The sequence below is a fragment of the Nocardioides pini genome, assembly GCF_026712185.1.
Lineage (GTDB): Bacteria > Actinomycetota > Actinomycetes > Propionibacteriales > Nocardioidaceae > Nocardioides > Nocardioides pini.
Window position 1 is genome coordinate 1 of sequence record NZ_JAPPUX010000003.1, and the last position, 56,648, is coordinate 56,648.

Here is a 56,648-nt window from a genome sequence, read left to right on the forward strand (position 1 = left end):
ACGCTCAACTCCTTGACCATGAACGAGTGTCAAGAAGGAGCCGAAGCCACCGTCAAGCAGCAACCGAAACCCTGTAAAGCAAGAACCCGAGCCACTCCGTCAAGGAGGACCCGGGCTCATACAGGCTGAGGTAGGCCTCCAGGGGCTCGAACCCTGAACCAACGGATTAAAAGTCCGCTGCTCTGCCAATTGAGCTAGAGGCCCGGGACATGGGGACGCCGACCCGACGAAGCCTCCGGGCGACCCACGTTCCTGCTGCGGATCCTCTCAGAGACGAGCGGACGACAGAACACGCTGGGTAGGTGGAACCCCCGGAGACGACGCCCGCGATCCACCGCTGCGGCACTGTGCGGTGCGCGTACGCATCCACTCACCCTCGTCGGAGGAGGACGCCGGGCCCGGGAGGCTTGGACGATGCAGCGGTGAGACCTGTCGACGACCGCGCGGTTCCCGGGTGGCGGGACTGGCCGCGACGACAGTGGCCGGGTCCGTGACGGAGCGCCACGACGTCTACGCGACGCTCGACCTGGCACTGAGGATCGGCGAGGTCCTGTTGTCGTCGGGAGCCGGCGCCGCCGACGTCACCGCCACCATGCTCGCGGTGACCCAGGCCTGCGGAGTGCGCCACGTGTCTGCGGACGTGACGTTCGTCGACCTGACTCTTCGCCACCAGCCGAGCAGCGACGAGCCAGCTGCTCTCCAGGTGCGGAGCGTGACCCGTCGCCCGGTCGACTACGCGGACCTGATCGAGGTCGACCAGACGGTCAGTGACCTGGTGGCCGGTGCCATCACGCGGGACCAGGCACGTGACGAGGTCGCCCGGATCGTGTCCACCGGTCACCAGAGGCACCGCTGGGCAGTGACCCTGGGATGGGGCGTCATGGGCACTGGGATCGCGCTCACCCTGGGCGGCAGCCCGATCGTCTGCCTGCTCGCCTTCGCGGCGGCCTGCGCGATCGACGGGACCCAGCTGCTGTTGCCCCAGCACCGCATCCCAGCCTTCTACCAGCAGGTGGCTGGGGGCTTCGTCGCGACGGCCATCGCCGTCACCGCCTCGGCCACCGAGCTGGAGCTGAACCCCTCCCGCGTCGTCACCGCCGGCATCGTCATGCTGTTGGCGGGGGTCGGCATCATGGGCGCCACCCAGGACGCCCTCACGGGGTTCCCGGTCACGGCCAGCGCCCGGCTGATCGACGCGCTCCTGAACACCGCGGGCATCATCGCCGGCGTCGGCGCCGGACTCACCGTCGGGGACCTGCTCGGCGTGGGTCTGACCAGCTTCAAGCCCGGTGCCGCCGGCCTGGCGGAGGTGGGCGTCACCGTCGTCGGTGCGGCGGTTGCCGCGGCGGCCTTCGCCTTCGCGTCGTACGCACCGCTGCGCGCGATGGTGGCGGTGGCCCTGGTCGGCGCGCTCGGTCAGGGCGTCCTGCTGGCGGTCGACAGCTCGATGGTCGGCCGGACCTGGGGCTCCGCGATGGCGGCGGTCACCATCGGCGCCGTCTGCTACCTCGTTGCCGGGCGCTTCCGGGTTCCACCGCTGGTCGTGGTGGTCCCTGCGATCGTGCCGCTGCTGCCGGGTCTCGACATCTACCGCGGGCTCGCCCTGCTGGCCGAGGGGCAGGACGGCGTGCTCCAGCTGGCGTCCGCGCTGGCCACCGCCCTGGCGCTCGCGGCCGGGGTGATCCTCGGGCAGTACCTCGCGCGCCCGCTCAAGCGCGAGGCGCACCGCCTCGAGACGCGACTCGCGGGACCTCGGATGGTCGGGCCGTCCAGACGCCGCAACGGCACAGGCACGTAGCCCCCGTCGCCGAGCCGGACCGAGTGGCAGGGGCGGGGGCCGCACGATGCAGAACGTCGTACCGGGCCGACCGCGCCCGGTGCCGTCAGGGACGCGAGGTCGCGTAGCGCTGGAGGAAGAGGGCCTCGGTCAGGGCCATCCGCTCGATCTCCCGAGGGTCGACGCTCTCGTTGGGTGCATGGATGAGGGCCTGGGGCTCTTCCACGCCGATGAGGATGATCTCGGCCTCGGGGTACGTCTCCTCGAACACGTTGCACAGCGGTATCGAGCCCCCCTGTCCGAGACGGGTCATCGGACGCCCGTAGGCCTCCTGCATGGCGTCGGCCAACGCCCGGTACGCCGGCCCGTCGGTGTCCGCCTCGAACGGTGACCCCGTCGCTTCGACCTCGACGGTGACGTGCACTCCCCAGGGGGCGGCGCCGCGCAGGTGCTCGACCAGCGCGGGCTGCGCGACTTCGGGGGTGATCCCGGGCGGGATGCGCAGGTTCAGCCGCGCTGCTGCCTTCGGAACGACGGCCGCTGCCGAGCCGACGACGGGCGGGCAGTCGATGCCGAGGATGGTGACGGCCGGTCTGGCCCACAACATGTCGGACACCGAGCCGGACCCCAGCAAGGACACGCCGTCGAGCACCCCGGCGTCCTCGGCGAACTGCTCCGCGGGGTAGGGCGCGCCGTGCCACCGGCCAGTGTTGTCCAGGCCGGTGACGGTGGTGTCGCCGTGGTCGTCACGGAGCGTCGCCAGCATCGCGACGAGCGCCGCCAGTGCGTCCGGGGCGGCACCGCCGAACATCCCCGAGTGGATCTCGGAGGCGTTCGCCTCCACGGTGACGACCACGTTGACCATGCCGCGCAGGCTGACCGTGGCCGCCGGTTCGCCCACGGCGGCGTTCCCCGTGTCGCAGACCAGGATCGCGTCGGCGCGCAGCAGGTCGGGGTTGTCGACCACGAACGACTCGAGGCCGCCGGTGCCCTGCTCCTCCGAGCCCTCGACCACCAGCTTGAGGTTGACCGGCAGGCGGTCGCCGAGGGCGCGCAGCGCCGCGAGGTGCATGACGATGTTGCCCTTGCAGTCGGCGGTTCCCCGGCCGTACCAACGCCCGTCGACCTCGGTCAGCTCGAACGGCGGTGTACGCCAGGCGTCGTCGTCCAGTGGCGGCTGCACGTCGTAGTGGGCGTACAGCAGCACCGTCGGAGCTCCCGCGCGGGAGCACGATCGCGAGCCGACCACCGCAAGGCTGCCGTCTGCCGTCTTCTCGAGACGGGTGTCGGAGAAGCCGACGTCTGCGAACTTCTGCACGACCCACCGCGCGGCTCGCTCGCACTCCTCCGGCGGGTACTGCCGGGGGTCGGCCACGGACGTGATGGCAACGAGGTCAGCCAGCTCGTCCTTGACGACCGGCATCAGGTCCCCGATGCGTCGCCCCAGGTCCTCCGTGCTCACGAGGTCGCCACGTCGTCGGTCTTGAGGTCGCCGACGAACTCCTTGAAGTCCTCCAGCTCCTCCGGGCAGTAGATCTCGATGATGAGCAGCTGGCCCTGCACGACGCGACTGTCCGCGATCACCGGCCTCGTCCCCGGGCCGGTCGCCCCGTTGGTGAGCTGCGACAGCAGGATGGACCGGCTGAGCGCCTCGTTCGGGTTCTCGCAGGTGGCACCGCCGTCGTCGCCCAGCACGCGGGCCACCTGGTCCACGTCGGGGGTGCGGGCTCCGGTGCTGGCAAGCGCGTCGATCAGCTCGTTGGCCTTGTTCTGGGCCTGCGCGTTGTCCACCCCTTCGTTGAAGGCGAGCACGCCGGCCAGGGTGACCACGCCGAGCAGGACCAGTGCCGTGATGAAGATCCAGCTGCGCTCGCTCTTGCTCTGTGTCTCGGCGGGAGTGCTCATGACGCGCTCACCTCCTGCGGCTCGGGCTGCTTCCAGCTGGGCTTGCGCATGCGGTAGAAGAGGAACGGCACCAGCAGCCCGAGGCCGAGCGCGCCGCCGCCGACGATCGCGAAGTACGCCCCGGCGTTGCCGTCCGCGAACTGCGAGGGCGGGATGAAGCCGACCAGGAGGGCGGCCAGCGAGGCGGCGAAGCCGATCCCGCACATCCCGATCAGCAGGGGAGCCCGATAGCCGCGGGGGTGGTCGGGTTGCTTCCGTCGGAGCTGGATCGCAGCGACGAACATCAGCAGGTACATGATCAGGTAGACCTGGGTGGTGATCACCGAGAAGATCCAGTAGGCGCTGGAGACGTCAGGGATCAGCGCGTACGCGAGGCCGATCACCGTGGTGAGCAGGCCCTGGACGACCAGGATGTTCTGCTGGACGCCGTTCTTGTTGAGCTTCTGGAGGAACGGCGGCAGGTAGCCCTCCTGGCGGGAGATCAGCAGCAGTCCCTTCGAGGGGCCGGCGAGCCAGGTCAGCATGCCTCCCAGCGAGGCGGCGACGAGCATGATGCCCACGATGGGGGTCAGCCACTGCCAGCCGAAGTTCGCGAAGACCGCGTCGAAGGCCTGCATCACCCCGGCGGTCAGGGACAGCTCCTCGGCGGGGACGATCCAGCTGATCGCCAGTGCGGGCAGGATGAAGATCAGCAGCACCAGCCCCATGGCCAGGAACATCGACCTCGGGAACTCCTTGCCCGGGTTCCGCAGCGAGCTCACGTGGACCGCGTTCATCTCCATGCCGGAGTAGGACAGGAAGTTGTTCACGATCAGCACGAGGCTGGAGAGGCCCGCCCACACCGGGAAGATGTTGTCGGCGGTCATCGGTGCCGCGGACTCGTTGCCCTGTCCCAGGAAGACGATGCCGAGGAGGACCAGGACGGTCCCGGGGACGAGGGTGCCGATGATCAGGCCGCCGCTGGCCAGTCCGGCCACACCCTTGGTGCCGCGCGAGGAGACCCACACGCCGGACCAGTAGACGACGATGATGACCGCCGCCGTCCACACGCCACTGCTGGCGAGCTCGGGGTTGAAGACGTAGGCGAGCGTGCTGGCGACGAACCCGAGCAGGCTCGGGTAGTAGAAGATCGTCATCGCGAACTGGCACCACACGGCCAGGAACCCCATGGGCTTGGAGATCCCCTCCGACACCCACTTGTAGATCCCGCCCTCCCAGCCAGATGCCAGCTCTGCCGACACCAGCGAGGTGGGCAGCAGGAAGACGATCGCGGGGAGCAGGTAGAGGAACACGCAGGCGAGGCCGTAGACGGCCATGGTCGGCGCCGCGCGCAGGCTGGCGACCGAGCTCGTGGTCATCATCGCCAGCGCCACCCAGGAGATCCACTGGGTGCTGGCCGCGCGAGCGCGGGCGGCGGGGATCGATCCGGTTGCCCCCGTCCCCTCGGCGGGCACCTCGGCGGTACTCATGTCCTTGCTCGGCGTGACTCGTGTGGTTGCATCCGAACCTCCTGGACGTCGGGTCGTCAGTCGAGCCGAGTTGCGTCGACCGTAGGATTCGGCGTCGGGTCTCGGCGTCACCTGCTCCGGGTGACCCTCCTCCTCCTAGTCGACGACGCGGAGCTCGCGGTCGGTGTTGTTCAGCCGCTTCGCGCCCGTCTCGGTGACGGTGACGATGTCCTCGATGCGGACCCCGAACTGCCCGGCGAGGTACACGCCGGGCTCCACGGAGAAGCACATCCCCGGCACGAGCGGTTGCTCCTCGCCCTCGATCATGTAGGGCGGCTCGTGCGTGGTGGTGCCGATGCCGTGCCCGGTGCGGTGGATGAACCTCTCGCCGTACCCGGCGTCCGTGATCACCGTCCGGGCGGCGCGGTCGACCTCCTGGCACGCGACGCCGGGCCGGACCGCGTCGACGCCTGCCTGCTGCGCCAGCCTGACGACGTCGTGCACCTCGCGGACGAGGGCGGAGGGCTCGCCCACGCACACGGTGCGGCTCGTGTCGGAGCCGTAGCCGTACATCAGTCCCCCGAAGTCGAGCACGACGGCGTCGCCGACCTCGATGGTGCGCTCACCTGCTTCGTGGTGGGGGTTGGCGCCGTTGGGACCCGAGCCGACGACCGTGAAGTCGACCTGCTCGTGCCCGTGCTCGCGCAGCAGCCGCGCGAGGTCGGCCGCCACATCCGTCTCCCGCCGGCCGGCGAACCGGACTCCGAGGATCTGTTCGTACGTCGCGTCTGCCGCGGCGCCGGCCGCCGCCAGCCGGGCGAGCTCGCTGGCGTCCTTGACGGCACGCAGCATGGGCAGGCACTGGGTCAACGAGCGATAGGAGGAGCCGGGCACCGCGTCCTGCAGCCCCAGCAGGTGCATCGCCCACGCGGAGTCGGCGATCCCCATGGTCGCGTCGGCACGGATGAGCTCGCTCGCGCGCACGAACGGGTCCTCACCGTCGGCCCAGTCCTCGACGAGGAGGCTCGGCGCGCCCACCGCCCGCTCGACGTCCGGACGCTCCAGGGTCGGCACGAGCAGCGTCGGGTCCCGGTCCTGGGTGAGGACGAGGAGCGTCATCCGCTCGGTGATCGCGGTGGGTTGGTAGCCGGTGAGCCAGACCAGGTCCGGCCCCGGCGTGACGAGGAGACCGTCCAGCCCGGCCTCCGAGGCGTCGGCCGTTGCCCGGCGCATCCGGTCCGCGTAGTCGTGGGCCGCGAAGGGTGCGGGTGCGGGCGGCGGGGTGACGGTCATCGCGTCCTCTCCGGGGTGAGTTCCGTTCAGGGTCGGGTGTCGCGGGATCGTCCCGCCGTCGCGGAGGTCGGCAGCGTGTGGGTGTGTGCTGCCGCCGCTGCGGCGGCGTCCTCGAGCGTGCCCGCCGCGGCGCGGTGCCGGGCGATCACAAGGGCCATCAGGACACCGAGGAAGCTGAAGACCGCCATCGTCCACGAGGCCGCGGCCAAGCCGGCCGCGAGAGCGTCACCCTGCGCCGCCCCGTCCTCGGTCTGGTTGCCGATCACCGTGCCGTAGATGGTCGCGGCCAGCGCGGTGGCCACGGCAGCACCGACGTACCGCGCCATGTTGGAGACGCCCGAGGCCCCGCCGACCTGGTTCTCCGGCACCGACGCCGTCGCCGCGGACGACGCAGGACCGTTGGACATGCCCATGCCGACCGCGATGGCGACCAGCGGCAGCAGGAAGGCGCGATAGGCCCACGCTGCGTCGACGAAACCCACCATGACGAAGCCGACCGTGGTGAGCGCGAACCCGGCGCCGATCGTCTGGCGCCCGCCGAGCTTCGCGGCCAGCCGCGGGACGAGCGGAGCCACCACGACCAGCCCGACCGTCGCGGGCAGCGTCGCCAACCCTGCCTCGAGCGGGCTGAAATCCAAGGAAGCGGGATCCTGGAAGTACAGGCTGAGCAGGTACATCAGCCCGTTGATCGTGCCCGCACCGATGAGGATGGCGATGGTCGAGCCCACCAGGACACGGTTGCGCAGCAGCGCCAGGTCGAGCAATGGTACGGCGACTCGACGCTCGACGGCGATGAACCCGTACCCGGCCGCCACCGAGAGCGCGAAGCACCCGATCGTGGCCGCCGACAGCCATCCCCAGTCGCCGCTCTTGGTCACACCCAGGATGAGGGGAGTGAGCGTCACGGCGATGAGGATCGTGCCGGCGTAGTCGATCGTCCTCGGCCGCTGCTCGTCCCTGGACTCGCTGACCGTCACCATCGTGAGCAGCATGCACAGCACCGCGACGCCGGCGTCGATCCAGAAGAGCCCCTGCCAGCCGGTGAGGTCGACCAGCACGCCGCCGAGCAGCGGACCCGCGGCGGCGCCCACCGCCGCCGCGGCGCCCCACAGGGACACCGCCCGCAGCTGCGCCTGCCCCTCGTTGGCCACCGAGAGCAGGCTCAGGCCGCAGGCCAGGATCGTTGCCCCGGCCGCACCCTGGATGACACGACCGGCGATCACCATCCCGCCGGACCCGGCGAGCGCGATCATCACGCACGACGCCACGAACAGCACCAGACCGAGCTGGAACACCCGCTTGCGCCCGAAGACGTCGCCGAGTGAACCCGAGGTGACGATCACCGCCGCGCCGACCAGTGAGTAACCGGTCACCGCCCACTGCAACGTCTCGACCGACGTGCCGGTGTCCTCCGAGATCGCTGGGAGGAGGATGCTCACCGCTGAGGTGTTCGCATTGACCACGAGCGTCGAGATGCACGTTGCCGCGAGGACTCCGCCCGCCCGAGTGCTCACCTGCGCGACGTCACTCATCCGCCTGGCCTTTCCGCCATGTCCCCTGCTCGGGTGCTGGCGGACAACGTTAGGGCGGCGCTGCCCGGGGTCCTTCACCCTCGACGGGCGAAGCAGGACCGATCGTCTCAGCCCGGCTGGTCGCTCGGTGCCGCCCCGTCGAAGAGCACGACCTCCTCGAGGACACGCAGCGCGTTGACGTACGCGGAGGTCAGCGGGGCGGCCAGCAGCACGGTCGCGACCATCGCCAGGGCGACGGGGAGCCCTTGCGCTCCGAGGGCGACCACGACCGCGAACGCGCCGGCCAGAACGGCACCGAAGACGGGAGGCGTCACCGTCTCCGCCGTCCGAAGAGGCGGCCGAGCCGGTCACTCAACGACCGTGCGGGCTTGATCTCGACCAGGGTGGACTCATCGGGTGGCGGAAGGCTCGCGGCCTGTTCGGCGGAGAGCGTCGTGCGGACACGACTGGTGCGGATCGACTCGACCTGGTCGGCGTCCACGAACCTCGCCCCCGCCTCCGACTGGACCACGATGCCGTCGAACACCGAGACCTTCTCGTCCACCAGCACGCGCTGGACCGTGGCGAACTGAGCACCGTCTCTCGTCTGCACGGGCGTGCCGGGCTGGAGCGCGGTGTACGCGATGGGGTCGTCCGGTGCGTCGGGCACGCTGCCACCATAGGGCGAACCGCGGTGTCCCGCCGTGACGTCCTCGCCCACCTGTGCCGTCGCCGGCGCCGTACGGACCGGTCCCCCGCAGCGGGTGACCCCCGCGGACCACCCGGACTGCCACGATCGCCGAGGTGACCCCGCGCCCCCGGCGCACACCGGTCCACGGCACGGCGATCGCACGGATGCAGTCCGGTCCATGGCGACCACCGGGCTGCCCGCTCGGAACGAACGAAGGAGCAGACATGACGGAGAACCAGGGCCCGGACGCACCCGATGCGGACATCGTCGCCGGCGTCTCGGACGGGGCCTACGCCCTCGTCGTGGCCGACTTCGCCGACACCGAGTCAGCGTGGACTGCCTATGAGGACCTGAAGTCGGTCGAGGACGGTCGCACCGTCGCCATCGAGGGCGTCGTGGTGGTCAAGCGCGGCACGGACGGCCGGCTCGAGGTCCAGAAGGCCACCGACCACAGCACCCGCGCCGGGCTCCGGTGGGGACTGGTCGGCGGCATCGCGCTCGGCATCGTCTTCCCGCCCTCGATCCTGGGCAGCGCTGCCGTCCTGGGCTCGACCGGCGCCGCCGCCGGCAAGATCCGCCAGCTGCACCACCGACACGAGCTCGCCGAGGACCTCGAGGACTCGATCGCACCCGGCCACTCGGGGATCGTGGCCCTCGTCTCCGACCCCAGGGCGGTGAAGATCCGCCAGGCGCTCACCATGGCCGATGCGATCGTGGAGCGGACGATCGACCAGGTGGCGGCCGACGACATCAAGGCTGCCGCCGAGGACGCGGCCGCCGAGGAGAAGGCCGCGAAGGACGCCTCGTCCGAGAGTTAGCCCGTTCCGCGCGGGGGCTCACAGCACCAGCGGACCTCCGCTTCGGATCGACGCCCGCGCTAGGGTGGGAGTGAACTGCCAGCGGCAGGTCCGTGCCTCGGCCCCGAGGCGTGCGGCCTCTGGTGTAGGCAGCGACGTCAGGCGGTAGCGGGATGACCTCGCGACTCAGCACGACTCGATCTCTCGGGCACGCGGACCACGCACGCGGGGCAGGTGCTCGATGATCTCGTTCGTCTGGTCGCCCGGCGAGCCCCTGCCGGCCGGCACGGGCGGGTCGGAGAACTTCACGGTCGGCCACGTGCGTGAGCTCAACCGGCGTGGGATCGAGGCCCGCGTGGTCACCATCGGCCTCGGAACGGCCGACGGCCGCGACGAGTTCGACGACATCCCCTTCCACTCGGTCGCCACGCTCGGCGACGTGGAGCGCCTCGACGACACCCTGGTGTTCGCCAGCGAGGCCCCGCGGACGACCACGGTCCACCCCGCCTACCAGATCCTGCACGTGCCGCCGCCGCTGCGCGACCACGCGCACGCGTCGCTGGTGGCCGGGACGCAGGACCGCACGCTCATCGCGACCAGCCGCTATGCCGCCGCACTGTGGGCGGACTTCCTCGACGTCGACCTCGACACGATCCACGTCGTGTACCCGTTCGCCGAGCCGGAGTTCGCCATCAGGCCGCGGCCCGGGTCGGGAGCGGAGGTGACCAGGGTGCTGTACGCCGGTCGGCTCACGCCGGAGAAGGGCATCTACACGCTGCTGTCGGCGCTGCACACGGACCTCTTCGACTCCGACTGCGTCTCCGTCACGGTGACGTCGGCCGGCTCGGACAAGCCGCAGGGCGCCCTCATCCAGGGCCTGCTGCGCTCGCATCCCGGCATCGCGCTCGTGCCTGCCCGGCGCACGCCGGCCGAGATGGCGTCGCTGCTCGCCGAGCACGACGTGGTCGTGATGCCGTCGAACGCTCAGTACTGGCACGAGACCTTCGGGATCCTGTCGATCGAGGCGCAGCACGCCGGATGTCGCGTGGTCGCCTCACGCGACGGCGGGTTGCCCGAGACCGACTGCGGCGCGCTGGTCCTCGTGGAGCCGGACGACGCCGAGGCGCTGGCCCAGGGCATCCTGACCGCCCGGCGGCTCGGGCCGGTCCCCGAGCACGAACGTGCGGACGCCGGCCGGCGCTTCACGCTCGTCGACTCGGTCACGGGCCTGCTGGACGTCCTCGAGGCCGTGCCCGCGCCGACCCCCTCGCGGGTCATCCACGCCCTCGAGGAGCTGATGTCGCTGCCGTCCGCGACGGAGCCGCACCCGCGTGCCGGCGCCGACGCCTCGGGCACGCGGACCGCCGCCGACCACGCTGCTGCGCCCGTCCGAGTGGTGGGATCGCCATGATCGCCTGGGCCGGCGTGCCCGGACCGACGACGGACGCATTGCCGGAGGGCAATCCCGCCGACCTGCTCTACCTCGAGGAGGCCGTCGCGGCGCTGTCGCAGATCATGGCGGTCTGCGCGGGCGCCGACCGCAGCTCGCGGACGGACGTCAGGGCGCTTGCACGGGCGGCGTTGTCCGTCCAGACCGACCGGTTCACGGCGGTCTCGACCGTGCTGCACGGCTGGGGACGACCCGACGGGTCGGGTCCCGCGAGCACCGGTGTCGACGCCCTCGACGGTCTGGACGGCGAGGCGCTGGACCGGGCGTTCGTCGAGGCGCTGACCGCCTACACCCACGCCTCCACCGTCCGTTCGCGCGCCGAGCTGGTCGCGGGCGCGAGCCGGGCGACCCGCAACCTGGCCGAGCACGCCATCCACGAGGACGACCGCCAGCTCGCAGACCTCCGGGACTTCCTCCGGATCCAGGGTCAGCAGATCGGCGCCCCGGGCGTCCACGACCCGGTGGCACGATGGAACGACGACGGCGGGTCGTGGCCGGGTGCGTCCGCTGCGACCCCCTCCGACCGCACGGGAGCCCGACGATGGCCTACCTGATGCTCTACGGGAACGGCTGGACCCAGCGCTGGCGGATCGCCGCCGAGGACGAGGCAGCAGTCCGGCAGGAGGTCGAGCGCGTCGGGACCGCCACGACCGGCCGGCTGACGGTCGTCGATCCCGGCTCCGACGCCCCGGCCACCCTCGTCGTGGCCTGGTCGGAGGTGGCTGCCGCGGTGGTGCTGGACGGCTCCGCCGACCAGCCGGACGACTCGGCGGGGCGGTATCCCTGACCCGTCCCGGTGGTCCGCCCGGTCCCTGACGGTCGGTGGGTAGGCTGGAGACCAATCACCTGCTGGGAAGGGCTCGTCGAGCCCCCGAGAGCAGGACGGAAGGTCGGCGTCATGACGACGTCTCCTCGCACCTCTCCCACCACGTCAACATCCACGACCGATCGTGTCCCCCTGCGGATCGACCTCGACCCCGGCCCGCCCTCCGGCCCCCTGGACGGGGCCTGGTGGCCGCAGTCGCGTGACCTCCAGGTCGAGGCGGCCGACCTGGTCGACCACTTCCCGGCCGACGCCGGACGGGTGGAGCGGCTCCTGTTCTCCCGTCCCGACTGGGACGCGCCGGGCGACGAGCCCAGCCTGCACCGGATCACGGCCGCCAGGGGCCCGGTCAAGGTGGGTTCGTTCCCCGGCGACGACACGCACGTGATGGTCGTCAAGATGTCGTCGCGGCGGCAGCTGCGCCTCCTGGTCGTCCCCAGCACCTGCGAGCCCGACCGGGCGGCCCGGCTGATGCGCCAGGCCGCCGACCCCACCAACACCTCTGTCGCGGCCATGCTCCTCGGGCCGGACGAGACGGACCGCGCGGCTCCGTCCGACGACTGACCCCCTGCGCGAGCGAGCACGCCCGACACGTCGCCCTACCGTGGGCCCATGGACACCCTGGTCGAGATCTGCCTGGAGGACGTCGGCGGTGCGGCGGCGGCCGCCGCGGCGGGCGCGGACGCCCTGGAGGTGTGCGCCGGGCTGGCCGACGGCGGCACCACCCCGACGCTCGGCTTCGTGCGGCACTGCGCCGCGGCGGGACCCGGGCTCGAGGTCAGGGTGCTCGTGCGCGCCCGTCCCGGTGACTTCGTCCACTCGCCGGCGGAGGTCGACGTCATGGTCGCCGACATCGAGGCGGTGCGCGAGGCGCTCGCCGGGTCGGCCCGGCTCGGGTTCGTCGTCGGGACGCTGACGCCCGACGGGGACGTCGACGCGGCCGTCGTACGACGCCTCGTGGCCGCGAGCGGTGACGCACCGGTCACCTTCCACAAGGCCTTCGACTCCGTGCCGGACAAACCGTCGGCGTTGGCCCAGCTCGCCGACCTCGGGGTCTCCCGCGTGCTGACCTCGGGCGGTCCCGGCCCGGCGCTCGACCACCTCCCCGCGCTCGCCGACCTGGTGCGTCGCGGCGGCGAGGACGTGCGCATCGCGGTCGGGGGCGGCGTACGACCGGCGAACGCGGCCCGCGTCGTCGCCGAGACCGGCGCGCGCGAGGTGCACCTGCGGGCACCGGGCACGGTGGTGCCGGCCGGGTCGTCCGCCGGCTACGACGACGGGCGTCGCAGCGTGACGAGCGCCGAGGTGGTCGCCGAGGTGATGTCAGCCCTCGGCAGGTAGCCCGGTGTCGCCGGGGAACAGCACGGCGTCGGCGAGCGGGTCGACGCCGCCCACGTCGTCGAGCGGGAACATCGGGCGCCGCACCCGCTGGTGCCCGAGGCGCCCGAGGTCCTGGTCGACGCCGCCCGGGGTGAGCGCCAGCATCCAGTCGGCGGCCATGGCGAAGAGCTCGGGCTCGAGGTAGCCGATCTTGACCACCACGATGTCGGCGTTGCGGGGGTCGAGGCCGAGCCGGGTGAAGTCCCGCTCGAGGTGGTAGGGCCGGCGCCGCCGGGTGACGACGACGTCGACCGCCGGGGTGCGGACGACGACCTCGAGGTTGTCCTCCGTCGGCACGACCGCCACCACCGTGCCGGCGACCTCCACCGGCGGGGCCGGGCGGGCATCGACCCGGGCGCCGACCGTGAGGCGTACGTCGGTGCCCACGCCGGCCTCCGCGGCGGCCAGCGCCCCCGCGGCGTCGGGGACGGAGGCGTAGATCGCGCGCCTGCCGCTCGCCGCCAGCTCCTCGCTCGCGAGCAGCTGCGTGAGCGTCCAGGTCACGTCACCGGCGCCGCCCGCGGTCGGGTTGTCGCCCGAGTCGGAGACGAAGTAGGGCGCGACCGGCGAGGCGAGCGCGGCGGCGAGCACCTCGTCGAGCGAGCCGGTCGGGGCGACGAAGCCGAACTCCTCGCGACGCTCCCAGAGCTCGGTGGCCAGCGCCGTCGCCTCCGACACCACCAGGTCGGCGTCGTCGCCGGTCACCATCACGACCGCCCCGTTGCGCGGCTCGTCGGCCCACGGGTAGCCGATCCAGATGCCGGCGTCGAGGACCCCGTCGCGCGCCTCGATCTCGGGGACACGGGCGTACAGGCTCCTCGCCGGCTCCTGGCGCGTGCTGGTCATCTCGCCCGGCAGCAGGATCGGCACCGGCACCCAGGCCTTCGCCGGCCGGCGGCGTCCCGGCGGCAGCGCGAGCCGGTCGACCAGGTTGCGGGCCGCCCGCTCTTTCGTCTCCTGCCAGTCGACGTGCGGGGCCGTGCGGTAGGTCGTCAGCAGGTCGAGCGTCGCGGCGAGCGTGCGCGACACGTTGCCGTGGAGGTCCATCCCGCTGCTGATGAGGCAGTCGGGCCCCACCACGTCGCGCACGGCGACCGCGAGGTCACCCTCCATGTCGTCGAGGCCGACGACGCTCGCGGCCCCGTGGATGTCGAGGACGACGCCGTCGAGGGGCGCCTCGGCGACGGCCGCGACCAGGCCGGCGAGGATCTCCGCCTTCAGCAGGGCGTAGTCGTCGGCGGGGATCGCACCTCCGGCGATGTTGCGCGCCTGCACGATGCCGAGCCACTGCGCGCGATCCGCGAGGGCGCCGCCGGGCCGCCAGAACTCCCAGGCATCGAGCACCTCGCGGCCCCGGCGCGGAGCCAGCATCGCGGCCGTCGTGAGCGCTGGGGAGAAGGTCGACGCCTCCAGGCTGATGCCGCAGACCGCCACGCGCGGCAGGTGCGGAGGGACGACGGCGCTGGTCACTTCCCCGATGGTGTCAGGGACCTCCGCCAGACCGATCGGCAGGCCCGTTGGCCGAGTGTTCACCAGCACGTGGATCTCGACCAGTGACGACGGCAGATTTGTTGGTAGTGTCTGCCCTGCAACAGGTGCAAGTTCCAGCAGGTCGACGCCCGCGGAGTTTGTGATCCAACGGCGTTTGTTCTTCGGGCCCTGCCAGCTCGTGAGTCTCAAGCGGCGTGTCACCGCATCTGGTGCGGGTCGTCGAAGTGGCGACTCACGCCCCTACAGAGGAGTAACGAGCACCATGGCTCAGGGCACCGTTAAGTGGTTCAACGCCGAGAAGGGTTTCGGCTTCATCGCGCAGGAGGACGGCGGCGACGACGTCTTCGTGCACTACTCGGCCATCCAGACCAACGGCTACAAGTCGCTGGACGAGAACCAGAAGGTCGAGTTCGACGTCACCCAGGGCCCCAAGGGCCCGCAGGCGGAGAACGTCCGTCCGCTCTGATCGGCTGACGCTGGACCTGTTCCAGATCTGATCAAGAGTCTGGCTCCTCCCCCTCAGTGGGGTGGGGCCAGACTCGATTTCGGGGCACACTTGACACGTTCGGGTCATGTTGCGGAGCTCGCGAGTCCGTCACACTTGGCGCGAACGCGTAATGTCGAGTGGCCCGACGAGACCACACCCAGACGTGAGGAGGGTGACGAAGTGCACGACCAGTTCGACGTGACCCTCGAGGACGGCGACCTCCTGGGCGAGGTGGAGCTGACGACCACGCTGATCATCGCCGCGAGCGAGTCCGACGACCACCTGTCGCAGGAGGAGATCGACCGCCTCCTCGGCGTCACCCCGCGACGCCCGTCCGAGGACTGAGCGCGACTCAGCAGGTCGCGAACAGCACCGGGCCGCTGGTGAGGTCGGAGAGCACGTAGCTGCCCTCCGCCGGGCGCAGGTCGAGCACGACCTCCCGGCCCTCCGAGCCGGCCCGCTCCACCGAGAACCGGTCGGTGAACTCCCCGCCCTGCCCGGGCGCCGGTCCCGCGGCCAGCCGCGCCCGCGCCTCCGCGTCGCCCTCCGCGTCGCCCGCGTCCTCGACCTGCATCACCGCCCGTACGTCGCCGCCGGGCAGCACGCCCATCGCGAACCCGGTCAGCGGGTGCACCTCGCCCGCCGCCGCGACGAGCTGGTCGGCCTCGGCGCGGGCGTCGTCGTCGGCTCGCGACATCGCCAAGTGCTCGCACGCGTAGGCGCCGTCGTACACCGCCGCGGCCAGCGGCTCGTCGAGCGAACCGGCGAGGTCGACGAGGTCGTCGGGGGCGTCGTCCTCCTCGAGCACCTGCTCGAGGAAGGGACCCTGGTCGGACGTGAGCACGAGGCCCTCGTCGGCGAGCAGCGCGACGTGCTGCAGCTCGGGGGTCAGCCTCGAGCCCACCCCCGCGAGCACGTCGGGCCCACCGAGCCACACGCCGTCCTCCTCGTCGGGCTCGGTCCAGCCCAGCTCGGCCAGCCGCTCGGCCACCGCGTCCAGGTCGACGTCGTCGCCGACCTTGAGCACCTCGACCGCGCCCGCTCCCGACTGGGCGAGGAGCTCCCACGACACCGTGGCGGGGGAGAAACCGAGCTCTTCCTGCATGACGCCCGCGGACGTCCCGAGCGCCGACATCGACGACAGGTCGGCGCCGAAGGCCTCGGCCAGGAAGGCGTCGACGTCCTCGGCCGACGAGCCGGCGTCGACGTCGGCGTCCAGCTCGCGGCGTACGCCGTCCCAGTCCGTCCACGAGAAGCGGGTCGCGTCGGCCGGCACCAGCTCCATCGCCTCCTGGAGCGGGGTCCCGGGCGTGAGCGCGCGCCAGGCCACGAGGCCGGCACCGGCCAGCACGAGCACGACCACGGCGGCCAGCGCGGCGCGGATCCAGCCCCGGCTCCGGCCGCGGGTCCCGGCGCCCGGGACGTCACGATGTGGCACGGGGCTCCTCGCGGGGTCGGGGTGGGTGTGAGACTACTTCCATGGAGCCCCGCGACGTGCGCGCTGCTGGTGCTGTCGTGACCCGCAAGGGCGGCGAGGTGCTCCTCGTGCACCGGCCCAAGTACGACGACTGGTCCTTCCCCAAGGGCAAGCTGGACCGCGGTGAGCACGTGGTCACCGCCGCGGTGCGCGAGGTGGCCGAGGAGACCGGGCTCGACGTGCGCCTCGGGCCGGCGTTGTCGTGCCAGCGCTACCGGATGTCCAACGGCCGCTGGAAGACCGTGGACTACTGGACCGCCCGGGTCGTCGGCAGCGACGAAGTGAGCGGCTACCGCCCCAACGCGGAGATCGACGCGGTCGAGTGGGTGGGCTGGAAGGAAGCCGGGGAGCGGCTGACGTACTCCTACGACCGCGACACCCTGGTCGAGGCGCGGCCGCTGCGGCGGCGTACCCGGGCACTCGTGGTGCTGCGCCACGCCGAGGCCCGCTCGCGCAAGGGGTGGAAGAAGGACGACCGGCGGCGACCGCTCGTCCGGCTCGGGGAGGCCCAGTCCGAGCGCCTCGTGCCGATCCTGGCCGCCTTCGACGTGACGGTGGCCCACACCTCCTCCAGCACCCGCTGCGTGCAGACGGTGATGCCGTACGCCGACGTGACCGGCTGGCCGGTCAAGCTCTACGACGAGCTGAGCGAGGAGGACTCCACCGTCGAGGGCGTGGTCGACCTCGTCGACGACCTCCTCCACGGCGACCTCGACACCGGGGGCGCCGTGCTGTGCAGCCACCGGCCGGTGCTGCCGACCGTGCTCGACGCGCTGGAGGTGCCGGACGTCTTCCTCGAGCCCGGGTCGATGCTCGTGGTGCACCACCGCAAGGGCCGCGTCGTGGCCTCCGAGCTCATCGCCCCCTGAGGCGGGTCGCTTCCTATGGCCCCCGGTGGCCCCTCGTCAAGCCTGCCGGGACGAGTTCATGTGATCGTCGTCCCACGCCCGAGCGGGTGATGCCAACCGGTCCTGCCGAGTTCACCGCGCGTTCACCGACGGCGACGTGGTCGTTCTCCTGACGTGCCTACCTTCCTGATCGTCAGCACTCATCAGACTTCCATCAGGAGCACCCGAAGTGAATCGCACTTCCTTCCGCAAGCTGCTCGCCCCGAGCGTCGCCGTGCTTGCCCTCTCGATCTCCCTCAGCGCGTGCGGTGCCTCCAACGAGGCCGACGCCGCCTCGGGCGACGACACCTCTGAATCCGGTGGCCTGTCTGGCGACCTGAACGGCGCCGGTGCGTCCTCGCAGGAGAAGGCGCAGGCTGCCTGGGCCACCGGCTTCCAGGGCATGAACGACGGCAACGTCACCGTCAACTACGACCCGGTCGGCTCCGGCGACGGACGGACCAACTTCATCGAGGGCGGCGTCAGCTTCGCCGGCTCCGACTCCTACCTCACCGACGACGAGGGCGAGCTCAGCGCCGCCAAGGAGCGCTGCAACGGCGAGGACCCGATCGAGGTCCCGGCCTACGTCTCGCCCATCGCGGTGGCCTTCAACCTCGAGGGGGTCGACTCGCTCAACATGTCCGCCGACACGATCGCGCAGATCTTCGACGGCAAGATCACGAAGTGGGACGACCCGGCCATCGCCGAGGAGAACCCGGACGCCGACCTGCCGGGCACGACCATCACGCCGGTCCACCGCTCCGACGACTCGGGCACCACGAAGAACTTCACCGACTACCTCGGCAAGGCCAGCAGCTCCTGGTCCTACGAGGCCGAGGACGCCTTCCCCGTCAAGGGCGGCGAGGCCGCTGAGGGCACCTCGGGCGTCATCTCCGCTGTCTCGGGTGGCGACGGCACGATCGGCTACGCCGACGAGAGCCAGGTCGGCGACCTGTCCGTCGTCTCGGTCAAGGTCGGCGAGGAGTACGTCGCCCCGTCCGCCGAGGGCGCCGCGCTCGTCGTCGAGTCCTCGCCCGCCGCGGAGGGCCGCGCGGACGTCGACATGGCCGTCGACATCGACCGCACCACCACCGAGTCGGGCGCCTACCCGGTCGTCCTGCTCAGCTACCTCATCGCCTGCCAGACCTACGAGGACCAGGCTGAGGCCGACCTGGTGAAGGGCTACCTGTCCTACATCGTGTCCGACGAGGGCCAGCAGGCCGCCTCCGAGGAGGCCGGCTCCGCGCCGCTCTCCTCGACGGTCGCCGAGAAGGCGCAGAGCATCGTGGACGGCATCTCGGCGGGCTGATCCCACGACCGGGGCCAGCTGCCCCGGCCACCCAGCGCCGCGTGCGGCGGGTCGGAACTCCGACCCGCCGCACGGACGCATGAACCGACTGATTGAGGTAGCACGTGGCAACCATCGCCACCGACCAGAAGACAGGCCCGGCGCGGCTGGGCGACCGGATCTTCTCCGGCACCGCCCTGGCCGCCGGGATCGCCATCCTTCTCGCCCTGGCCGGCGTCTTCATCTTCCTGGCCATCGAGGGCGTCCCGGGTCTGGCCAAGCCGGCCGAGTTCTACGGCGAGGCGAGCAACTTCTGGGGCTACGTCGCCCCGCTGCTGTTCGGCACCGTCCTCGCCGCCGTGATCGCGCTGATCGTGGCTGTCCCGCTCGCCTGGGGCATCGCGCTGGTGGTGAGCCACTACGCGCCGAAGTCGATCGCCACCCCGATCGCCTACGTCATCGACCTGCTCGCCGCCGTGCCGTCGGTGGTCTTCGGCCTCTGGGGCATCAGCGTCCTGGCGCGCCAGCTCCAGCCGGGCTACGTGTGGCTGGACGAGAACATGGGCTGGCTGCCCTTCTTCGCCGGCCCGGCCTCGGGCACCGGCCGCACCATCCTGACCGCCGGGCTGGTGCTGGCGATCATGATCCTCCCGATCATCACCGCGATCTCGCGTGAGGTGTTCTCGCAGACGCCGCGGCTCCACGAGGAGGCCGCCCTCGCCCTGGGCGCCACCCGGTGGGAGATGATCCGGATGGCCGTCTTCCCCTACGCCCGCTCGGGCATGATCTCCGCGGTGATGCTCGGCCTCGGCCGCGCGCTCGGCGAGACGATGGCCGTGGCGATGGTGCTCTCCGCCGGCGGCGGCATCTCCCTCAACCTGATCTCGAGCAGCAACCCGGCCTCGATCGCGTCCAACATCGCCTCCAACTACAAGGAGGGCACCCCGGGCAAGATCCAGGTGCTGATCGCGACCGGTCTGGTGCTCTTCCTCGTGACCTTCCTGGTCAACTTCGCCGCCCGGTGGATCGTCACCCGCAACGAGAGGAAGCTGGCCCGATGAACCACCCCACGAGCTTCTCGTTCTCCCCCGCGTCGCTCCTCCACCCGACAACTTCGAGGGGACCCCGGACATGAGCGTCGCCACGGCCCCCACCCGGCCGACCTCGGAGCCCATCGCCTTCACGCAGGCCAAGCTGCCTCGCTCGGCGCCCGTCCTCGTCGCCGTCGTGGCCGCCGCCGCCGCGGCCCTGCCGGTGCTCCTGCTCGACTGGGGCCTCGTCGTGTGGGCGCTCGTCGCCGGCCTCGTCTACCTCGTCGCGCTGCCCGTCTGGGCGCGGGTCGTGGAGGGGCGTCGGGGAGCGGTGGACCGGATGGTCACCGGGCTCGTGTGGGCCGCGTGCCTCGTCGCCATCGTGCCGCTGGTCTCGTTGCTCTACACCGTCATCGACCGGGGTCTCCCCGCGATCAACTCGACGTTCCTGACCTACTCGATGTACCGGACCGAGCTCGACCAGGAGGTGGGGATCTACCACGCCCTGATCGGCACCCTCCTGATCACGCTCGGCGCCGCCGTCATCTCGGTGCCGATCGGCATCATGGCCGCGATCTACCTCATCGAGTACGGCAAGGGCAGCCGCCTCGCCCGGTGGATCACGTTCCTGGTGGACGTGATGACCGGCATCCCCTCGATCGTGGCCGGCCTCTTCGCGTTCTCGCTGTTCATCCTCGTCTTCGGTCCGTCCACCAGGCTCGGCATCGGTGGTTCGGTGGCGCTCTCGCTGCTCATGATCCCGGTGGTGGTCCGCTCGACCGAGGAGATGCTGCGGCTGGTTCCCGCTGACCTGCGCGAGGCGTCGTACGCCCTGGGCGTGCCGAAGTGGCGCACGATCGTCAAGGTCGTCCTCCCGACGGCCCTCGGCGGCATCGTCACGGGGGTCACGCTGGCCATCGCCCGCGTGGTCGGCGAGACCGCCCCGCTGCTGCTGATCGCCGGGCTGACGACCCGCACGAACTTCAACGTGTTCTCGGAACGGATGACCACCCTGCCGGTGCTGATCTACACCCAGAACGCCAACCCCGGCATCGCCGAGACCCCGGGTGGCACGCCCCCCGGCATCGAGATCGCCTGGGGCGGCGCGCTGGTGCTGATCCTGATCGTCATGATGCTGAACCTCGTGGCGCGCGTCATCGGCGCGATCTTCGCCCCCAAGACCGGCCACTGAGCCCGAACCAGAGACAAGAGAGACCCACCCCCATGGCCAAGAGCATCACCGTCGGCGACCTCGACATCTACTACGGCGACTTCCTCGCCGTCCAAGGCGTCAACATGACCATCAAGGCGCGCTCGGTCACCGCCTTCATCGGTCCGTCCGGCTGCGGCAAGTCCACGTTCCTGCGCTCGCTCAACCGGATGCACGAGGTCATCCCCGGCGCACGCGTCGAGGGCAAGGTGGTGGTCGACGGGCAGTCGCTCTACGACAGCGCCGTCGACCCGGTCGCCGTACGACGTCAGATCGGCATGGTCTTCCAGCGGCCCAACCCGTTCCCGACGATGTCCATCTACGAGAACGTCCTGGCCGGCAACCGGCTCAACTCCAAGAAGATGAAGAAGGCCGAGGCCGACGACATCGTCGAGCGCTCTCTCAAGGGCGCCAACCTCTGGAACGAGGTCAAGGACCGCCTCTCCAAGCCCGGCATGGGCCTGTCCGGCGGCCAGCAGCAGCGCCTCTGCATCGCCCGCGCGATCGCCGTCGAGCCGCAGGTGCTGCTGATGGACGAGCCCTGCTCGGCGCTCGACCCGATCTCGACCTCCGCGATCGAGGACCTCATCCACGAGCTGAAGTCCGACTACACGATCGTCATCGTCACCCACAACATGCAGCAGGCGGCCCGCGTCTCCGACGAGACCGGCTTCTTCAACCTCAAGGCCGCCGGCCAGCCCGGCCACCTCGTCGAGTTCAACGCGACGTCGAAGATGTTCGCCAACCCCGACAACGAGGCCACCGAGGCCTACATCTCCGGCCGCTTCGGCTGAGCCTGGTCGGGTGTCCCGGGTATGCCCGGGGCGGCCCGGGACGTCCTGGGGTCCGGTCGGGGGTTCGGCCCCCAGGGCGTCCCCGGCCGCCCCGGGCGCTTCAGGTGGTCCCGGGGTGCTGCGTCATACGAAGCGGCACCTATGGGTCTCGGTCGGTATGACGTCCGGTCGCCCGGGCGGTGCTGCGTCATACGAACCCGCACCTATGGGTCGCGGTCGGTATGACGTCCGGAGCCCCAGACCGCGAGCCATCATCCGTCCACAGGCCGCCGTCGGGGTAGTCCGTCCACAAGGGCCGTGCGGGCGCGTGGCAGGCGTACGCCGACGGGGCGACCGTGGCGTTGTGAAATCTCTGGAGACCCCTCGTACGGCCTCGCTCCGCGCCGCCAGGCGACAGCGGGTCGAGAGGCTGGCGCGTACGCAATCGGGGGCGCTGTCGCGTCGGCAGCTGTACGCCGCCGGCATCACGCGCGCAGAGGTGCGGGCCAACCTCCGCGCGCGGCGGTGGCAGCGAGTGGGTCGGCACGTCGTGGTGGTGCACACGGGTCCGCTCGCACTGGCGACAACCCTGTGGGCAGCCCAGCTGTCGGGTGGCCCGCGCGCCCGACTGGACGGGGCGTCGTCGTTGATCGCGGCCGGCCTCGACGGGTTCCAGGTCGACCGGCACCGTGTGTCCGTGCCGCGTGGCGCGCGGGTGTTCCGCGACCGGGTCGTCGACGTACGACAGACGCGTCGGTGGCGGACCGATGACATCGCCGCCGGCGGCGGGCCCCCGCGCACCCGCTCCGAGGTCGCTGCCGTGCGCGGAGCGCTCTGGGCGCGGAGCGACCGACAGGCAGCCCTCCTGCTGACCATGGTCGTCCAGCAGGGCGTCGCGCCTGCTGATCGGATCGGGCAGGCACTCCTGCAGGTCAAGCGCGATCCGCGGCTGGCGTTCGTGATCGACGTGGTGACCGACCTGCTCGGCGGCGTGCGCAGCCTCGCCGAGCTCGACTTCGCCCGCGAGTGCCGCAGGCGAGGGCTCCCCGAGCCCACGCGGCAGGTCGTACGCCGGGGCCGGGACGGTCGCTACTACCTCGACGTGGTGTGGGAGGAGTGGGGTCTCGTCGTCGAGGTGGACGGCATCCAACACGCCCTCGCACAGGAAGTGGTGGCCGATGCGCTGCGCCACAACGACGTGACGCTTGCCGAACTCACCGTGCTGCGGCTCCCGGTGCTCGGCCTGCGTGTCGCCGCCGACGAGTTCTTCGACCAGATCGAAAGAGCGCTGGCTGCAGCGGGCTGCCCCGGTCTGGGTCCCGCGGCCTGAGCGGGTCGACGTACGCCTGAGGTCGCCTGGTGGTGGCGTGCCGCGGGTCAGCGTCATGCGAATCGGCACCTATGGGTGCGGCTTCGTATGACGCAGGTGCGGCGCGGACGTCAGCGTCATGCGAACCGACACGTATGGGTGCGCCTTCGTATGACGCAGGCGCGGCGCGGACGTCAGCGTCATCCGAACCGGCACGTATGGGTGCGCCTTCGTATGACGCACGCGGCCGGACGACGCCGGAGGCGGACGGGCGACAGGTCAGGGGAGGAAGAGGTGGGCGACCCAGTAGCAGAGGGCGGCGACGGAGGCAGCGGCCGGGAAGGTCAGCACCCACGCGATCAGGATCGAGCGGGCGACACCCCAGCGGACGGCCGAGAGGCGCTTGGTCGCACCCACGCCCATGACCGCGGAGGTGATGGTGTGGGTGGTCGAGATCGGCGCCTCGAAGACGTACGCGGTGGTGTACAGCACGCCCGAGGCCACGGACTCGGCGGCGAAGCCGCGGGCCGGGTCGAGGTGGATGATGCGGCGTCCGAGGGTGCGCATGATGCGCCACCCTCCGGACCAGGTGCCGAGCGAGATCGCGGCGGCCGAGGTGAAGATGACCCACAGCGGGAGCGGGTCGCTCTCGGCGACGTAGCCGCCCGTGAGCAGCGCCAGGAAGATGACGCCCATCGTCTTCTGGGCGTCCTGGAGGCCGTGGCCCAGCGCCATCGCGGCCGCGGAGACCGTCTGGGCGACCTTGAAGCCACGGTTCGCGCGGCCCGGGTTGGCCCGGCGGAACATCCACATGATCGCGACCATCAGGGCAAAGCCCAGGGTGAAGGCGACCACGGGGGAGATCAGCATCGGCAGGACGACCTTGTCGATCACCACGTTCCAGTTGGCGGTGGTGCCGGCGGCGATCGCCGAGCCGACGAGGCCGCCGATCAGGGCCTGCGACGACGAGGACGGGAGGCCGAGCCACCACGTGATCAGGTTCCACGTGATGGCGCCGAGCAACCCACACATCACGATCACCAGGCCGTGGCTGCCGGGCCCGGGATCGATGGTGTCGGACACCGTGTGCGCGACCTTCTGGCCGAGGAAGGCGCCGACGAAGTTCATGATCGCCGCCATGGCGAGGGCCACGCGCGGCTTGAGGGCGCCCGTCGAGACGGACGTCGCGATCGCGTTGGCGGCGTCGTGGAAGCCGTTGGTGTAGTCGAAGACCAGGGCCACGACGACGACCGCCACGATGATGGCGATCTCCATCAGACCACGCTCCGGGCGCGCGAGGGCAAGGTGATGGCACGCATCAGGGTCAGGACTCCTTGACCGCGATCTGCTCCACGATGTTCGCGACCTTCTCGAACGCGTCGATCGCCCCCTCGAGGGACTCCACGATGTCCTTGAGCTTCATGACCTCGAGGGCCTCGAACTCGCCGCTGAACAGGTTGGCCAGGATGCGGCGGTAGGACTTGTCGCCGGTGTTCTCGAGACGGTTGATCTCGATCCAGTACTCGTCGAGCGAGCCCATCGACTCCAGCGACGGCATCGCGGCCGCAGTCAGCTCGGCGCAGCGCTGCAGCACCTCGACCTGCTGGGTGGTCTCCGGCGGCAGCGACGTGACCTCGTAGAGGAGGACGAGGTCGACGGCCTCGTCCATCATGTCCATGACGTCGTCGAGCGCCGAGGCGAGGGAGTAGATGTCCTCGCGGTCGAACGGGGTGACGAACGTGCTGTTCACCCGTCGGATGATCGAGTGGGTCGTCTCGTCGGCGGCGTGCTCGGCCTCGCGCATGCGCTGGGCGATCTCTGCCTTGGAGTTGCCGACCGAGAGCATCTCGCTCAGGAGCTGCGAGCCGACGACGAGGTGGTTGGCAGCCTCACTGAACAGGTCGTAGAACGAGCTGTCGACAGGGCGGAACTTCAAACGCACGGTGAACTCCGAACGGGGGGCGGATGAACCGTGGTTCATGGTAGGGGGTGATCGGCCTCCGGACGCAAAACCGGGGCGCCGTTCGGGGGCCCGTGTGACGCGGCGCTCAGCGGCGGCGTACGCGCTGGCGGTGGATCAGCTCGTCCTGCAGGTGCCGCTCGCCGCGGTGCAGCCGCCACTCGGCGTCCGGCCCGAGCTCCCACGCCGTCGTACCGGGGTCGAGCGCCAGGTCGAGCAACGCGCCGACCTCCTCGACGACGTCGGGGTCGCCCAGGCGGACGAGCACCTCCACGCGCCGGTCGAGGTTGCGGTGCATCATGTCGGCCGACCCGATCCACGCCGCCGGCTCGCCGCCGTTGTCGAACCAGAAGATCCGGCTGTGCTCGAGGAACCGGCCGAGGATCGAGCGCACGCGCACCGTCTCGGACAGGCCGGGTACGCCGGGTCGCAGCGCGCAGATGCCGCGGATCAGCAGCTCGACGCGTACGCCCTCCTGCGAGGCGAGGTAGAGCGCGTCGATCACCGCCTCGTCCACCACCGAGTTCGCCTTGATCCGGATCCGTGCCGGCCGGCCGGCCTGGTGGTGGGCGATCTCCTGGTGGATCTGGGCGACGAGGCCCTCGCGGACGCTGTGGGGCGCGACGAGGAGGTGGTCGTAGGTGCGGTTGCGGCTGATGCCCGAGAGGTTGTTGAAGAGCAGCGCGACGTCCTCGCCGATCTCGGGGTTGGCCGTCAGGAGACCAAGGTCCTCGTAGAGGCGGGCGGTCTTGGGGTTGTAGTTGCCGGTGCCGAGGTGGACGTAGCGGCGGATGCCCTCGGGCTCGTCGCGCACCACCATCGACAGCTTGCAGTGGGTCTTGAGCCCGACGAGGCCGTAGACGACGTGGCAGCCGGCCTGCTCAAGCTTGCGCGCCCAGCGGATGTTGGCCTGCTCGTCGAAGCGCGCCTTGATCTCGACGATCACCAGCACCTGCTTGCCGGCCTCGGCTGCGTCGATGAGCGCCTCGATGATCGGGCTGTCGCCGGAGGTGCGGTAGAGCGTCTGCTTGATCGCCAGCACGTGCGGGTCGGCGGCGGCCTGCTCGAGGAAGCGCTGCACGGACGTGGCGAAGGAGTCGTAGGGGTGGTGCAGCAGCACGTCGTGGCGCGCCACGGAGTCGAAGACGTCGACCGGTGACGACGACTCGACCTCCGCCAGGTGGGGGTGCGTCGACGGGAGGAAGGCGGCGTACTTGAGGTCGTCGCGCGGCAGGTCGGCGATCGAGTGGAGGCCGGTCAGGTCGAGCGGACCGGGCAGCGAGACGACCTCGTCGCGGCCGACGCCGAGCTCGGAGACGAGCAGGTCGAGCACCTTCGGGTCCATCGACTCCTCGACCTCGAGCCGCACCGGCGGCCCGAAGCGACGCCGCTGGAGCTCCTTCTCGAGCGCCTTGAGGAGGTTCTCCGCGTCGTCCTCCTCCACCTCGAGGTCCTCGTTGCGGGTGACCCGGAAGGTGTGGGAGGCCAGCACGTCCATGCCGGTGAAGAGCTTCTTGAGGTGCTCGCCGATGACGTCCTCGATCGGCACGAAGCGCTGGTTGCCGAGCCCGACGAAGCGGCCGAACGTGGGCGGCACCTTGACGCGTGCGAAGTGCTCGGTGCCGGTCCCGGGATGGCGTACGACGACCGCGAGGTTGAGCGACAGCCCCGAGATGTAGGGGAAGGGGTGGGCCGGGTCGACGGCGAGCGGGGTGAGGACGGGGAAGATCCGGTCCTTGAAGAGCTTCTTGCAGATCTTCTGCTCCTCGCGGTCGAGGTCGGCCCACCGCACGATCTCGATGCCCTGGCTGCCGAGCTCGGGCAGCAGGTCGACGAGCGCCCGCGCGTGCCGTTCCATCAGCTCGCGGCTCGCGGCCCAGAGCATGTCGAGCTGCTCGCGCGGCATCAGCCCGCTCGCCGCCCGCACCGCGACGCCGGCGGCGATGCGGCGCTTGAGGCCGGCGACGCGGACCATGAAGAACTCGTCGAGGTTGCTGGCGAAGATCGCGAGGAACCGCGCCCGCTCGAGGAGCGGCAGGCCGGGGTCCTCCGCGAGCTCGAGGACGCGCTGGTTGAACCGGACCCACGAGATCTCGCGGTCGATGAAGCGGTCCTCGAACTTCTCGACGCCCTCGATGGCCTCCGCGTCGGGCTGGTAGGGCGGCTCGACGTCGAAGGTGTCAGTGGGGTGCCCGAAGGGTTCGGCGACCGGCCCTTCCTCCACCGACGGGGAAACTGCGCTGGTGAGGGTGGCCGGGTCGGACATGCCACTCAGTGTGGCACCGGAAGGTGAACGTGAGATGACCTTCGTCTCAGTAGACCAACGCCTGGACGCCCTCGCCCAGGACCTGCTCGGCGAAGACGGCCGCGCCGGCGATCGTGACGCCCTCGCGGAGGTCGCCGGCGACGATGCCGCGCCGAGCGGCGCACTGCGTGCAGACGGTGATCGTGCCGCTGGTGAGGACCGCCGCCATGAGCTGGTCGAGGGGCGTGGCGAGCTCGAGCTCGAACTCCTCCGCGCGCCCCGGTACGCCGAACCAGGCGGCGTCCCCGGTCAGCCACAGCGAGACCTCGGCGCCGGCCGCCGCCGCGGCCGCGGCGACCGTGAAGCCCTGGTTGAGGCGCTCGGCGTCCTCGGCGCCACAGGTGACCTTGACGACCAGTGACCTCACGCGTCCTCCTCGGGTCGAGTGCGCTCGCGGTCGTGTCCGCCACGGGGCCGCGCACTCGACCTCAACACTAGAGTGGCGCCATGCCCTTCGAGCTGCCGGACAACCTGCATCCCAACTGCGGCCCCGTCGCGTGGCTGCTCGGCACCTGGCGCGGCAACGGTCACGGCACCTACCCGACCATCGAGTCGTTCCAGTTCGGCCAGGAGCTGATCTTCACCCACGACGGCCGCCCGTTCTTCCACTACATGGCGCGCGCCTGGATCGTCGACGAGCAGGGCGAGTTCGTCCGCGACGCGGCGATGGAGACCGGCTTCCTGCGCTGCCCCGAGCCCGGCAAGGTCGAGTTCCTCCTCTCGCACAACATCGGCTTCTCGGAGGTCTGGTACGGCGCGGCCGAGGGCGGCAAGCTCGAGATGCACACCGCCGGCGTCTCCTTCACCGAGACGGCGAAGGAGGTCACCGCCGGCTCCCGGATGTACGGCAACGTCGACGGCGACCTGCTCTACGCCTACGACATGGCGGCCGTCGGCCAGGAGCTCCAGCCCCACACGTGGGCGCGTCTCCAGCGAGCCTGACCCCGTGTCCGACGACCTGGCGGCGCGACTGCGGGAGCAGGGGCTCCGCCTCACCCCGCAGCGTGAGCTGATCCTGCGGGCCGTCGAGGAGCTGCGCCACGCCACCCCCGACGAGGTGCTGGCCCACGTGCGCGGCCAGGTGAGCTCGGTCAACGCCTCCACCGTCTACCGCACGCTCGAGGTGCTCGAAGAGCTCGGGCTGGTGCGCCACACGCACCTGAGCGACCGCGCGCCGACGTACCACTCCACCCGCGAGCACGAGCACGTCCACGTCGTGTGCCGCGGCTGCGGCTCCGTGCGCTCCTACGCCCCCGAGATCGTGGCGGCGCTCGTCGCCGCGCTGGGGGAGGACGGCTTCTCCGTCGACGTCGGGCACCTCGCGATCTTCGGCACCTGCGCCGACTGCTCGGCCGCTGCCGGCGCCTGAGTCGCTGGTCGACCCAACCGTCGTCGACGGGCCCTGGTCGGTGAGTCTCCGAGCGACTCAGGGTTGCTTGGCACCCGAGTTCCCTGCTTATCGGTAGAGATCTGTACCTCTAAGCAGGGCGGTCACCGGATATCCGGTGACCGCAGGCGTGGCGGATCTATTGCAAGAAACCTTTCGAAAGACTACTTTCGAGCCATGCCCAGCCCCCGCCGCCTCCGCGACCCCCGCGCCCTCGCCGCCGTCGCCCATCCCGTGCGGATGGGCATCATCGAGCTGCTGTCAGTCCACGGGCCGATGACGGCCACCGAGCTGGCCGACCGGCTCGACGAGACCCCGGCCAACTGCTCGTGGCACCTGCGCAAGCTCGCCGAGCACGACTTCATCGAGGAGGCCGCCGGCGGCACGGGGCGGCAGCGGCCGTGGCAGATGCGGCACATCGGGATGTCGTGGGCCGAGGACGACGACCTCGGCCGCGACGAGCTGCGGGCCGGGCAGGCGCTGAGCCGGATGCTGCTCGAGCGGTGGGTCGACCGCTTCCTCGGCGCGAGCGAGCGCGAGACCGATCCCGGCTGGCGCGACAGCGCGGGGCTGTCGCAGCACGTCGCGTGGCTCACGCCCGAGGAGCTCGCCGACCTGACGAGCCGCCTGGCGGAGGTCGCCGGGACGTACGACGACCGGCTCGGCTCGGGCGAGCGTCCGGAGGGCGCGCGGCTGTGCGAGATCGTCGCCTGGGGCGCGGCCGTGGAGATCGAGCGATGAGGGCCGCCTTCGCCCAGCCGGGCTTCACGCGGCTCTTCGCCGGCCTGACGACGTCGATGCTCGGCGACTCGATCATGCTGCTGGTCCTGAGCATCTGGGTGAAGACGCTCACCGGCTCGAGCGCGATGGCCGGCTTCACGTTCTTCTTCATGTGCATCCCGGCGATCTTCGCGCCGTTCGTGGGCGTCTGGCTCGACCGGATCAGGCGCAAGCCGATGCTGGTGTGGGGCAACGTCCTGTCCGCCGTCGCCGTCCTGCCGCTGCTGCTGGTCCGCGACGCCGGGGACGTGTGGATCATCTGGACGGTCGCCGGGCTCTACGGCGTCAGCTTCGTCGTCCTCCCGGCCGGGCTCAACGGCCTGCTCAAGGAGCTGATGCCGGAGCGGATGCTCGTCGACGCCAACTCCAGCATCCAGACCGTCAAGGAGTCCTACCGGCTCTTCGGCCCGCTGCTCGGCGCCGCCCTCTTCGCCTGGCTGGGCGGGTGGGCGGTCGCCCTCGTGGACGCGGCGTCGTTCCTCGTCGCCGCAGCCGTGATCTCGACCATCCGCGTCGAGGAGGAGACGCCCGAGCGCGAGCACTCCGCCTACTGGAACCAGCTCACCGACGGCCTGCGCCACCTCGTGCACGACCGGGTGCTGGGCCACCTGCTCATCGGCTTCGGCCTGTCGATGCTCGTCCTCGGCTTCACCGAGTCGGCGATCTTCGCGCTGACCGACCACTTCGACCGCCCCGCCACCTACGTCAGCGTCATCGTCTCGGTGCAGGGCATCGGCGCGGTCGTGGGCGGCCTCGCCTCCGCCCGGTGCGTACGACGCCTCGGTGAGGTCGCGACGAGCGTGCTCGGCCTGGTGCTGCTCGGGGTCAGCGCCCTCGGCATCGCCGCCTCCCCGGTGATGGCGGGCGTGCTGGTGAGCATCGTCGTCTTCGGCGTCTCGCTCCCGCTGCTGATCGTCGCGTACATGACGCTCCTCCAGCGCCGGACGCCGCAGCGGCTGATGGGACGCGTCTCGACGGCCGCCGAGGTCGTGATGACCGTGCCGAGCGCGGTCTCGCTGGCCCTCGGCGCCGCCCTGGTCACGCTCGTGGACTGGCGCTGGATCTTTCTGGTCATCGGCGTCACGACGCTCGCCGGCGCCGGGCACGTCGCCTTCTGGCTCCGCGACCAGCTGCGGCGCGACGCCGAGCCGGCGCCCGTCGAGCACCATGAAGGCAGTTCGGATCTCGTGGGCCCGGGCTGAGCGTGGCTGACGCCATGAGGCAGCCCAACTGCCTGCATGGTGTCGGCGCCTAGACTCGCAGCATGCAGTCCCCGCTCCTCGCCCTGCCCGGAGCCGTCGCGGGCGACGGGATCGACGCCCCGGTCGCGGCCCACTACGGCTCGTTCAACACCGAGCAGCGCAGCCTCGCGCGCGGCGACGGTTTCGTCGACCTCTCGCACCGCGACGTCGTACGCATCTCCGGACCCGAGCGGCTCTCGTGGCTGCACAACCTCACCACCCAGTACTTCGACGGCCTCGCCCCCGGCACCTGGACCCAGGCGCTGGTGCTGAGCCCGCAGGGCCACGTCGAGCACGCCTTCACCGGCGTCGACGACGGCGAGGCGTTCACCGCCCACACCGAGCCCGGCGCGGGCGCGGCGCTGGTGGAGTGGCTCGAGCGGATGAAGTTCATGACGCGCGTCGAGATCTCGCTGCTCGACGACCTCGCCGTGATGTGGCGGCCGGGGGAGGGCATCGGCCGGTACGACCTCGTGCCCCGCGACCGGCTCGAGGCGTACGCCGACGCGGCCGGCCCGGCCTGCGGGCTGTGGGCCTTCGAGGCGCTGCGCATCGGGCGCGGCGAGCCGCGGCTCGGCATCGACACCGACCACCGCACCATCCCCAACGAGGTCGGCTGGATCGGCGCGGCCGTGCACCTCGACAAGGGCTGCTACCGCGGCCAGGAGACCGTCGCGCGCGTGCACACCCTCGGGCGCCCGCCCCGCCGGCTGGTGCTGCTGCACCTCGACGGGTCGGAGAACCGCCTGCCGGCCGCCGGCTCCCCGGTGTCGTACGACGGTCGTGACGTCGGCTTCGTCGGCTCGAGCGCCCGCCACCACGAGCTCGGCCCGATCGCGCTCGCGCTGGTCAAGCGCAACGTGCCCGTCGACGCGACCCTGACGGTCGACGAGATGCCCGCCGCCCAGGAGGTCGTCGTCGACCCCGAGGTCGGCCTGCACGTCCGCCCCCTCCGCTGAGGTCCGCAGCGTCATACGAAACCGCACGTACTGGTTCGCCTTTGTATGACGCAGCAGATCGGCGGCCCCAGCGTCATACGGAACCGCACGTACTGGCTCGCCTTTGTATGACGCAGCAGATCGGCGGCCCCCAGCGTCATACAACTCGGAACTCATGGGTGCGGGTTCGTATGACGCAGCCGCGGTCCAGCGAACGGGCGGCAGCGATCAGGGGCGGCGGTACTGCACGTGCGTGTCGGCGTCCGCGTGCCCGAACCCGAGGCGCGAGTAGACGGCGACGGCGGGGGCGTTGTCGGACTCGACGTAGAGCAGCACCTCGTCCACGCCGAGCCCGGTGAGGTGGTGCAGCCCGGCCAGGGTGAGCACCTTCCCGAGCCCGCGGCCCTGCGCGGCCGGCGCGACCCCGACGACGTACACCTCACCGAGGCGGGCGTCGTGCTGCTTGGTCCAGTGGAAGCCGAGCATCCCGGAGTCGTCCTCGGCGACGAGCAGCCCGGCCGGGTCGAACCACGGCTCCGCCATCCGCCGGGCGAGGTTGTCGAGGTCCATCGCTCCTTGCTCGGGGTGGTGGGCGAACGCGGCCGCGTTGACCGCGACCACGTCGGCGGCGTCGGAGTCGCGGTAGGACCGGATCGTCACGCCGTCGGGCACCACCAGGTCGGCAAGGGGGAGCGCGGTCGACCGGCGCATCACCCACAGGTCGCGCACCCGTTCCCACCCGTGGCTGGCGGCGAGACGCGCGGCGGCCGGGTGGTTGCCGTGCGACCACGCCGTCAGCCCGGTGCCGTACGACGACTCGGCGCGCGTCAGCAGCGCCGACCCGAGGCCGCGGCCGCGGGCCGTCGGGCGGACGACGAGCGAGAGGTCGCCGGCGTGCAGCAGCGCGAAGGCGTCGTCCTCCGCGATGACGGCGGCGTCGCCGTCGGCGAGGGCGATGCGGGTCGCCTCGTCGAGCGGGTCGGCGCCGTCGGCGGCCGCGGCCTCGTCGGCGATCTGCGCGACGGTCTGCGCGGCGGCGTCCATGCGATCGACCCTAGCCGGGCCCGGCCAGCCCACCCTGCGCACGAGGGGGCAGGGCCCAGCGGTCAGGACGAGGTCGAGGAGGGCGCCGACTCGGTGGCCGCCTCGCGGGTGGGCACCACGAAGCGGTAGCCGACGTTGCGGACGGTGCCGATGTGGTGCTCGTGCTCGGTGCCGAGCTTGGCGCGGAGGCGCCGGACGTGGACGTCGACGGTGCGGGTGCCGCCGAAGTAGTCGTAACCCCAGACCTCCTGGAGCAGCTGCTCGCGGCTGAAGACCCGGCCCGGGTGCTGGGCGAGGTACTTGAGGAGCTCGAACTCCTTGTAGGTCAGGTCGAGCGGGCGGCCGCCGATGCGGGCGGTGTAGGTGGCGTCGTCGACGACGACCTCGCCGCGGTGGATGACGTGGGCGGCCGGGTCGTCGGGCGCGGCGGCGCTGGCGCGGCCGATCGCGAGGCGGATGCGGGCGTCGAGCTCGGCGGGGCCGCAGGTGTGGAGCACGACGTCGTCCATGCCCCAGTCGTGGGCGACGACGGCGAGGCCGCCCTCGGTGACGATGAGGAGCACCGGGGCGTCGGTGCCGGTGGTGCGGATCAGCCGGCAGAGGTCGCGGGCCGCGGCGAGGTCCTGCCGCCCGTCGACGAGGACGAGGTCCGACTCCGGCGCGTCGAGCAGCGCGCTGCCCTGGGCCGGGACGATCTTCACCGTGTGCGACAGCAGCGCGAGCCCGGGGAGCACCTCCGCAGAGGGCTGCAGCGCGCTCGTGAGCAGCAGCAGGGCGCTCATCGCGGGGCCTCCTCGTCCGGGGGATCAGCCGGGGGCGTCAGCCGGAGCGTCAGCCGGGGATGAGGAAGGATATCCCGCATGAGCACCTCGACGGACGCGGAGCGGAGTCGTGAGACAGCGATCACCGTGCGCTACTGGGCGGGCGCCCGGGCCGCGGCCGGGACCGCGGAGGACGTCCTCGAGGCGACGGGGGAGCTGACCCTGGCCGACGTCGTCGCGCGCGTGCTGGAGCGTCATCCGGGCGAGCAGATGGCCCGCACGGTCGGCGTCTGCTCGGTGCTCCTGGGCGACCAGCCGGTCCGCACGCAGGACCCGGACGCGGTCGTCGTACGCCCCGGCGACGTGGTCGAGCTGCTGCCCCCATTTGCCGGTGGGTGAGCACAACCACGCGGTTATGCGATAGAACTGCGTCTCGACAGGCCTCCACGGGGGATGGCCTGGGTGCTTGGCACGTCGCGTGCCGGCATGAGTCCAAGGGGGACAAGCATGATCAGCACAAACGGGGGAGCCTTCGCGCGCCTTGTTGCAGGTGGCGCCGCCGCCGCGACGGCGCTCGCCGGCTTCACGATCGGGTTGGCAGCGCCGGCCCACGCCGCGGTCACCATCAGCGGCAGCACGGTGGACACGGCGGGCAACTACGTCGACGGTCGCATCTCCGTCTACAAGTTCTCCGACGAGGACGGCGACGGCACGGTCGAGCCGTTCGAGTACGACTTCCTGCCGTCGGTCCCGACGCAGGGCGGTGCCTTCGACCTCAACCTCGAGGACGGGCTCTACAAGCTGCAGTTCTACCCGGCCTTCGAGAGCTCGGAGCTCCAGTCGGAGTACTACCGCGACAAGGCCGACCTCGCCACCGCCGACTTCATCACGGTCGCGGGCGCCGCGCAGGTCCTCCCGGCGTGGACCATCGACGCGGTGCCGGTCGTCTTCGGCACGGTCACCACCGCCGACGGTCGTCCGGTCGACAACGCCAGCGTGCAGGCGTACGCCGCTGACGACAACTCGCTGCTCGCCACCGACACCACCAACTCCACGGGCACGTTCCGCATCGGGGCGACCGAGGCCGTGAAGCTGCGCTTCTCCGGCTACGACCCGAAGACCCGCAAGTCGCTGGCGACGGAGTACTACTCCGACAAGGCTGACCTCGCGTCCGCCGACGCGGTCGCCCCCGGCAGCAACGTCGGCACCGTCGTCCTGGCCCCCGGCGGCTCCATCTCGGGCCGCGTGACCAGCGACGCCGGTGCGGCCCTGCACCGCGTCGAGGTCTGCTCGGACTTCAACTGCGACTACACCGACGCCAACGGCGTCTACACGATCGAGGGTGCCACCACCGGTGCCCACGAGGTGCTGTTCTCCGACCCGATCGACGAGTACGTCGGCGAGTACTACAACAACGTCGCGCTCGACCAGTACGGCATCCCGGTCTCCGACCCGACCGTCGTCACCGTCGGCCCCGGCCAGGCCGTGACCGGCATCGACGCCGCCCTGGCGCCGAAGTCGAAGCCTGCTCCGACCGGCGTCGACCTCAGCGGCACCGTCCGCGACCAGCTCGGTGGCGTCGGCGTGGGCTACTCCGTCCTCGCCTACAACACGCCGGCCAACCCGGTCGACCGTGAGGTCGTCGCCCGGACGATCTCCAACCGCGCCGGTGGCTACGCCTTCACCACCCTCGACCGCATCGGCGGCGAGACCGAGTTCAAGATCGTGGTCGTCGGCGAGGACGCCCGCGAGGACGGCGACTTCGCCCGTCGCAGCATCTGGACCGGCCAGAAGTACGGCTACGAGACCGCCGCCGCTGTCACCGCGGCCCCGCAGGTCATCGACTTCGTCCAGCCGGTCGCCGGTGGCGTCGCCGGTGCGATCACCAGCGAGGCCGGGGGCGTCCCGGACCTCCCGCAGGTCGCCTTCTACGACGTCGACAAGACCCTCGCGGGCGGCGCCGACGAGTACAACGCCGACGGCACCTACGAGACCCGCAACCTGTGGCCCGGCGACTACACCGCGATGTTCGGTGCCGACCGCCACGTGTCGGAGTGGTGGGACAACGCCGTCGCCGCCGAGGCCAAGACCGTCACGGTCAAGCCCGGCCAGATGGTGACCGGCATCTCCGCCGCCCTCGCCAAGGAGGTCAAGGCCGTCGAGCGCCCGACCATCGAGGGCGACGCCTGGGTCGGCAAGACCCTGCGCCTCGACAAGGGCGTGTGGACCCAGATGGCCGACAACGAGTTCACCTACGAGTGGCTCGTCAAGGGCGTCGTGGTCGCGACCGGCCCGTCGCTCAAGCTCACCAAGAAGAACCTCGGCGACAAGGTCACCGGCCGCGTCACCAACGACCTCGGCTTCACGCAGGGCCAGGCCGTCACGAAGTCGACCTACAAGGTCGGCTACAAGCCGAAGGTGAAGGCCAAGGTCTCCAAGAAGTCGGCCGCCATCACCCTCAAGGTGAAGCCGCTCAAGGCCAAGAAGGTCAAGGCCACGGTCACCGTGTTCGAGATCGTCGGCACCAAGAAGAACGGCGACGACAAGCTCAAGAAGCTCGGCAAGGGCAAGATCAAGAAGGGCACCGGCAAGGTCACCTTCAAGAAGGCGCTCGGCACGGGCAAGCACAAGCTCGTCTTCACCGTGAAGGGCAAGGGCAAGGTCGGCTCGGGCGACATCACCAAGAAGGTCAAGCTCAAGCGCTGACCGCCCCGCTCCACCTGCACCACCACGCGAGGCCCCGGGATCCGTCCCGGGGCCTCGCTCCGTTCCCGGCACCCGACGCCGGGGACGAGCCGGAACAAATGCGCGTCCCGACGTCGTTGCTCCGGTGTGACCACCGGAGCCTGGATCGTCGTCGCCGCTGTCGTGCTGGCGACGGCGTTCGGGCTGTGGCGGCTCGCGACCGACGGCCGCTTCCGCGGCAGCGACGTCGTACGCCCGCCGGCGGCACCCGACGCCGCAATCGAGGAAGCGCACGTCCCTAGCCCCGGTGCCGACCTCGTCGCCGCAGTGGGCCACGAGTTGGGGGAGCGGGCGACGCTGCTGCAGTTCTCGAGCGCGTTCTGCGCCCCCTGCCGCGCGACCCGCCGCGTGCTGGGCGAGGTCACCTCGATCGTCGACGGTGTCGCCCACGTGGAGGTCGACGCCGAGCACCACCTCGAGGCGACGCGGACCCTCGGGATCCTCCGCACGCCCACCACGATCGTGCTCGACGCGACCGGCTCCGAGGTCACCCGTGCGACCGGCGCCCCCACCCGCGACCAGGTCCTGAGCGCGCTGGCGCGCGTCTGATCTCAGGATGTGGATGGATGGGTCACATGGTGAGACGCGAAGGGGTCCGGGGGACGGCAGCGCCTAGGGTCGTCGTCATGTCCTCGACCATGCTCACCAAGCGCCGCGCAGTGGACCACTGCCGCGTGCGCTCGGCGCTGTGTCGAATGTCGTAGAGGTCCCACCGCTCCCCTGAGCCCCCGTCCGGCTGTCGTCTGCCTGGACCCCGCTCGGTCGGTGGGACCCGCACGCCGGCCCTGCCCCGGTGTGCCCGGCCCCGCCCGTGCCGACCGACCTCAGGAGAGACATGACCACCACCGCCACGCCCAGGCCCACACCGGGGTCCGACGCCGCCGCCCCTCCGGCGGGGGCGATCGATCCACGCGGCCCGCAGCTCGCCGCCGCCCTGACCGCCGTCGTCCTGGTCACCGTGCTGCTGCTCCCCACGCCGTACGCCGTCGCGCTGCTCGCCGTGCAGGCGGTGCTGTTCGCCGTCGGTGCGGTGCGCGGGGTGCAGGCGACGCCGCACGCCTGGCTGTTCCGCACGCTGGTCCGCCCGCGCCTGGCCCCGCCGACCGAGTGGGAGGCCCCCGAGCCGCCGCGTTTCGCCCAGGCCGTGGGCCTCGCGTTCGCGCTCGTCGGGCTGCTGGCCTTCGCGGCCGGTGCCACCGTCGTGGCCCAGGTGGCCGTCGGCCTCGCGCTCGTGGCCGCCCTGCTCAACGCCGTCTTCGCCTTCTGCCTGGGATGCGAGGTCTACCTGCTCGTCCGCCGCTTCATCGCCACCGCCTGATCACCACCGCCTGATCACCACCACAAGGAGCACACCAACCATGAGCCGCGAGAACTCGCTCGTCACCGCCCAGTGGGTCGAGGACAACCTCGACACCGACGGCGTCGTCCTCATCGAGGTCGACGAGGACACCACCGCCTACGACAAGGGCCACATCCGGGGAGCGATCAAGCTCGACTGGACCACCGACCTCCAGGACCAGGTCCGCCGCGACTTCGTCAACAAGGAGCAGTTCGAGGCGCTGCTGTCCGAGCGCGGCGTCGCCAACGACGACACCGTGGTGCTCTACGGCGGCAACAACAACTGGTTCGCCGCCTATGCCTACTGGTACTTCAAGCTCTACGGCCACCAGGACGTCAAGCTCCTCGACGGCGGCCGCAAGAAGTGGGAGCTCGACTCCCGCGAGCTGACCGACGAGCTCCCCACCCGCGCGAAGACGTCGTACACCGCGCAGGAGCAGGACTCCTCGATCCGTGCCTTCCGCGACGAGGTCGTCGCCGCGATCGGCACGCAGAACCTCGTCGACGTGCGCAGCCCCGACGAGTACGCCGGCCGGCTGCTCGCCCCGGCCCACCTCCCGCAGGAGCAGGCCCAGCGCGCCGGTCACATCCCGACGTCGGTCAACGTGCCGTGGAGCAAGAACGCCAACGACGACGGCACCTTCAAGTCCGACGAGGAGCTCACCGCGCTCTACGACGAGGTCGGCTTCGACACCGACAAGGACACGATCGCGCTGTGCCGCATCGGCGAGCGCTCCTCGCTGACGTGGTTCGTCCTGACCGAGCTCCTGGGCCGCAAGAACGTGAAGAACTACGACGGCTCCTGGACCGAGTACGGCTCGCTCGTCGGCGTCCCGGTCGCCCTCGGCGACGAGCCCGGGGAGGCCTGACATGTGCGGAGCCAAGGAGGGCGGCCTGTCGCTCGACGGCGTCAACGTCGCCAAGGAAGCCGTGATCCAGGGGCAGGTGCTGCGCAGCGGTGACGAGCCGGTCGCCAACGCGTACGTCCGGCTGCTCGACCGCAGCGGCGAGTTCACCGCCGAGGTGCCGACGTCCGCGACGGGGCACTTCCGCTTCTTCGCCGGCGACGGCGAGTGGACGCTGCGCACCCTCGCGCCGAAGGCCCAGCCGGTCGACACCCGCGTCGTCGCCGCGACGGGCTCGGTGGCCGAGGTGCAGGTGCTCGTCAGCGCCTGACCCGCGACTGGTCCAGACCAGGGAGGGACGCCCCGCGCACCCAGCGCGGGGCGTTCCTCTCATTTTCGCCACCATTCCCCCACACCCCCGTTGCCGCCGTCGCGTGCGCCCTACCGTGGCGGTTCGGGCTGTGCGCCGGATTCGGGCTGTGTCGTGGAGAGTGGGTGGTGATGGTCGCCGAGATCGCGCCTGCCGTCACGCCCGGAGCCGACGAGCTCTGGCGACTGACCATGGAGCACTCGCCGGTCGGGATGGCGATCGTGTCCCCGACGGGCGGCTTCGTGACGGCCAACCTCGCGCTCTGCGAGATGCTCGGCCACGACGCCGACGTGCTGGTCACGAAGTCCTTCCAGGACATCACCCACCCCGATGACCTCGACGCCGACCTGCGCCTGTTCGAGCAGGCCCTTGCCGGAGAGATCAGCTCCTACCGGATCACCAAGCGCTACCTGCGCGCCGACGGCAGCGTCCTCGTGGGGGACCTGTCGGTGGCGCTGCTGCGCGACTCCCTGGGCGCCCCGATCCACTTCATCTCCCAGATCGTCGACCTGAGCGAGCGCCAGGCCTTCGTCGACCGGCTCGACGCCGCGGAGGCCGCGGCGGAGGCGGATCGTCGTACGGCCCAGGCGATCTTCGAGGGCGTCGCGGTCGGGCTGCTCCGGATCGACGGCGCGGGCCGCTACGTCGCGATGAACGGCCGGCACCGGGAGTTCCTCGCCCTCGCCTTCCCCGGTGGCCACCACGGCCAGGCCGGCCAGACCGGCTTCGCCTTCGGCGCCGACCAGCGCCCGCTCGAGCGCGACGACATGCCGTCGGTGCGCGCCTCACGCGGCGAGGAGTTCGACGACGTACGGCTGTGGGTGGGGGAGCACCCCCACGCGCGACGCGCGCTGTCGGTCTCCGCGCGGCGCGTGCTCGACCGCTCGGGCGAGCTCGCGGGTGCCGTCCTCGCCTACCACGACGTCACCGACCTGGTCCGAGCCATGGGTGTGAAGGACGAGTTCGTCTCGACGATCTCGCACGAGCTGCGCACGCCGCTCACGGCGGCGCTGGCCTACCTCGAGCTGCTCGGCGAGTCGGGCGACGTCACGCCCGAGGTCCACCAGCAGGTGAGCGCTGCGAGGCGCAACATGCTCCGGCTCTCGCACCTGGTCGCCGACCTCCTCTTCACCACCCGCGTCTCGTCCGGCTCGCCGCTCGTCGACCCCTACCGGGCAGACCTGGCCCTGCTGCTGTGCGAGGCGGTCGACTCGGCGTCGCTCGCGGCCGACAGCCGGGGCGTGCGCATCGCGAGCCGGGTGCCTGAGGAGCTGTCGGCCGTCGTGGACGGGATGCGGCTGCGCCAGGTCTTCGACAACCTGCTCGACAACGCGGTCGACTACAGCACGTCCGGCGGCGTCGTCACGGTCGACCTGAGCCTGCGCGAGGAACGCATCGTGCTGACGGTGACCGACGAGGGCACCGGCATCGACCCGAGCGAGGTGGATCAGGTGTTCGACCGGTTCTACCGAGGTGACAACGCCCGCCGGCTGCAGGTGCCCGGCACCGGCCTGGGCCTCACGATCGTGCGCAGCATCGTCGAGGCCCACGGGGGCGTCGTGTCGCTCGAGAGCACCCTCGGCGAGGGCACCAGCGTCTGCGTCATGCTGCCCCGCTGAGAGCCCTCGGCGGGACTTGTCAGACGCCGACCTGGTCGTAGGCCCCATAGCCGTAATGGCCGTAGTTGCCGGCGCCGACGGTCCGCTTCGAGACCCGGTTGAGGATGATGCCGAGCGGTCGGGCGTTGACGGTGCGCAGGTGGCCCAGGGCGTTGTCGAGCTCGGTGTCGAGCGTCTTGCCAGCCGAGACCACGACGAAGGCGCCGTCGGCCGCATGGGCGACGACAGCAGCGTCGGTGACGGGCAGCAGGGGAGGCGCGTCGATGATCAGCATCCCCTTGGCCGTCAGGTCGGCGATGACGCCGCGCATGGCCTGCGACCCCAGGATCTCGCTCGGGTTGGGCGGTCGCGAACCCGAGGTGAGCACGCTGAGGCCCTCGATGGTCGGGTGCGACTGCAGGGCGTCGGCCAGCTCGAGGCGACCGCTCAGCACGTCGGTGAGGCCCACTGTGTCGTCGACCCCGGCGGCGGACGCGACGGTGGGTCGGCGCAGGTCGGCGTCGACGAGGGTCACGGCCTGCCCGGAGCTCGCGATGGCGGCGGCGAGGTTGGCCGCGACGGTCGACTTGCCGTCGCCCTGCTTGGGGCTGGTGACGACGATCGCGCGCGGCGGGTTGTCGACGTCCATGTAGGACAGGTTGGTGCGGAGGCGGCGTACGCCCTCCGCGGCGAGCGCCGCGCTGCCGGTGGCCGTGCCGACGAAGATGCCGGGCTGCTTGCCGATGTCGGGCACCGAGCCCACGACCGGGACGCCGGTGTCGCGCTCGACGTCCTCGCTCGAGCGGATGCGGCGGTCGAGCAGGCTGCGGACGACGGCGTACGCCAGCCCGAGCAGGGCGCCGAGGACCGCACCGAGCAGCACGTTGCGCTCGACCTGCGGCGAGACGGGGCTCGTCGGCAGCTGGGCCGACTCCGACACCTCGATGCGCATGCCCTGGTTGCCGCTCGACTTGCCGGCCTCGATGCTCTTCACGCGCTGGGCGAGGGCGCCCACCCACGCGTCGGCGAGCTGCTGCGCCTCCTCCGGCGTGCCGGCGCGGGCGGTGATCGAGATGATGACGGTGTCGGGCGTCTGGGCGGCGTCGATGCTGCCGACCAGGCCCTCGGGCGAGGTGTCGAGCCCGAGGTCGTCGATGACGAGCGACGCGGTCTCGCGGTCCTTCGCCAGGACGACGTACGACGCCGCGCGCGACTTGGACAGCGAGTCGTTCAGGCTGTCGAGGCCCGGGTCGCCGCCACCCCCGGACGTGACGAAGCCCGACGAGCTCGCGGCATAGACCTTGGGCTGGACGCTGCTCCAGCCGAAGGCGGCAAGTGCGGCCACCAGGATGAACGCCGTCACGGCGATCCAGTGGTTGCGCAGGATGCGCAGGTAGTCAGCGAGCTCCACCGGATCCCCTTTACTTTCCCGGATGTCCTCAGAAGCGTAGGTGCCGCCGGGTGGGACGTCCCGCGAATCGGCCGGTCCGTGGGGAAGTACAACATTCATCGAGGAAGTCCCTCATTCGAGTAACACCCCCCGGAAGTCGAGATTGCGCTCTATAGCCTTCCGAGCACCGGACGGCAAATGCCGACCGGCAGTGGTCGGGGGCGACCACTCACAACTTCCGTGGGGGCACCACATGAGCGAGCAGCTCACCAGTCAGTCACGCTCGAACGAGAGCGGCATCACCCGTCGGACCGCGCTGCGTGGGGCAGCGTGGTCCGTATCGGCGGTCACAGTCGTCGTCGCGACGCCGAACATCGCGGCGGCGTCCGGGGGCGCCACGGGTACCGGCGGCGCTTCCTCGGCGAATCGCCAGGGAAACAATCTCGAGATCACGTCGTCGCTCACGGCCGGCCCTGTCGCGCTGAGCAGCATCGAGGCGATGGTGACCGTCTCTTTCGCGACCGTCGGTCCCACCATTGCGTCGACCAGCCTCAAGGGTCAGTCGCAGTGGAAGGCGACCGGCAAGACCGACTTCACGGCCACCTTCACCCTTGGCTCTCTCGCCGCTGGCACGAACGCGGCGTTCGAACCGATCCTCGGCCTCCAGAACGCGAGCAGCGTCGCGGGCTCGTTCTCGATCAAGTACACGTGGTCCGGCAATGTCGATGGTGACACGGTGGGTGGCACCTTCACCAAGAATTGATCAGCTGCCCTCGGACCGTCGGAGCCGAACGATGACGTCTCCAACTCGCTTGGCCAGCGCCGACGAAACGGTCGAGATCGCATTCGTCGAGGTGAACTCAGCGGTGACCCATGGGGGGAGCGCGCTCCTGCTCAGCAGGCGCGCTCCCTCTATGGGGGACGCACCCGTGCGAGCCGCGCCGCGCAGCCCGAGGAGGAAGTTGATCCCCGGCACAGCGAAAGGCTGGTGTGCAGGGGCGGTCATCACCTGATCCCGGCACACGTGGCGCCACAGCTCCGGGCCGACGGCGTCCGCAGCCTTGTCGGCGATCGATGGCATGGTCGAGGTCCTTCCAAACATGCGGACGGCCAGGCCCACCGACAGCAGTTCGTCTGCTCGCAGTCGTCGATCGGCGCTGAGCCACGTATTGCGGCGGGCCGCCAGCACGTGAACATCAAGCAGGCTTCGCATCCATCTCCACCTGTCCTTCGCGGCGTGACCGGCCGAGTGTGCCAAGGCGTCGTATCCGGACAGGGTGGGTGTCGGATGGCCGTCGACATGCACGTCCTGGTGCCGCCCCCACAACGTGTCGAAGTCCGGGAAGGTGCCGCGGGTCGGCACCAAGTGCCAGTGGAGGTCGATGTCTGTACTCGACCCGTTGAGCAGCAGCTCGTTGCCGGTGCGCACGAGGTGGCGCCACGCCCAAGACGGACCTGGCATCGGGTAGCCGGGAGCCGGCGCCCAGCCAGCGGAGGCGAGTACTCGGTGAGCTCGCTCGAGATCTTTCGGGTCCACCAGGACATCCAGGTCGCCGGCCCCACGAAGCGCGAAGTCTTCATAGGCCTGAGCCGACAGCGCCACCCCTTTGAATGCGAGAGCTCGCACTGCGGCGTCGCGAAGGGCCGTCAGAGCTACAGACAGGTCGGCCGCCAGCACCACCGCGCCAGCGTGTTGCCGACCCGGCCGCGGCTTCCAGCTCCGACCTCGCCTGTCCGGGAATGTCGAGGCGGTCGAGGTTGGCGGCCAGGTATGGAACGACGTGGTGTTGGAGTGCTGCCTCCACGAGCCCTTGTGGGCTCAGCGAGTCAGGCGCCACCCATCGCCGGTCGCCATCGGAGCGCAGGTGTCGTAGGGCGTCGCGCAGCGCGGTCACCGCGCTTTCGGGATCGTTCCGGGCAGGGCCAACCCCGCGCACCTTGCCCTGCGGTGACGGCTCGTGCGGCGACTGGTCCCCCTCCACCACGACGAGCACCCTGTGTGCCACGAGGTCCCAGACCTGCTGCTTGGTGAGGTCTTCCGGCGACTCGTGCCCGTCGGGTGGGCCGAAGGTTGCGACGACGTGGTCGGTCACTGCCCGTAAAGAGACGGCCGTGCCTTCGGGCACGGCTTCGAGGATGACAGTTGCGATCGGGGACAGTCCGAGGACGCTCTCGTCCACCATGACGACGCTGCGGTCGTCCTCGACGTAGTGGTCGGTCAGCATCCCGCGCCGGACGATCACTCGGGCACCGCCAGGAGCTCAGAAAGCACTGGCGTGAGGTCGGCTGACTCGGCGTAGCGGACGTGTCGCGCCCCGCCGACGAGGTGGATCAGCTCGGCCAGGCGGTGAAGGGGCTTGTCCATGCTGGGCAGGTAGGACGACTGCGGTGCGATGGCAGCGATGGCGTCCACGGTCTCGAGTCGCTCGACGACCGGCTCGCCCTCGTGGCGGGGATCCCGCTCGATGACGAGCAGGGCGCCCAACCGACACTCGCGCTCGGAGGTGAGCAATCCGAGCTCGGACGGCGCGACCTGCTTCTTGAGGTGGCCACCGTCGATGATCGACAGCGGCTTGCGGTAGGCGAGCACGACACCGTCCGGGGTGATGGCCGAGGTCTCGTCGGTGAGGTACGCGAACGTCTTCCCCAAGGTCACCGACGCCGTTGTCTTGCCGGTGCCGGAGGCCGCGACCAGCACGGCCGTGCGCCCGGTCGCAGGGTCAGCAAGGGCGGCGGCGTGCAGCATGACGAGCTCGCCGGCCCGGGAGTCGATCGCGGCCGTGGTGACGGCCGGGGACAGGTAGTGAAGAGCGCTCGCGACGTCTGTGCCACCCGCCTCGACTGCATCGGTGGTCGGCTGCGCGTCCGTGAGGGCGTCGCGCCACGCATCCAGGACCGCGTCGCGCAACGCGTCGGGGGCGCGGATCGGCACGATGACCCCGAAGGCCGAGACGTGGGCGACGACTTCAGCGTCGGTCGCGATCTCGGTGCTGGACATGTGCGCAACCCTAGGCGGACAGGACGAGCTTGCCGGTCGGGATGAAGAAAAGAATGGGCCCCCCGCGTGGGGTGCGGGGGGCTCCGGACGCTCCGTGGGGTGAAGCGCATTTCTTGGCTCGTCGTGGGGGGCACGGAACGAGCAGACGTCTCGGCGGGGGCGTTTGCCAATCTGTCTTGACTGAGTTTGCCAGACACGGCGCGCTCGCGCAGCATTTTTGACACAATCGCCGCGAGCGACGATTCCCCGTGTCGCTCGGTCAGCACACACCCCACATAGGAGTCACCCCATGAAGAACATCGCTCGCATCGTCGTTGCCGCCACCGCCGTCGTCAGCCTGGCCGGCGTGGCTGCTGCTCCTGCGACTGCAGCCCCCAAGGAGGCGCAGCGCAACGTGTGGTGCTGCTGACGCACACGGCTTCTCAGAGCCTGGTCGTCTCGACGCTCCGGCGTGCGGCCCGAGACCGCACGACATCTCACACTCTGGTCGGAGAGACGACCGTCGTACGGGTGCGGAGCCCCGTCGAGGCCGCTGCGCGACGGTACGCGTCGCGGGCGGCCTCGGCCAGGTCGACGCTCTCGAGGAGGCTGGCCAGGTCGAACCAGAGCTGGGCCGCAGCCTTGTCGGCACCGATGGCCGACAGTCGCAGGACCGCTTGCTGGTAGAAGGTGGCGGCCTCGTCCATTCGGCCTTCGGCAGCGCACGTACGACCAGCGAGGGTCAGCGCTTCCGCCTCTGCCAACGGGGCGTGTCCGCTCGACGTGACCTCGACCTCGCCGATCAGGTCCCGCGCCTGCTCCAGCTCGCCTGACAGGTAAGCAGCGCGAGCGAGGCCGAGCAGAGTCCATGCGCGGTCCGTCGGCGAGGCGCTGCTCCATTCCATCTCGGTGACTGCCCGGGTCAGGTTCTCTCGAGCCTCGTCTACCGCAGGCGGGTCGAGCTCGAGCTGCAACCTGCCGACCTCGGTGCGCAAGCGAGCCAGGTTACGTGCATCCTGGCCCTCGCTCAGCAGTGACAACGCTCGCTCAGCGAGGGGCACCGCAGCCACGATGTCGCCGCGGTTGGCCTGCATGACGCTGGCGTTCCAGTACGCCGACGCGCGTGCTCGCGGGGAGTCGAGAGTCTCCGCCTGAGCGATGGCCTTGCTGCAGAGCCGCACGGCGTGGGCCGTGTCGCCTCGCTCGAAGTAGGCCGCCGCGACCGTGACCGAGAGCTGAACAGCCTCGTCGCTCGCGTCGAGGCCGGCGGCGCTGAGCTGGGACAGTACGTCCTCGCCGCAGGTGATCGCACGGCCCAGGTCGCCGGTCTCTCGGTGGATGCGGCTGAGCGCGATGCCGGCCTTGATGCGGCTGACCCCGCTCACGGTGCTGTCCTCGAGCAGCGTCTCGAGCTCGATGATGGCGTCGTCCTCGCGGCCGCTCGCCTCCAGCGACCGAGCGTGCAGGAGCTTGGCGCGCTCGCGCATACCAGTCCCGGCCACGTCGTCCACCCGGCTGAGCGCTGTGTGCAGGTGCTGGGCAGCTTCAGCGGGCTCGCCGGACTCGAGGGCCAGCTCGGCGTAGTCGAGGGCGAGACGAACCTCATCCGGGTCCTGCCCGGGCTCGGCTGCGAGCAGGGAGTCGATCGACACGTCGAGTCGCGCGGCGAGCGCGACGAGTGCCTTCACCGTCGGGCGGCGAGCGCCGGTTTCCAAGCGCGAGAGGTAGGCAACCGACATCGTGTCACCCACCACCTCGCCCTGGGTGAGCCCACGTGCGACGCGGATCGAGCGAAGGCGACGACCCAAGTCGTGGGCGTCGGCCTGGGCTAGCAGTTCGGCCTGACGTGCGTCCATCCGGCCATTGTGAGGGTCGAGCGAGCCGAGTTGTTGAATTCTGGCAAAACTGATCGTCAGGTTTGCCGAAGATGATCAAGTTGAACGGCAGGGTGCCCCGTTGGGGTGAGACGACTCGCTGCCTGAGCGTCGAGGCGGAACTTGTCCGTGACTCAAAGCGTCGACCCCCCCTCAGGGGTGTGTTCCGGGTAACCCGTGAGGAACAGCACGCCCTGAAGTCTGGTCGCATTTGTCCAAGTTTCCGCCAACCGGCCAGTAGTCGCTTAACGTATGCGTGTCAGTCAGGGGTTGGTTGACGCCGTTAAGTGGGCTCGTCTCGGGCTCGAAGTCATCCGTGGGGGATGCAATGTCCGTAGCAAGCCGTGTGCCCGAGGCTGCGCGGCCTCGACCGAAGGTGTTGCACCGTTCGTTCCAGGTCGCCGCTCGCCAGCCTGATGGAGCGGTCGAGTGGCGCAGACGCCACGCCCGCGCCCTCCTCCTCGGCGATCTCTTCGTTCTTTCGCTCGCGCTGGGAACAGCGCAGGTGATTCGCTTCGGTCCCATTGCCGCGCCACGCGTGGATGGCTTGGGCGCGACCTACCCGGCCCTGGGGGTGATCCTGGCCGTCGTCTGGTGGGCTTCGCTTCAGATCCACCAGTCGCGGAGTCCGCTTATCGTCGGACACGGTCCAGACGAGTACCGACGCGTGATCGTCGCAACGTTCCGCGTGTTCGCGGTCATGGCCATGATCTCGCTTGCGTTCCAGATCGAGGCGTCTCGCCTGTACCTCGCTACCGCGTTCCCACTCGGTCTCCTCGGCCTCCTGGTCGAGCGCAAGCTCGCTCGCGTGGGCCTCCACCGCGCGAGGGCCCGTGGCGCGGCTACGACGAAGGTCCTCGTCGTCGGCGGTGCTCGGTCGGCTACCCAGCTCACCCGGTGGTTCGACAAGCACCCCACGGCCGGCTACGCGGTGGGTGGTGTGTGGGTTCCGGATGCACGCACCCCGATCTCGAGCCTGGACGGTTTCGTGGGGCACATCCCGGTGATGTCGGCGAGCCTCGACTTCGCCGAGGCACTCTCGGTCTCGGGGGCCGGTGCGGTCGTGGTGACCGACACCGAACACCTCGGACACGAATCCCTGCGTGACCTCACCTGGCAACTGGAGGGCACGGGGGTAGAGCTCATGATCTCGCCCAACGTGCTCGATGTGTCGTCCGCCCGCCTGCATCTCAACGATGTCTCGGGCATGCCAATGCTCCATCTTCGCGAGCCGCAGTACGCTGGCGCCGACCGCTTCCTCAAGCGCGCCTTTGACTTCGTCGGGGCCGCCGTCATCCTGTTGCTTCTTGCCCCCGTCCTTGTCGTCACAGCGCTCGCGATCAAGTTCGACTCGCGCGGACCTGTCTTCTACCGACAGGAGCGCGTCGGGCGTCACCGCGCGACATTCCGCATGACGAAGTTTCGCTCCATGGCGGTGGACGCGGAACAGCGGCTCGAGGGACTGCGGGTGCTCAACGAGTCCGACGCGGTGCTGTTCAAGATGCGGGATGACCCGCGGGTCACGCGTGTCGGACGGTTCATCCGCCGGTACTCGCTCGACGAGCTGCCGCAGCTTTTCGACGTGCTGCGCGGCGAGATGAGCCTGGTCGGCCCGCGTCCATCCCTCGCTGCCGAGGTGGAACAGTACTCGGTCCAGATGGGCCGCCGGATGTACGTACGACCCGGCATGACCGGGCTGTGGCAGGTATCCGGCCGGAGCGACTTGTCGTTCGACGAGGCCGAGCGCCTCGACCTCGCCTACGTGGACAACTGGTCCATCACGGGCGATCTCATGATCATGCTGCGCACCGTGCGCGCCGTCACTCGGGGACAAGGGGCCTACTGATGACTACGTTCGACATCGAATCCTTCGAAGCGATGGCGGAGTCCGAGACCAAGACGCTGCATGTCGCGATGATCGGCACGCGCGGCGTTCCTGCTGCCTATGGCGGCTTCGAGACGGCTGTCGAAGAAGTCGGGCGTCGTCTGGTCGAACGCGGCCACCGTGTGACGGTCTACTGCCGCAACGCCGACACATCGATCAAGACCCACCTGGGCATGGAGCTCGTTCATCTACCGGCCGTCAAGAAGCGATCGCTCGAGACGTTGAGCCACACCGCCATTTCCGTCCTGCACGCGATGAAGCAGCGGCCCGATGCAGCCATCCTGTTCAACGCAGGCAACGCTCCGTTCATCGGGTGGCTCAAGGCCGCCGGCATTCCTTCCGCTGTCCACATGGACGGGCTCGAGTGGAAACGAGCTAAGTGGGCCGGTCTCGGCGCCAAGTACTACAAGCGAGCCGAGCGCGTGGCCGCTCGATCGGGTCTGGCGCTCATCGCCGACGCCCAAGGGATCGCTGACTATCTCAAGGCCGAGTACGGCCGCGACAGCCACCTCATCGCCTACGGCGCGCCAATCATGGACCCGGGTTCAGAAAAGCTCGCTGAGCTGAACCTCGAACCCGGGATGTACCACCTCGTCGTGGCACGCATGGAGCCGGAGAACCACGTCGACGTCATCGTCGAGGGGTACGCCGGAAGTGGTTCGGACCTTCCGCTCGTCGTGGTCGGCACCGCGCCCTACGGCGATGAGTACATGTCGCGCGTTCGCGAGACGGCTGGCGACTCGGACACTCGATTCCTCGGCGGTGTGTGGGACCAGGACCTGCTCAACCAGCTCTACGCCAACTGCCGTAGCTACTTGCACGGCCACTCGGTAGGTGGCACAAATCCCTCGCTCCTGCGCGCAATGGGTTGCTCCGCTCCGGTGACGGCCTATGCGGTGGACTTCAACACCGAGGTGACAGGTGGCAATGCACGATTCTTTGCATCAGCCGAGGACGTCTCGGTGGCCATCAAGATCGACGATCACGACGCCGCCAATTGCCGCGCCCGTGGAGCGGCGGGCAGGGATCGCGCGCGGACCGCATATCGGTGGGATGACGTCGCCTCGAAGTACGAGGCGCTGCTCAGTAAAGTCGCTGCGGATTGACCTGACCGCTTGACCTGGTCGATTTGGTCACCGCCGAGCAGCGCGGCCAACTCGGCGTCCCACGAACTCATGTGCTCGGTGAAAGGCCGCTTGCGATAGGGCGACAGTCGCGCGACTCGAAGTGCACCGAGCTAGCGCCCACGGAGGTAGTAGGTCAGCGATCAGTCGCCGGATGAGATCTTCGAGGCTGGCCCCAGACTTGCCGAGGCTCACAACCGCACGGAAAGTCGTCAACATCGGCAGTCCAGTCGTGCGCTGACCGGGGTGTTCCTGACCAAGTTGTGCCCGTAGCGCTCGACGAAGAGTTCGGTCGTCAACCATCGTTGCCGCGTGTCGGGTGATCGGATGGCTGCCAGGAGGAAGGCCCAGCAGACGCGCTGCGACGCCGATGGTTGTCAACTGGTCTCGCGACAACTCCCGGTTCATATCGGCCCACGTGCTGGGCATGCACATGAGGCGGTGTACGTCGGCGATCCCTCGCACCCACCTCCAGCCGTCCCTGGCAGAATGGGAAGCTGAGTGAGCGAATGCATCAAACGGCCCCAGCGTGGCAACGTCGTGTGAAGCGATCTGGATCGTCGCCCTCCGCGACCACAGGGTGTTGAAGTCCGGCAGCGCGCGCCGGACGGGGCCCAAGTGCCAGTGCAGGTCTATGGACGTGGAGGAACGCACGAGGGTCAGTTCATGATGTGTGCGCATGAACTGTTGCCATCCCCAGCTGGTTCCGGGTGCTGGGTACGAGGGCGGAACCTGCCATCTCGCGTGGACGAGACATAGCGCCGTCTCGTCAAGATCGTCGGGGTGGACCAGTAGGTCGAGATCGCCGTAACCGCGAACCAAGTGGTCTCCCCAAGCTTGAGCGGCGAGAGCGAAACCCTTCACGACGAGCACTCGGACGCCGCGAGCCTCGAGAAGGTCTAGAACCTGGATCAAATCGTCTGCAACGGGGGCGTTCGCGGCCACCATCTCAACGTGCGATGCGCGCAGCCTGGCTCGCAAGGCTGGGGGGAAAGCCAGATGCTCATCATGGGAGGCAAGTTGCGAGATGACGCGATGACGTTTCGCAATGGCGTAAAACGCCGAGGTCGGGACCGCCGCGCCAAGATGCCACCGGCGGGCCACCGCCGGGGCCAAAGTGGTAGCGCCCACTGCACCATGAAGTAGTCGCAGCACTGCCTCGTCGGTTAGTCGCGTCTCCTCGTAGAACTCGTCGTCCAGCGTCACCAGGTTGTGTGCGGCGAGGTCGTGCAGTTGCTCCGTGATCGCATCCCGCGCGTCTGCTGCGCCCGGAGGAAGTCCGTGCGCGCTGATGACAGCATGCACCACATCTTCGACGTCCACCTCCGCCTGCTCCGGCACACAGTCCAAGATGGTGGCCGCCACCTCGCTTAGGACGAGAACTCGTGCGGCGATCACGACGACGCTGCGGCCTGCGTCGCGGTACTCGTCATCGATCGGTCCGCGCGCCACTTTCACAGTGACTGGGCCTTCTTGGCGGCGCCCGCCCGTTGACCTTCTCCGGGCGTCGGAACGGTCGATCGACCCTTCGAACTCCACTCTCGTCCGGTGGCCGGTCTGGGGCCAAAACCGCCGAGGAGACCATCGCGCAATCCCGCCAGCGAAGCGGCAGCTTTGTCTCGACGGTGTGTCTCGACTGTGGCGGCGAGGATGTTGGCGACGACGGTCTGCCTCAGAGTTCGCACGAGCCAGCGCGGCTCGGTCCTGCCGTAGCGACGTGCAAGCAAGCAACGGTTTCTGTTCATGTAGTACCGCCGGAACGCTCCATGGGACGTCGCCAAGGGTGCAAACGGACCCACCCGGAAGAGCGGCGCGGATGTGCCACCGCCGAGTACATGCTCCATCGCGACGTCTCGATGTATGCCTACCCTCAAGCCGGATCGCCGCGCACGCAGGCAATACTCGGTATCGACGCCATCGATGAACAGCGACTCGTCGAAGAGCCCCAGCGTGGTGATCGTCGTGGACCTCATAGTCATTCCGCTTTGCAGGATCTCGTCTACGGCACCGCGCGAATCACTCGAATAACGGACACCTGGCAAGGTGCCCGGTCCAACCAGATCGAAGCGACCCGTCTCGACATAGCCACGCAGCGCAACCAGCGAACGACCATCAAGTTGCGAATCCTGATCCAGTGTAGTCAGGACCTGTGCACCATGCTCCAAAGCAAATAGAATTCCTGTATTGAGGGCAAATGCGATGCCAGAGTTAACTGGGGAAATGAGGCCCGAGGAGTCGTCAATGGGTTGATTCAAGGACGCCGAGCCGTCGTCAACGAATACAACATTTGCGACGTCGGCAAGCGCTGCAGCGGTCGACCTGAGGGCTTCGATGTCAGCCTGATAGACCGGGATTACCACCCAGTGAGTTCGTCCTTTGGCAATGCTAGTCCACACTGAGCGAGCTCTCAGATTTCGCGATTCGGTCGCGTTCGGCGCCCTGTCGGGTGAGTGGAGACTTGCAAGAAGGACCGAACGCTTCTTGCGCTGGGCTCGTCGCCCTCGTGCTGCTTCTTTGAGCCCCGGGAGAGACCCTCGCTCGCGAGTCAAAACCGCGGCAATTACGACTAGATCGCGCAATACGGATCGCGTGATGGAGCCAGGACGGTTCGCAAAACCATGTCGGGAGAGCAAGAGAAAGCGGTTCTGGACGCTCAACTTGTTAGTTATCGGATTGCGTCGAGACGTTCCAGGCGACCCACGATAATGCTTTGCTACAGGAGCGTTTAACACGAAGCTGCCAATACCCAACATGCCTGCCCGCAGCCCAAGCTCCGCGTCCTCACGATATGCGATGAAGTCCTCGTCGAAGAACTCGCCCGACCGGTCGCAGATCTGCTGCCAAGCCGCCCGCGGGACCCCGAGCAGCGCGCCCGTGATTCCTGGAACTTGGAAGTCTGCTGGCCCTTCTCGCAAAGTCCCGAGCGGACTCCCGTGAAGGTCGTCCACATGCCGCGCGTCAGGTGTCCAGACAATGCCAGCGCTGTCGATCAACTGCTCCTTCGAATCTCCTGAGCGACTGCCGAACAGGAGTATCCCCGAAAAGAGATGCTGATCGGACTTGTCGGCGGAAAGGCGTATCAAAGCCTCAACGCCACCTGGGAGAAACTGGAGGTCAGGATTGGTGACGAGAACATGCGACGCACCTCGTGCAAAGGCAAAACGGAGCGCCAAGTTGTGACCGCCAGCGAACCCGAGGTTCCGCCCTTGGCCAAGGATTCCACATTTCTCTTTGAGGTCGGTCGGCACAAGTTCATAGAGCTCGTCTTCGCTGAGCGTGTCGCAATTGCGCACCAACAAGATAGCTGACAGTGGATGTTCTCTGAGCGAATTCAGGGTGGCTCGAAGCAGTGGAACGTCCGGCCGGTATATCACAAGACTCACAACCAAGCTGGTACTGTCGCGCAATCCTTGGGAGTTGCGCGTCGTAGGCAACATCAGTGACTAATCCTTCGTCGTAGCACTTCTTTGGATTTGGGTGCGCGTTTTAGGTTCGGACGTTATCGGCAGGAGTAGACCAGTCCAATAGAATGCGAGGCCCAGAACCACAGCCGGTACCCCGTAGGTGGCTACGGTGGTGGCAATGCCAGCGCCGAACACCCCGGCCCAAGTAGTACCGAATACCGTTCCCACTAGGGTCCCGCTGACCGTCGGGGCGATCCGCTTCTTAATGATAACGGGAACTAGCGCAGCGGCCCCTGAGAAGATCACGACTCCCGGAACCCCGAGGAACAAAAATCCTTCGGCAGCAAGTGGTACAGCTATAGCGCCGCCAGCGAAACTCAGGTTGGCATTCGACTTAAGGATGTCGCCGATTAGCGGCTGTGAGCCCGGGAGGTATGTGGAAAACGCCGTTCCGAAGAGGTGGAGGCCGCTGACCCGGGGGTCCGACCGTGCGTCAAACACGATCCCTGCCGAGTAGGGATCCGCTGCGAGTCGTTGCACCGCCAGACTCGCGAAGGATGTGTCACCTCCCGCATATCGAAGTTCGCCGAGGAGCCAAGCTGATAAGACCGCTGCCGCGGCCACAGTCACCAACCGAGAGAGCGGGCTCTTCCACGATCGCGTAGCGAGTGCTGCCCCCACGCCGACGAGGAGTGCTTTGAGGAGCGCACCTCGGGAGGCTGTGAGAGCGACGGCTACGAGACACAGTGCTACGAGGACGAGTTTGACGTTCCGCGCTGCTCGACTCTGTCCGACGCCCGAGAGGACTACGGCACCTACCGCGAGCGATGCACCGATATGTACGATCGCAAGGAGTGGTCCAGCACCACTGCTGGCATCGACACGGGCCTGCTCGGCGTTGAACATCAGAAGGGTGACCCCGCGCTGCGAGAAAAATACTGCGGCTGCACCGAGGGTCGCCGCGGAAGCTACAAGACCCATCCACCCAAGGCGGGCCCGCTCTGCACGGGTCGGCAACTGAATGGCGCCAACTGGACGGTCGACTACGCCGATAATTGCAACGTACGTTCCAAGGGACAGCCACATCAACGATGTTGCTAAGTGGTGCGGTTGATAGGAGGAAAATGGGATGGAGCTAAGGCCGAGCGCTGAAGGCAGAACACCCAGCCAGAACACCATTACTGAGGGGTCATGAAGGTTCTTCAGGCCGAGCCGGTACGAGATGCTTACCAGCGCTGAAATAGACCAGACGATGCCGGTTATGAGTGTGGTCTCGGCGGTCGCGACCAGTATCGACGTCGCTGCGAGATTGACGAGGACACTGAGCGAGACTAAACCGTGCTGGCGTTCCATGTCGTTCAGTCAACCTTTAAGCCTAGGTGACGGGCAATTCGATGATTTTATCAGATCGCAGAGGCGCAGATGGTCAAACCAACTCATAACGGGGACCGTGGCCCCGTGGGGTTGGACCAAGGCGGCGGATAGACGCGCACGTTGACGTGCGGCATCATCCCCTGCGGGCGCCACGTCCTCGAACGGTCATGATGATTAACGCGACGCAGCAGGCTGTTTCTGCGACCAATGTTCCGGCAAGGCCGCCGTCAGCGCCAAAGCGCATGGCAAGGATGAGCGCTGATGGAAGACCGAGGGCACTGCCGATGGCAGTCGCAGCAACGACCGATTTGACCTGGCCGTGAGGGATCAACCAAAGTCGACTGATACAAGTATTGATCGCAACGCCCAAATAGGTGGCGGCGAGTAATAGGGCGGACCATGGCGAAGGAAGAGCCGTTCCCAAAATTAGTTCACTAAGAACCGGCGCGATCAGAGCGAATACGACCGAGCTCGCCGCTGACCACGTCAGCATAACGACGATGTTCTTCGCTCGCTGGTGTGACTTGGCGCCCATGAAGGCGTTGGACAACGAGATCGTCGCTAGGTTGGCGTAGCTGAGAAGCCGTTGTGCTACCGCAAAGCCAGGAGCCGCGCTGGGCGCGGCGATCTGCAACAACGGCAGCAGCGCGGTGGTGTAGGAGGTTGCGATCAATGATATTCCCACGGACGACGCATTTGCTCGGAGCTCAGTCGCAAGCCGAAAAGTCGAGTCCTCCACCGCCACCGACGTGTGCCTTCTGTAGAACCTTGTATATGCCCACGCGACAACCGCGCAGCCAAGGACAGGATAGATGATGGGGTTGATCCCCGACCATATAAATGCAGCGCTTGCGATCGCCGCCGCAGCTCGGGGTATCGCATCGTTGCGAAGAAGTTCGTCTGGCGTGCCACGCCCACTGCACCACCAGGTTGGACTCATTGCTTGCGAGGCCACAGCGAGCGAGCCCGCCGCGGCCAGCAGTGGCTGGTTGCCCTGTGCCAAGGCCCAGCTGAGACACGCACCCAAGGGCGCGAGGATGGCGAGCAGGACGCCTCGTATGCGGAGGCTGGCCACAAGGACCGTTGCAGCTTGTTCCTCGGTCAAGTCCGCAATGCGCTGCGGCCCGCTAACCTCCCACCCCCAAGAGGCGGCGATGGCAACCATTCCCCCGATAGCTTGACCGAGTGCGAGAGCCAGAAATGTCGAAGTGCCGTGGAGGTGTGCAATTGCAGCCGTGCACAGGAGCGGCGCGAAGCTCCCCAACGCGGTCGCCAAGGTGAAACGAGCGACCCTATTCAAGTTAAAGCGGCCCGCCCTCGCCGAAAATGCGCCGAACTTCCCGGCGCAGGATCGACTTCTCCTCGCGGATTGCACCTCGGTAGACGTCTTGTCCCGCAAGCATCGCTGTCGGGTCTTCGTCGCACTCAATTATCCTACGAGCGACAGCCTTAGGCCCGTCGACTAGGCGAAACTTGTGACTACTCGGTAGCGGAACATCATTGTTGTCGTTTCCGGATCCCTTTTGTGATACAAGAACGATGCAGCCCAATGCGGCAGCCTCGCGGGGAATGCGGTCCTTTCCAGGGTGGTGCCCTGCGTCGACGTAGACTTGGGCATGGGAGAGAACGTCCTTTATCTCGGAGGAGTCCATGCCTTTCAGTCGGATCACAGACATGGACGGCGGGAGGTGAGTTTGCACCGCAGCCATAAAGTCTCCGCCTTTGGCCGGATTGTATGCGACGCCATTTCGGGCGTGGACCGCGGCGGGCTCGGTTACCGGGAACGTGATGTAGTCGGACAACATGTATCCATCTGCATGAAGCATCCGACCCACCTGGGTACGTGCGTACGAGGACTGGAAAAGGTGAACGATGGAGCGATCTTCTCGGAGTTTGGAACGCAACCTTCGTGCCCTCAATAGACGCACAATCACGCGCGGAATGTCTCGTAAACGTCTGACGCCGTGATGGCCTCGGCGCCAGCCGCGGAAGGAGAAAAAGACCGGTGAATTATCTATGCTCAGCCACCAGATTGCACGCTTTGGGTAGCGGCTGGTGATGGCAAGCTCAGGGTAAATCTCTGGAACGACCAAGACCTCAGTTAGTGGATGCTCCATGAGCCCGGTTTCGGGGCACTCGTAACTGGCGAACTCCATAACTGGCTCTGCTTCGGAGGTCGCTGGGTGCGGCACGACGAAAGCGTCTCGCCTCAATTCGCTTCTTATGCAACTCACTAGTTGATGGATGGCCTCTGGCCCGCCAGTCTTCAACCCCTTATGG

The 56,648-nt window shown here is 69.3% G+C and carries 55 protein-coding genes and 1 tRNA gene; 30 read left to right on the plus strand and 26 right to left on the minus strand.

What is annotated here, in order from left to right:
- Positions 1-131: 131 nt before the first annotated feature.
- A tRNA-Lys gene (locus NYO98_RS09685) sits at positions 132-204 on the minus strand.
- A gap of 286 nt (positions 205-490) precedes the next feature.
- On the opposite strand from NYO98_RS09685, the gene NYO98_RS09690 reads away from it, so the two are divergent.
- Positions 491-1,798 (plus strand): threonine/serine exporter family protein, encoded by a 1,308-nt coding sequence (locus tag NYO98_RS09690; RefSeq protein WP_268111447.1) that lies wholly within the window; start codon positions 491-493, stop codon positions 1,796-1,798.
- Between the two features lie 85 nt (positions 1,799-1,883).
- On the opposite strand, the gene NYO98_RS09695 is transcribed toward NYO98_RS09690, so the two are convergent.
- From NYO98_RS09695 to NYO98_RS09725, 7 genes are all read right to left on the minus strand, one after another.
- Positions 1,884-3,239 (minus strand): dipeptidase, encoded by a 1,356-nt coding sequence (locus tag NYO98_RS09695; protein ID WP_268111448.1) that lies wholly within the window; start codon positions 3,237-3,239, stop codon positions 1,884-1,886.
- Positions 3,236-3,682, minus strand: coding sequence for a hypothetical protein (locus NYO98_RS09700; protein WP_268111449.1), 447 nt, complete (start codon positions 3,680-3,682; stop codon positions 3,236-3,238). The genes NYO98_RS09695 and NYO98_RS09700 overlap by 4 nt, the downstream gene beginning before the upstream one ends.
- Positions 3,679-5,151, minus strand: coding sequence for an APC family permease (locus tag NYO98_RS09705; protein WP_268111450.1), 1,473 nt, complete (start codon positions 5,149-5,151; stop codon positions 3,679-3,681). Before NYO98_RS09705 ends, NYO98_RS09700 begins: the two co-directional genes overlap by 4 nt.
- A 135-nt stretch (positions 5,152-5,286) precedes the next feature.
- Complete coding sequence (locus NYO98_RS09710; RefSeq protein WP_268111451.1) at positions 5,287-6,423, minus strand: aminopeptidase P family protein; 1,137 nt, start codon at positions 6,421-6,423, stop codon at positions 5,287-5,289.
- Between the two features lie 26 nt (positions 6,424-6,449).
- Positions 6,450-7,955: an MFS transporter gene (locus tag NYO98_RS09715; RefSeq protein WP_268111452.1), complete on the minus strand. Its 1,506-nt coding sequence runs from the start codon at positions 7,953-7,955 to the stop codon at positions 6,450-6,452.
- 107 nt (positions 7,956-8,062) lie between these two features.
- On the minus strand, positions 8,063-8,269 hold the full coding sequence (locus NYO98_RS09720) for a hypothetical protein (RefSeq protein WP_268111454.1): 207 nt from the start codon (positions 8,267-8,269) through the stop codon (positions 8,063-8,065).
- Positions 8,266-8,604, minus strand: coding sequence for a hypothetical protein (locus NYO98_RS09725; RefSeq protein ID WP_268111455.1), 339 nt, complete (start codon positions 8,602-8,604; stop codon positions 8,266-8,268). The genes NYO98_RS09720 and NYO98_RS09725 overlap by 4 nt, the downstream gene beginning before the upstream one ends.
- Before the next feature lie 245 nt (positions 8,605-8,849).
- Between NYO98_RS09725 and NYO98_RS09730 the strand changes: the two genes are divergently transcribed.
- From NYO98_RS09730 to NYO98_RS09755, 6 genes are all read left to right on the plus strand, one after another.
- Positions 8,850-9,443, plus strand: coding sequence for a DUF1269 domain-containing protein (locus NYO98_RS09730; protein ID WP_268111456.1), 594 nt, complete (start codon positions 8,850-8,852; stop codon positions 9,441-9,443).
- A 220-nt stretch (positions 9,444-9,663) separates the two neighbouring features.
- Positions 9,664-10,833 carry a glycosyltransferase family 4 protein gene (locus NYO98_RS09735; protein ID WP_268111457.1) on the plus strand — a complete coding sequence of 390 codons (1,170 nt, stop codon included), beginning with the start codon at positions 9,664-9,666 and terminating at the stop codon, positions 10,831-10,833.
- A complete protein-coding gene (locus NYO98_RS09740) occupies positions 10,830-11,426 on the plus strand; it encodes a DUF305 domain-containing protein (protein ID WP_268111458.1) in 597 nt (198 codons plus the stop codon). Before NYO98_RS09735 ends, NYO98_RS09740 begins: the two co-directional genes overlap by 4 nt.
- Positions 11,414-11,659: a hypothetical protein gene (locus NYO98_RS09745; RefSeq protein ID WP_268111459.1), complete on the plus strand. Its 246-nt coding sequence runs from the start codon at positions 11,414-11,416 to the stop codon at positions 11,657-11,659. The genes NYO98_RS09740 and NYO98_RS09745 overlap by 13 nt, the downstream gene beginning before the upstream one ends.
- A 111-nt stretch (positions 11,660-11,770) precedes the next feature.
- Positions 11,771-12,259, plus strand: coding sequence for a DUF5994 family protein (locus tag NYO98_RS09750; RefSeq protein WP_268111460.1), 489 nt, complete (start codon positions 11,771-11,773; stop codon positions 12,257-12,259).
- A gap of 48 nt (positions 12,260-12,307) precedes the next feature.
- A complete protein-coding gene (locus NYO98_RS09755; protein WP_268111461.1) occupies positions 12,308-13,036 on the plus strand; it encodes a copper homeostasis protein CutC in 729 nt (242 codons plus the stop codon).
- Here the strand turns inward: NYO98_RS09755 and NYO98_RS09760 are convergent.
- The gene (locus NYO98_RS09760) at positions 13,019-14,545 is read right to left on the minus strand and encodes a M81 family metallopeptidase (RefSeq protein WP_268111463.1); all 1,527 of its coding nucleotides are present in this window, start codon (positions 14,543-14,545) and stop codon (positions 13,019-13,021) included. The two genes, NYO98_RS09755 and NYO98_RS09760, sit on opposite strands and share 18 nt — an antisense overlap.
- A 283-nt stretch (positions 14,546-14,828) precedes the next feature.
- Here NYO98_RS09760 and NYO98_RS09765 point away from each other — a divergent pair, with 283 nt between their 5' ends.
- Positions 14,829-15,032: a cold-shock protein gene (locus NYO98_RS09765; protein ID WP_045548871.1), complete on the plus strand. Its 204-nt coding sequence runs from the start codon at positions 14,829-14,831 to the stop codon at positions 15,030-15,032.
- Positions 15,033-15,233: 201 nt separating this feature from the next.
- On the plus strand, positions 15,234-15,398 hold the full coding sequence (locus NYO98_RS09770) for a hypothetical protein (RefSeq protein WP_268111464.1): 165 nt from the start codon (positions 15,234-15,236) through the stop codon (positions 15,396-15,398).
- A 7-nt stretch (positions 15,399-15,405) separates the two neighbouring features.
- Here the strand turns inward: NYO98_RS09770 and NYO98_RS09775 are convergent, their stop codons facing one another.
- Positions 15,406-16,491 carry a hypothetical protein gene (locus NYO98_RS09775; RefSeq protein WP_268111466.1) on the minus strand — a complete coding sequence of 362 codons (1,086 nt, stop codon included), beginning with the start codon at positions 16,489-16,491 and terminating at the stop codon, positions 15,406-15,408.
- 41 nt (positions 16,492-16,532) lie between these two features.
- On the opposite strand from NYO98_RS09775, the gene NYO98_RS09780 reads away from it, so the two are divergent.
- From NYO98_RS09780 to NYO98_RS09805, 6 genes are all read left to right on the plus strand, one after another.
- The gene (locus tag NYO98_RS09780) at positions 16,533-17,399 is read left to right on the plus strand and encodes an NUDIX hydrolase (protein ID WP_268111467.1); all 867 of its coding nucleotides are present in this window, start codon (positions 16,533-16,535) and stop codon (positions 17,397-17,399) included.
- 208 nt (positions 17,400-17,607) lie between these two features.
- Positions 17,608-18,726: a phosphate ABC transporter substrate-binding protein PstS gene (gene pstS / locus NYO98_RS09785; RefSeq protein WP_268111468.1), complete on the plus strand. Its 1,119-nt coding sequence runs from the start codon at positions 17,608-17,610 to the stop codon at positions 18,724-18,726.
- Positions 18,727-18,830: 104 nt separating this feature from the next.
- Complete coding sequence (gene pstC, locus NYO98_RS09790) at positions 18,831-19,766, plus strand: phosphate ABC transporter permease subunit PstC (protein WP_268111469.1); 936 nt, start codon at positions 18,831-18,833, stop codon at positions 19,764-19,766.
- Between the two features lie 70 nt (positions 19,767-19,836).
- A complete protein-coding gene (gene pstA / locus NYO98_RS09795) occupies positions 19,837-20,928 on the plus strand; it encodes a phosphate ABC transporter permease PstA (protein ID WP_268111470.1) in 1,092 nt (363 codons plus the stop codon).
- Positions 20,929-20,960: 32 nt separating this feature from the next.
- Positions 20,961-21,740 carry a phosphate ABC transporter ATP-binding protein PstB gene (gene pstB / locus NYO98_RS09800; RefSeq protein ID WP_268111471.1) on the plus strand — a complete coding sequence of 260 codons (780 nt, stop codon included), beginning with the start codon at positions 20,961-20,963 and terminating at the stop codon, positions 21,738-21,740.
- A gap of 343 nt (positions 21,741-22,083) precedes the next feature.
- Positions 22,084-23,049, plus strand: coding sequence for a DUF559 domain-containing protein (locus NYO98_RS09805; protein ID WP_268111472.1), 966 nt, complete (start codon positions 22,084-22,086; stop codon positions 23,047-23,049).
- A 258-nt stretch (positions 23,050-23,307) separates the two neighbouring features.
- Here NYO98_RS09805 and NYO98_RS09810 read toward each other — a convergent pair whose 3' ends face one another.
- The 4 genes from NYO98_RS09810 to NYO98_RS09825 form a co-directional block, all read right to left on the minus strand.
- The gene (locus NYO98_RS09810; protein ID WP_268111474.1) at positions 23,308-24,303 is read right to left on the minus strand and encodes an inorganic phosphate transporter; all 996 of its coding nucleotides are present in this window, start codon (positions 24,301-24,303) and stop codon (positions 23,308-23,310) included.
- A gap of 49 nt (positions 24,304-24,352) precedes the next feature.
- Complete coding sequence (locus NYO98_RS09815; protein WP_268111476.1) at positions 24,353-24,970, minus strand: DUF47 domain-containing protein; 618 nt, start codon at positions 24,968-24,970, stop codon at positions 24,353-24,355.
- 106 nt (positions 24,971-25,076) lie between these two features.
- The gene (locus NYO98_RS09820) at positions 25,077-27,254 is read right to left on the minus strand and encodes an RNA degradosome polyphosphate kinase (RefSeq protein WP_268111477.1); all 2,178 of its coding nucleotides are present in this window, start codon (positions 27,252-27,254) and stop codon (positions 25,077-25,079) included.
- A gap of 46 nt (positions 27,255-27,300) precedes the next feature.
- A complete protein-coding gene (locus NYO98_RS09825) occupies positions 27,301-27,660 on the minus strand; it encodes a DsrE family protein (protein WP_268111478.1) in 360 nt (119 codons plus the stop codon).
- Between the two features lie 80 nt (positions 27,661-27,740).
- Between NYO98_RS09825 and NYO98_RS09830 the strand changes: the two genes are divergently transcribed.
- The 5 genes from NYO98_RS09830 to ygfZ all read left to right on the plus strand — a co-directional run bounded on the left by NYO98_RS09830 (position 27,741) and on the right by ygfZ (position 31,660).
- The gene (locus NYO98_RS09830) at positions 27,741-28,235 is read left to right on the plus strand and encodes an FABP family protein (RefSeq protein ID WP_268111479.1); all 495 of its coding nucleotides are present in this window, start codon (positions 27,741-27,743) and stop codon (positions 28,233-28,235) included.
- Positions 28,236-28,239: 4 nt separating this feature from the next.
- A complete protein-coding gene (locus NYO98_RS09835; RefSeq protein ID WP_268111480.1) occupies positions 28,240-28,662 on the plus strand; it encodes a Fur family transcriptional regulator in 423 nt (140 codons plus the stop codon).
- Positions 28,663-28,857: 195 nt separating this feature from the next.
- Positions 28,858-29,421, plus strand: a complete 564-nt coding sequence (locus NYO98_RS09840) for a winged helix-turn-helix domain-containing protein (protein ID WP_268111481.1) — start codon at positions 28,858-28,860, stop codon at positions 29,419-29,421.
- Entirely contained in the window at positions 29,418-30,662 is a 1,245-nt protein-coding gene (locus NYO98_RS09845) for an MFS transporter (protein ID WP_268111483.1), read from the plus strand. Before NYO98_RS09840 ends, NYO98_RS09845 begins: the two co-directional genes overlap by 4 nt.
- A 62-nt stretch (positions 30,663-30,724) precedes the next feature.
- Positions 30,725-31,660 carry a CAF17-like 4Fe-4S cluster assembly/insertion protein YgfZ gene (gene ygfZ, locus NYO98_RS09850; RefSeq protein WP_268111484.1) on the plus strand — a complete coding sequence of 312 codons (936 nt, stop codon included), beginning with the start codon at positions 30,725-30,727 and terminating at the stop codon, positions 31,658-31,660.
- A 207-nt stretch (positions 31,661-31,867) separates the two neighbouring features.
- Here the strand turns inward: ygfZ and mshD are convergent, their stop codons facing one another.
- Positions 31,868-32,683 (minus strand): mycothiol synthase, encoded by an 816-nt coding sequence (gene mshD / locus NYO98_RS09855; protein WP_268111485.1) that lies wholly within the window; start codon positions 32,681-32,683, stop codon positions 31,868-31,870.
- Positions 32,684-32,745: 62 nt separating this feature from the next.
- Positions 32,746-33,465 carry a winged helix-turn-helix transcriptional regulator gene (locus NYO98_RS09860; RefSeq protein WP_268111486.1) on the minus strand — a complete coding sequence of 240 codons (720 nt, stop codon included), beginning with the start codon at positions 33,463-33,465 and terminating at the stop codon, positions 32,746-32,748.
- Positions 33,466-33,543: 78 nt separating this feature from the next.
- Between NYO98_RS09860 and NYO98_RS09865 the strand changes: the two genes are divergently transcribed.
- The 7 genes from NYO98_RS09865 (at position 33,544) to NYO98_RS09895 (ending at position 40,361) form a co-directional block, all read left to right on the plus strand.
- Entirely contained in the window at positions 33,544-33,843 is a 300-nt protein-coding gene (locus tag NYO98_RS09865) for a MoaD/ThiS family protein (protein ID WP_268111487.1), read from the plus strand.
- Between the two features lie 108 nt (positions 33,844-33,951).
- The gene (locus NYO98_RS09870; protein ID WP_268111488.1) at positions 33,952-36,150 is read left to right on the plus strand and encodes a carboxypeptidase-like regulatory domain-containing protein; all 2,199 of its coding nucleotides are present in this window, start codon (positions 33,952-33,954) and stop codon (positions 36,148-36,150) included.
- A gap of 126 nt (positions 36,151-36,276) precedes the next feature.
- Entirely contained in the window at positions 36,277-36,738 is a 462-nt protein-coding gene (locus NYO98_RS09875; RefSeq protein ID WP_268111489.1) for a TlpA family protein disulfide reductase, read from the plus strand.
- A 286-nt stretch (positions 36,739-37,024) separates the two neighbouring features.
- A complete protein-coding gene (locus NYO98_RS09880; protein ID WP_268111490.1) occupies positions 37,025-37,507 on the plus strand; it encodes a DUF4395 domain-containing protein in 483 nt (160 codons plus the stop codon).
- A gap of 40 nt (positions 37,508-37,547) precedes the next feature.
- Positions 37,548-38,396: a sulfurtransferase gene (locus tag NYO98_RS09885; RefSeq protein ID WP_268111491.1), complete on the plus strand. Its 849-nt coding sequence runs from the start codon at positions 37,548-37,550 to the stop codon at positions 38,394-38,396.
- Position 38,397: 1 nt separating this feature from the next.
- The gene (locus tag NYO98_RS09890; protein ID WP_172256424.1) at positions 38,398-38,703 is read left to right on the plus strand and encodes a DUF1416 domain-containing protein; all 306 of its coding nucleotides are present in this window, start codon (positions 38,398-38,400) and stop codon (positions 38,701-38,703) included.
- A gap of 170 nt (positions 38,704-38,873) precedes the next feature.
- On the plus strand, positions 38,874-40,361 hold the full coding sequence (locus NYO98_RS09895; RefSeq protein WP_268111492.1) for a sensor histidine kinase: 1,488 nt from the start codon (positions 38,874-38,876) through the stop codon (positions 40,359-40,361).
- A 19-nt stretch (positions 40,362-40,380) separates the two neighbouring features.
- Here NYO98_RS09895 and NYO98_RS09900 read toward each other — a convergent pair whose 3' ends face one another.
- A complete protein-coding gene (locus tag NYO98_RS09900; protein WP_268111493.1) occupies positions 40,381-41,751 on the minus strand; it encodes a polysaccharide biosynthesis tyrosine autokinase in 1,371 nt (456 codons plus the stop codon).
- 232 nt (positions 41,752-41,983) lie between these two features.
- On the opposite strand from NYO98_RS09900, the gene NYO98_RS09905 reads away from it, so the two are divergent.
- Positions 41,984-42,493, plus strand: coding sequence for a hypothetical protein (locus NYO98_RS09905; protein ID WP_268111494.1), 510 nt, complete (start codon positions 41,984-41,986; stop codon positions 42,491-42,493).
- Here NYO98_RS09905 and NYO98_RS09910 read toward each other — a convergent pair whose 3' ends face one another.
- The 4 genes from NYO98_RS09910 to NYO98_RS09925 form a co-directional block, all read right to left on the minus strand.
- Positions 42,494-43,411, minus strand: coding sequence for a nucleotidyltransferase family protein (locus tag NYO98_RS09910; protein WP_326494429.1), 918 nt, complete (start codon positions 43,409-43,411; stop codon positions 42,494-42,496). It lies immediately after the preceding gene.
- Positions 43,308-43,955 (minus strand): hypothetical protein, encoded by a 648-nt coding sequence (locus tag NYO98_RS09915; RefSeq protein ID WP_268111495.1) that lies wholly within the window; start codon positions 43,953-43,955, stop codon positions 43,308-43,310. Before NYO98_RS09915 ends, NYO98_RS09910 begins: the two co-directional genes overlap by 104 nt.
- A gap of 14 nt (positions 43,956-43,969) precedes the next feature.
- On the minus strand, positions 43,970-44,728 hold the full coding sequence (locus NYO98_RS09920) for a hypothetical protein (RefSeq protein ID WP_268111496.1): 759 nt from the start codon (positions 44,726-44,728) through the stop codon (positions 43,970-43,972).
- A gap of 476 nt (positions 44,729-45,204) precedes the next feature.
- Positions 45,205-46,563, minus strand: a complete 1,359-nt coding sequence (locus tag NYO98_RS09925; protein ID WP_268111497.1) for a helix-turn-helix domain-containing protein — start codon at positions 46,561-46,563, stop codon at positions 45,205-45,207.
- A gap of 364 nt (positions 46,564-46,927) precedes the next feature.
- On the opposite strand from NYO98_RS09925, the gene NYO98_RS09930 reads away from it, so the two are divergent.
- Positions 46,928-48,427: a sugar transferase gene (locus NYO98_RS09930; protein ID WP_268111498.1), complete on the plus strand. Its 1,500-nt coding sequence runs from the start codon at positions 46,928-46,930 to the stop codon at positions 48,425-48,427.
- A complete protein-coding gene (locus NYO98_RS09935; RefSeq protein ID WP_268111499.1) occupies positions 48,427-49,572 on the plus strand; it encodes a DUF1972 domain-containing protein in 1,146 nt (381 codons plus the stop codon). Before NYO98_RS09930 ends, NYO98_RS09935 begins: the two co-directional genes overlap by 1 nt.
- 27 nt (positions 49,573-49,599) lie before the next feature.
- Here NYO98_RS09935 and NYO98_RS09940 read toward each other — a convergent pair whose 3' ends face one another.
- From NYO98_RS09940 to NYO98_RS09960, 5 genes are all read right to left on the minus strand, one after another.
- Positions 49,600-51,042 carry a nucleotidyltransferase family protein gene (locus NYO98_RS09940; protein WP_268111501.1) on the minus strand — a complete coding sequence of 481 codons (1,443 nt, stop codon included), beginning with the start codon at positions 51,040-51,042 and terminating at the stop codon, positions 49,600-49,602.
- 2 nt (positions 51,043-51,044) lie between these two features.
- Positions 51,045-53,027 carry a glycosyltransferase gene (locus NYO98_RS09945; protein WP_268111502.1) on the minus strand — a complete coding sequence of 661 codons (1,983 nt, stop codon included), beginning with the start codon at positions 53,025-53,027 and terminating at the stop codon, positions 51,045-51,047.
- 6 nt (positions 53,028-53,033) lie between these two features.
- Positions 53,034-54,347 (minus strand): hypothetical protein, encoded by a 1,314-nt coding sequence (locus NYO98_RS09950; RefSeq protein ID WP_268111503.1) that lies wholly within the window; start codon positions 54,345-54,347, stop codon positions 53,034-53,036.
- Between the two features lie 154 nt (positions 54,348-54,501).
- Positions 54,502-55,041 (minus strand): hypothetical protein, encoded by a 540-nt coding sequence (locus NYO98_RS09955; RefSeq protein ID WP_268111504.1) that lies wholly within the window; start codon positions 55,039-55,041, stop codon positions 54,502-54,504.
- 628 nt (positions 55,042-55,669) lie between these two features.
- Positions 55,670-56,194, minus strand: a complete 525-nt coding sequence (locus tag NYO98_RS09960; protein ID WP_268111505.1) for a hypothetical protein — start codon at positions 56,192-56,194, stop codon at positions 55,670-55,672.
- Positions 56,195-56,648: the final 454 nt, after the last annotated feature.

Excerpts from the sequence above, each read along its gene's own strand:
- NYO98_RS09700 (WP_268111449.1), bottom strand. The coding sequence starts at position 3,682 with ATGAGCACTCCCGCCGAGACACAGAGCAAGAGCGAGCGCAGCTGGATC.
- NYO98_RS09705 (WP_268111450.1), bottom strand. The coding sequence starts at position 5,151 with ATGAGTACCGCCGAGGTGCCCGCCGAGGGGACGGGGGCAACCGGATCG.
- NYO98_RS09710 (WP_268111451.1), bottom strand. The coding sequence starts at position 6,423 with ATGACCGTCACCCCGCCGCCCGCACCCGCACCCTTCGCGGCCCACGAC.
- NYO98_RS09715 (WP_268111452.1), bottom strand. The coding sequence starts at position 7,955 with ATGAGTGACGTCGCGCAGGTGAGCACTCGGGCGGGCGGAGTCCTCGCG.
- NYO98_RS09730 (WP_268111456.1), top strand. The coding sequence starts at position 8,850 with ATGACGGAGAACCAGGGCCCGGACGCACCCGATGCGGACATCGTCGCC.
- NYO98_RS09735 (WP_268111457.1), top strand. The coding sequence starts at position 9,664 with ATGATCTCGTTCGTCTGGTCGCCCGGCGAGCCCCTGCCGGCCGGCACG.
- NYO98_RS09740 (WP_268111458.1), top strand. The coding sequence starts at position 10,830 with ATGATCGCCTGGGCCGGCGTGCCCGGACCGACGACGGACGCATTGCCG.
- NYO98_RS09745 (WP_268111459.1), top strand. The coding sequence starts at position 11,414 with ATGGCCTACCTGATGCTCTACGGGAACGGCTGGACCCAGCGCTGGCGG.
- NYO98_RS09750 (WP_268111460.1), top strand. The coding sequence starts at position 11,771 with ATGACGACGTCTCCTCGCACCTCTCCCACCACGTCAACATCCACGACC.
- NYO98_RS09755 (WP_268111461.1), top strand. The coding sequence starts at position 12,308 with ATGGACACCCTGGTCGAGATCTGCCTGGAGGACGTCGGCGGTGCGGCG.
- NYO98_RS09765 (WP_045548871.1), top strand. The coding sequence starts at position 14,829 with ATGGCTCAGGGCACCGTTAAGTGGTTCAACGCCGAGAAGGGTTTCGGC.
- NYO98_RS09780 (WP_268111467.1), top strand. The coding sequence starts at position 16,533 with ATGGAGCCCCGCGACGTGCGCGCTGCTGGTGCTGTCGTGACCCGCAAG.
- pstA (WP_268111470.1), top strand. The coding sequence starts at position 19,837 with ATGAGCGTCGCCACGGCCCCCACCCGGCCGACCTCGGAGCCCATCGCC.
- pstB (WP_268111471.1), top strand. The coding sequence starts at position 20,961 with ATGGCCAAGAGCATCACCGTCGGCGACCTCGACATCTACTACGGCGAC.
- NYO98_RS09810 (WP_268111474.1), bottom strand. The coding sequence starts at position 24,303 with ATGGAGATCGCCATCATCGTGGCGGTCGTCGTCGTGGCCCTGGTCTTC.
- NYO98_RS09820 (WP_268111477.1), bottom strand. The coding sequence starts at position 27,254 with ATGTCCGACCCGGCCACCCTCACCAGCGCAGTTTCCCCGTCGGTGGAG.
- NYO98_RS09830 (WP_268111479.1), top strand. The coding sequence starts at position 27,741 with ATGCCCTTCGAGCTGCCGGACAACCTGCATCCCAACTGCGGCCCCGTC.
- NYO98_RS09840 (WP_268111481.1), top strand. The coding sequence starts at position 28,858 with ATGCCCAGCCCCCGCCGCCTCCGCGACCCCCGCGCCCTCGCCGCCGTC.
- NYO98_RS09845 (WP_268111483.1), top strand. The coding sequence starts at position 29,418 with ATGAGGGCCGCCTTCGCCCAGCCGGGCTTCACGCGGCTCTTCGCCGGC.
- ygfZ (WP_268111484.1), top strand. The coding sequence starts at position 30,725 with ATGCAGTCCCCGCTCCTCGCCCTGCCCGGAGCCGTCGCGGGCGACGGG.
- mshD (WP_268111485.1), bottom strand. The coding sequence starts at position 32,683 with ATGGACGCCGCCGCGCAGACCGTCGCGCAGATCGCCGACGAGGCCGCG.
- NYO98_RS09860 (WP_268111486.1), bottom strand. The coding sequence starts at position 33,465 with ATGAGCGCCCTGCTGCTGCTCACGAGCGCGCTGCAGCCCTCTGCGGAG.
- NYO98_RS09865 (WP_268111487.1), top strand. The coding sequence starts at position 33,544 with ATGAGCACCTCGACGGACGCGGAGCGGAGTCGTGAGACAGCGATCACC.
- NYO98_RS09870 (WP_268111488.1), top strand. The coding sequence starts at position 33,952 with ATGATCAGCACAAACGGGGGAGCCTTCGCGCGCCTTGTTGCAGGTGGC.
- NYO98_RS09880 (WP_268111490.1), top strand. The coding sequence starts at position 37,025 with ATGACCACCACCGCCACGCCCAGGCCCACACCGGGGTCCGACGCCGCC.
- NYO98_RS09885 (WP_268111491.1), top strand. The coding sequence starts at position 37,548 with ATGAGCCGCGAGAACTCGCTCGTCACCGCCCAGTGGGTCGAGGACAAC.
- NYO98_RS09890 (WP_172256424.1), top strand. The coding sequence starts at position 38,398 with ATGTGCGGAGCCAAGGAGGGCGGCCTGTCGCTCGACGGCGTCAACGTC.
- NYO98_RS09895 (WP_268111492.1), top strand. The coding sequence starts at position 38,874 with ATGGTCGCCGAGATCGCGCCTGCCGTCACGCCCGGAGCCGACGAGCTC.
- NYO98_RS09905 (WP_268111494.1), top strand. The coding sequence starts at position 41,984 with ATGAGCGAGCAGCTCACCAGTCAGTCACGCTCGAACGAGAGCGGCATC.
- NYO98_RS09915 (WP_268111495.1), bottom strand. The coding sequence starts at position 43,955 with ATGCTGACCGACCACTACGTCGAGGACGACCGCAGCGTCGTCATGGTG.
- NYO98_RS09920 (WP_268111496.1), bottom strand. The coding sequence starts at position 44,728 with ATGTCCAGCACCGAGATCGCGACCGACGCTGAAGTCGTCGCCCACGTC.
- NYO98_RS09925 (WP_268111497.1), bottom strand. The coding sequence starts at position 46,563 with ATGGACGCACGTCAGGCCGAACTGCTAGCCCAGGCCGACGCCCACGAC.
- NYO98_RS09935 (WP_268111499.1), top strand. The coding sequence starts at position 48,427 with ATGACTACGTTCGACATCGAATCCTTCGAAGCGATGGCGGAGTCCGAG.
- NYO98_RS09945 (WP_268111502.1), bottom strand. The coding sequence starts at position 53,027 with ATGTTGCCTACGACGCGCAACTCCCAAGGATTGCGCGACAGTACCAGC.
- NYO98_RS09950 (WP_268111503.1), bottom strand. The coding sequence starts at position 54,347 with ATGGAACGCCAGCACGGTTTAGTCTCGCTCAGTGTCCTCGTCAATCTC.
- NYO98_RS09960 (WP_268111505.1), bottom strand. The coding sequence starts at position 56,194 with ATGCTTCATGCAGATGGATACATGTTGTCCGACTACATCACGTTCCCG.